The organism is Gemmobacter serpentinus, from assembly GCF_008973825.1.
Taxonomy (GTDB): domain Bacteria; phylum Pseudomonadota; class Alphaproteobacteria; order Rhodobacterales; family Rhodobacteraceae; genus Gemmobacter; species Gemmobacter serpentinus.
In genome coordinates, this window is sequence record NZ_WCHR01000018.1 from 113,366 (window position 1) to 171,036 (window position 57,671).

Annotated in this window: 44 protein-coding genes (1 of these 44 cut by a window edge); 31 read left to right on the top strand and 13 right to left on the bottom strand. The window is 64.1% G+C overall.

Annotated features, from left to right (window positions below; all coding sequences use genetic code 11):
* Nucleotides 1-24 precede the first annotated feature (24 nt).
* The 3 genes from GBJ34_RS11640 (at nt 25) to GBJ34_RS11650 (ending at nt 4,856) form a co-directional block, all read left to right on the top strand.
* Nucleotides 25-2,814, top strand: coding sequence for a bifunctional aconitate hydratase 2/2-methylisocitrate dehydratase (locus GBJ34_RS11640; RefSeq protein ID WP_151719448.1), 2,790 nt, complete (start codon nt 25-27; stop codon nt 2,812-2,814).
* A gap of 207 nt (nt 2,815-3,021) precedes the next feature.
* Entirely contained in the window at nt 3,022-4,146 is a 1,125-nt protein-coding gene (locus GBJ34_RS11645; RefSeq protein ID WP_151719449.1) for a DegT/DnrJ/EryC1/StrS family aminotransferase, read from the top strand.
* Nucleotides 4,143-4,856 carry an LbetaH domain-containing protein gene (locus tag GBJ34_RS11650; protein ID WP_151719450.1) on the top strand — a complete coding sequence of 238 codons (714 nt, stop codon included), beginning with the start codon at nt 4,143-4,145 and terminating at the stop codon, nt 4,854-4,856. Before GBJ34_RS11645 ends, GBJ34_RS11650 begins: the two co-directional genes overlap by 4 nt.
* Here GBJ34_RS11650 and GBJ34_RS11655 read toward each other — a convergent pair.
* The gene (locus GBJ34_RS11655) at nt 4,807-6,372 is read right to left on the bottom strand and encodes a glycosyltransferase (protein WP_226341144.1); all 1,566 of its coding nucleotides are present in this window, start codon (nt 6,370-6,372) and stop codon (nt 4,807-4,809) included. The two genes, GBJ34_RS11650 and GBJ34_RS11655, sit on opposite strands and share 50 nt — an antisense overlap.
* A 151-nt stretch (nt 6,373-6,523) precedes the next feature.
* Between GBJ34_RS11655 and GBJ34_RS11660 the strand changes: the two genes are divergently transcribed.
* Complete coding sequence (locus tag GBJ34_RS11660; RefSeq protein ID WP_151719451.1) at nt 6,524-8,752, top strand: rhamnan synthesis F family protein; 2,229 nt, start codon at nt 6,524-6,526, stop codon at nt 8,750-8,752.
* A 90-nt stretch (nt 8,753-8,842) separates the two neighbouring features.
* On the opposite strand, the gene GBJ34_RS11665 is transcribed toward GBJ34_RS11660, so the two are convergent.
* Nucleotides 8,843-9,166 carry a hypothetical protein gene (locus tag GBJ34_RS11665; protein WP_151719452.1) on the bottom strand — a complete coding sequence of 108 codons (324 nt, stop codon included), beginning with the start codon at nt 9,164-9,166 and terminating at the stop codon, nt 8,843-8,845.
* A gap of 394 nt (nt 9,167-9,560) precedes the next feature.
* Here GBJ34_RS11665 and GBJ34_RS11670 point away from each other — a divergent pair, with 394 nt between their 5' ends.
* From GBJ34_RS11670 to GBJ34_RS11710, 9 genes are all read left to right on the top strand, one after another.
* Nucleotides 9,561-15,032, top strand: coding sequence for a glutamate synthase-related protein (locus GBJ34_RS11670; protein ID WP_151719453.1), 5,472 nt, complete (start codon nt 9,561-9,563; stop codon nt 15,030-15,032).
* A gap of 4 nt (nt 15,033-15,036) precedes the next feature.
* Entirely contained in the window at nt 15,037-16,782 is a 1,746-nt protein-coding gene (locus tag GBJ34_RS11675; RefSeq protein ID WP_151719454.1) for a diflavin oxidoreductase, read from the top strand.
* 211 nt (nt 16,783-16,993) lie between these two features.
* Nucleotides 16,994-17,962: an ABC transporter substrate-binding protein gene (locus tag GBJ34_RS11680; RefSeq protein WP_151719455.1), complete on the top strand. Its 969-nt coding sequence runs from the start codon at nt 16,994-16,996 to the stop codon at nt 17,960-17,962.
* A 261-nt stretch (nt 17,963-18,223) separates the two neighbouring features.
* On the top strand, nt 18,224-18,727 hold the full coding sequence (locus GBJ34_RS11685) for an RNA polymerase sigma factor (protein ID WP_151719456.1): 504 nt from the start codon (nt 18,224-18,226) through the stop codon (nt 18,725-18,727).
* A gap of 95 nt (nt 18,728-18,822) precedes the next feature.
* On the top strand, nt 18,823-19,812 hold the full coding sequence (locus tag GBJ34_RS11690; RefSeq protein WP_151719457.1) for a FecR family protein: 990 nt from the start codon (nt 18,823-18,825) through the stop codon (nt 19,810-19,812).
* Between the two features lie 170 nt (nt 19,813-19,982).
* Nucleotides 19,983-22,382, top strand: a complete 2,400-nt coding sequence (locus tag GBJ34_RS11695; RefSeq protein WP_192931200.1) for a TonB-dependent siderophore receptor — start codon at nt 19,983-19,985, stop codon at nt 22,380-22,382.
* 102 nt (nt 22,383-22,484) lie between these two features.
* A complete protein-coding gene (locus GBJ34_RS11700) occupies nt 22,485-23,510 on the top strand; it encodes a FecCD family ABC transporter permease (protein WP_151719459.1) in 1,026 nt (341 codons plus the stop codon).
* A complete protein-coding gene (locus GBJ34_RS11705; RefSeq protein ID WP_151719460.1) occupies nt 23,507-24,460 on the top strand; it encodes an iron ABC transporter permease in 954 nt (317 codons plus the stop codon). Before GBJ34_RS11700 ends, GBJ34_RS11705 begins: the two co-directional genes overlap by 4 nt.
* 15 nt (nt 24,461-24,475) lie before the next feature.
* Complete coding sequence (locus tag GBJ34_RS11710; protein WP_151719461.1) at nt 24,476-25,246, top strand: ABC transporter ATP-binding protein; 771 nt, start codon at nt 24,476-24,478, stop codon at nt 25,244-25,246.
* Nucleotides 25,247-25,267: 21 nt separating this feature from the next.
* Here GBJ34_RS11710 and GBJ34_RS11715 read toward each other — a convergent pair whose 3' ends face one another.
* The 3 genes from GBJ34_RS11715 to GBJ34_RS11725 all read right to left on the bottom strand — a co-directional run bounded on the left by GBJ34_RS11715 (nt 25,268) and on the right by GBJ34_RS11725 (nt 29,721).
* The gene (locus GBJ34_RS11715) at nt 25,268-26,128 is read right to left on the bottom strand and encodes an alpha/beta hydrolase (RefSeq protein WP_151719462.1); all 861 of its coding nucleotides are present in this window, start codon (nt 26,126-26,128) and stop codon (nt 25,268-25,270) included.
* Nucleotides 26,129-26,241: 113 nt separating this feature from the next.
* Nucleotides 26,242-27,549, bottom strand: a complete 1,308-nt coding sequence (locus GBJ34_RS11720) for an NtaA/DmoA family FMN-dependent monooxygenase (protein WP_151719463.1) — start codon at nt 27,547-27,549, stop codon at nt 26,242-26,244.
* 72 nt (nt 27,550-27,621) lie between these two features.
* Complete coding sequence (locus tag GBJ34_RS11725) at nt 27,622-29,721, bottom strand: TonB-dependent receptor (protein ID WP_151719464.1); 2,100 nt, start codon at nt 29,719-29,721, stop codon at nt 27,622-27,624.
* Between the two features lie 221 nt (nt 29,722-29,942).
* Here GBJ34_RS11725 and GBJ34_RS11730 point away from each other — a divergent pair, with 221 nt between their 5' ends.
* Nucleotides 29,943-30,740, top strand: a complete 798-nt coding sequence (locus tag GBJ34_RS11730) for an IclR family transcriptional regulator (protein ID WP_151719465.1) — start codon at nt 29,943-29,945, stop codon at nt 30,738-30,740.
* Here GBJ34_RS11730 and GBJ34_RS11735 read toward each other — a convergent pair.
* The gene (locus tag GBJ34_RS11735; protein ID WP_151719466.1) at nt 30,737-31,525 is read right to left on the bottom strand and encodes an ABC transporter ATP-binding protein; all 789 of its coding nucleotides are present in this window, start codon (nt 31,523-31,525) and stop codon (nt 30,737-30,739) included. The two genes, GBJ34_RS11730 and GBJ34_RS11735, sit on opposite strands and share 4 nt — an antisense overlap.
* 182 nt (nt 31,526-31,707) lie before the next feature.
* Between GBJ34_RS11735 and GBJ34_RS11740 the strand changes: the two genes are divergently transcribed.
* The 13 genes from GBJ34_RS11740 (at nt 31,708) to GBJ34_RS11800 (ending at nt 46,433) form a co-directional block, all read left to right on the top strand.
* Nucleotides 31,708-32,583 carry a siderophore-interacting protein gene (locus GBJ34_RS11740; RefSeq protein WP_226341145.1) on the top strand — a complete coding sequence of 292 codons (876 nt, stop codon included), beginning with the start codon at nt 31,708-31,710 and terminating at the stop codon, nt 32,581-32,583.
* 99 nt (nt 32,584-32,682) lie between these two features.
* A complete protein-coding gene (gene fepB / locus GBJ34_RS11745; protein ID WP_151719467.1) occupies nt 32,683-33,627 on the top strand; it encodes a Fe2+-enterobactin ABC transporter substrate-binding protein in 945 nt (314 codons plus the stop codon).
* Nucleotides 33,624-34,667 carry a FecCD family ABC transporter permease gene (locus GBJ34_RS11750; protein ID WP_151719468.1) on the top strand — a complete coding sequence of 348 codons (1,044 nt, stop codon included), beginning with the start codon at nt 33,624-33,626 and terminating at the stop codon, nt 34,665-34,667. Before fepB ends, GBJ34_RS11750 begins: the two co-directional genes overlap by 4 nt.
* Nucleotides 34,664-35,710, top strand: coding sequence for a FecCD family ABC transporter permease (locus tag GBJ34_RS11755; protein ID WP_151719469.1), 1,047 nt, complete (start codon nt 34,664-34,666; stop codon nt 35,708-35,710). The genes GBJ34_RS11750 and GBJ34_RS11755 overlap by 4 nt, the downstream gene beginning before the upstream one ends.
* A gap of 481 nt (nt 35,711-36,191) precedes the next feature.
* Nucleotides 36,192-37,688, top strand: a complete 1,497-nt coding sequence (locus GBJ34_RS11760; RefSeq protein WP_151719470.1) for an aldehyde dehydrogenase family protein — start codon at nt 36,192-36,194, stop codon at nt 37,686-37,688.
* A 91-nt stretch (nt 37,689-37,779) separates the two neighbouring features.
* On the top strand, nt 37,780-38,856 hold the full coding sequence (locus GBJ34_RS11765; RefSeq protein WP_226341146.1) for an alcohol dehydrogenase catalytic domain-containing protein: 1,077 nt from the start codon (nt 37,780-37,782) through the stop codon (nt 38,854-38,856).
* A 186-nt stretch (nt 38,857-39,042) separates the two neighbouring features.
* Entirely contained in the window at nt 39,043-40,137 is a 1,095-nt protein-coding gene (locus tag GBJ34_RS11770) for a sugar ABC transporter substrate-binding protein (protein WP_151719471.1), read from the top strand.
* Nucleotides 40,138-40,197: 60 nt separating this feature from the next.
* Complete coding sequence (locus tag GBJ34_RS11775; RefSeq protein WP_151719472.1) at nt 40,198-41,715, top strand: sugar ABC transporter ATP-binding protein; 1,518 nt, start codon at nt 40,198-40,200, stop codon at nt 41,713-41,715.
* Nucleotides 41,712-42,710, top strand: a complete 999-nt coding sequence (locus tag GBJ34_RS11780; protein ID WP_151719473.1) for an ABC transporter permease — start codon at nt 41,712-41,714, stop codon at nt 42,708-42,710. The genes GBJ34_RS11775 and GBJ34_RS11780 overlap by 4 nt, the downstream gene beginning before the upstream one ends.
* Nucleotides 42,711-42,713: 3 nt before the next feature.
* Nucleotides 42,714-43,712: an ABC transporter permease gene (locus GBJ34_RS11785; RefSeq protein ID WP_151719474.1), complete on the top strand. Its 999-nt coding sequence runs from the start codon at nt 42,714-42,716 to the stop codon at nt 43,710-43,712.
* Nucleotides 43,696-44,679 (top strand): 3-hydroxyacyl-CoA dehydrogenase, encoded by a 984-nt coding sequence (locus tag GBJ34_RS11790; RefSeq protein WP_151719475.1) that lies wholly within the window; start codon nt 43,696-43,698, stop codon nt 44,677-44,679. Before GBJ34_RS11785 ends, GBJ34_RS11790 begins: the two co-directional genes overlap by 17 nt.
* Nucleotides 44,680-44,691: 12 nt before the next feature.
* Nucleotides 44,692-45,624 carry a BKACE family enzyme gene (locus tag GBJ34_RS11795; protein ID WP_151719476.1) on the top strand — a complete coding sequence of 311 codons (933 nt, stop codon included), beginning with the start codon at nt 44,692-44,694 and terminating at the stop codon, nt 45,622-45,624.
* Between the two features lie 110 nt (nt 45,625-45,734).
* Nucleotides 45,735-46,433, top strand: a complete 699-nt coding sequence (locus GBJ34_RS11800) for a GntR family transcriptional regulator (RefSeq protein ID WP_192931201.1) — start codon at nt 45,735-45,737, stop codon at nt 46,431-46,433.
* 144 nt (nt 46,434-46,577) lie between these two features.
* Here GBJ34_RS11800 and GBJ34_RS11805 read toward each other — a convergent pair whose 3' ends face one another.
* The 6 genes from GBJ34_RS11805 to GBJ34_RS11830 all read right to left on the bottom strand — a co-directional run bounded on the left by GBJ34_RS11805 (nt 46,578) and on the right by GBJ34_RS11830 (nt 52,691).
* Complete coding sequence (locus GBJ34_RS11805; protein WP_151719478.1) at nt 46,578-47,855, bottom strand: D-tagatose-bisphosphate aldolase, class II, non-catalytic subunit; 1,278 nt, start codon at nt 47,853-47,855, stop codon at nt 46,578-46,580.
* The gene (locus tag GBJ34_RS11810) at nt 47,855-48,838 is read right to left on the bottom strand and encodes a tagatose kinase (protein ID WP_151719479.1); all 984 of its coding nucleotides are present in this window, start codon (nt 48,836-48,838) and stop codon (nt 47,855-47,857) included. The genes GBJ34_RS11805 and GBJ34_RS11810 overlap by 1 nt, the downstream gene beginning before the upstream one ends.
* Nucleotides 48,839-48,854: 16 nt before the next feature.
* The gene (locus GBJ34_RS11815) at nt 48,855-50,069 is read right to left on the bottom strand and encodes an ROK family transcriptional regulator (RefSeq protein ID WP_151719480.1); all 1,215 of its coding nucleotides are present in this window, start codon (nt 50,067-50,069) and stop codon (nt 48,855-48,857) included.
* A gap of 56 nt (nt 50,070-50,125) precedes the next feature.
* Nucleotides 50,126-51,010 (bottom strand): sugar phosphate isomerase/epimerase family protein, encoded by an 885-nt coding sequence (locus tag GBJ34_RS11820; protein ID WP_151719481.1) that lies wholly within the window; start codon nt 51,008-51,010, stop codon nt 50,126-50,128.
* 168 nt (nt 51,011-51,178) lie between these two features.
* Nucleotides 51,179-52,102, bottom strand: coding sequence for a DMT family transporter (locus GBJ34_RS11825; protein WP_151719482.1), 924 nt, complete (start codon nt 52,100-52,102; stop codon nt 51,179-51,181).
* A 1-nt stretch (nt 52,103) separates the two neighbouring features.
* Nucleotides 52,104-52,691 (bottom strand): TetR/AcrR family transcriptional regulator, encoded by a 588-nt coding sequence (locus GBJ34_RS11830; protein ID WP_151719483.1) that lies wholly within the window; start codon nt 52,689-52,691, stop codon nt 52,104-52,106.
* Between the two features lie 378 nt (nt 52,692-53,069).
* On the opposite strand from GBJ34_RS11830, the gene GBJ34_RS11835 reads away from it, so the two are divergent.
* From GBJ34_RS11835 to GBJ34_RS11850, 4 genes are all read left to right on the top strand, one after another.
* Nucleotides 53,070-53,924, top strand: a complete 855-nt coding sequence (locus GBJ34_RS11835) for a metal ABC transporter substrate-binding protein (protein WP_226341151.1) — start codon at nt 53,070-53,072, stop codon at nt 53,922-53,924.
* Nucleotides 53,925-54,010: 86 nt separating this feature from the next.
* Complete coding sequence (locus GBJ34_RS11840) at nt 54,011-54,919, top strand: manganese/iron ABC transporter ATP-binding protein (protein ID WP_151719485.1); 909 nt, start codon at nt 54,011-54,013, stop codon at nt 54,917-54,919.
* Nucleotides 54,916-55,779, top strand: coding sequence for a metal ABC transporter permease (locus GBJ34_RS11845; protein ID WP_151719486.1), 864 nt, complete (start codon nt 54,916-54,918; stop codon nt 55,777-55,779). The genes GBJ34_RS11840 and GBJ34_RS11845 overlap by 4 nt, the downstream gene beginning before the upstream one ends.
* Nucleotides 55,776-56,612, top strand: a complete 837-nt coding sequence (locus tag GBJ34_RS11850; RefSeq protein WP_151719487.1) for a metal ABC transporter permease — start codon at nt 55,776-55,778, stop codon at nt 56,610-56,612. Before GBJ34_RS11845 ends, GBJ34_RS11850 begins: the two co-directional genes overlap by 4 nt.
* Before the next feature lie 18 nt (nt 56,613-56,630).
* On the opposite strand, the gene GBJ34_RS11855 is transcribed toward GBJ34_RS11850, so the two are convergent.
* Nucleotides 56,631-57,671, bottom strand: the 3' portion of a protein-coding gene (locus GBJ34_RS11855; RefSeq protein WP_151719488.1) for a siderophore-interacting protein. Its footprint extends 6 nt past the window's final position; 1,041 of the gene's 1,047 nt are visible here — the last part of the coding sequence; the start codon falls outside the window, past its right edge; the stop codon is at nt 56,631-56,633.

Sequence of the window (57,671 nt, forward strand, 5' to 3'; positions counted from 1 at the left end):
TCGCGCTGAATCGTAGGGATCGTCATGAGCTTGTATACAGACTACCTAACCGAAATCGAAACCCGCAAAGGTCAGAACCTGCACCCCAAGCCCATTGATGATGGAGCATTGGTGGCAGAGTTGATCGCGCAGATCGAAGATGCCGAAAATCCGCATCGCGCGGACTCTCTGAACTTTTTTATCTACAACACGCTGCCCGGCACCACGAGCGCGGCAGGGGTGAAGGCGGCGTTCCTGAAGAAGATTGTCACCGGCGAAGCGGTGGTGCCGGAAATCACCCCGGATTTCGCGCTGGAATTGCTGTCGCATATGAAGGGCGGCCCCTCGGTCGCGGCGCTGCTGGACGTGGCGCTGGGCGAGAATGCCGCCATTGCCGACAAGGCGGGCGATGTGCTGAAGACCCAGGTCTTCCTTTATGACGCCGACATGTTCCGCCTGCGCGACGCCTACAAGGCCGGCAACGCGGTCGCGAAATCCGTGCTGGAAAGCTACGCCAAGGCGGAGTTCTTCACCAAACTTCCCGATGTCGAGGATGAGATCAAGGTTGTGACCTTCATCGCCGCCGAAGGCGATATCTCGACCGACCTGCTGTCGCCCGGCAATCAGGCCCATTCGCGTTCTGACCGGGAACTGCACGGCCAGTGCATGATTACCCCGCAAGCGCAGGCAGAGATCGTTGCGCTGCAAAAGGCGCATCCCGACAAGCGCGTGATGATGATTGCCGAAAAGGGCACGATGGGCGTCGGCTCGTCGCGGATGTCGGGCGTGAACAACGTGGCGCTCTGGACCGGCAAACAGTCCAGCCCCTATGTGCCCTTCGTGAACTTCGCGCCGATCGTCGCGGGCACCAACGGCATTTCCCCGATTTTCGCCACCACGGTGGACGTGACCGGCGGCATCGGCCTGAATCTGAAAAACTGGGTCAAGAAAACCGATGAGGATGGCGCGCCGATCCTCAACAATGACGGCAATCCGATCCTGGAACAGAAATACTCGGTCGAGACCGGCACCGTTCTGGTGATCGACGCCAAGAACAAGAAGCTGCGTGATGAGTCCGGGAAGGAACTGGTCGATATCGCCTCGGCCTTCACCCCGCAAAAGGTGGAATTCATGAAGGCGGGCTCGTCCTACGCCATCGTCTTCGGCAAAAAGCTGCAAACCTTTGCGGCGCAGACGCTGGGTGTCGAGGCGACCCCGGTCTTTGCGCCCAACAAGGAAATCAGCATCGAAGGTCAGGGCCTGACGGCTGTGGAAAAGATCTTCAACCGCAATGCCGTGGGTGTCACCCCCGGCAAGGTGCTGCACGCGGGTTCCGATGTGCGGGTGATCGTGAATATCGTCGGCAGCCAGGACACCACCGGGCTGATGACCGCGCAAGAGCTGGAGGCGATGGCCGCCACCACCATCTCGCCGCTGGTCGACGGGGCCTATCAGTCGGGCTGCCATACCGCATCGGTCTGGGACAAGAAGGCCCAGGCCAACACCCCCAAGCTCATGGCCTTCATGAACAATTTCGGCGTCATTACCGGCCGAGACCCGAAGGGCGTCTATCATTCGATGACCGACGTGATCCACAAGGTGCTGAACGACATCACCGTGGATGACCGCGCCATCATCATCGGCGGCGACAGCCACACCCGCATGTCGAAAGGCGTGGCCTTTGGTGCCGATAGCGGCACCGTGGCGCTGGCTTTGGCCACGGGTGAGGCCACCATGCCGATCCCGCAATCGGTGAAAGTGACCTTCAAGGGCAAGATGAAGCCCTGGATGGATTTCCGCGATGTGGTCCATGCAACGCAGGCGCAAATGCTGAAACAGCATGGCGACAACGTGTTCCAAAGCCGCATCATCGAGGTGCATATCGGCACGCTGCTGGCGGATCAGGCCTTTACCTTCACCGACTGGACTGCCGAGATGAAGGCCAAGGCCTCGATCTGCATCAGCGAGGATGAGACCCTGATCGAAAGCCTGGAGATTGCCAAGTCGCGCATCCAGATCATGATCGACAAGGGCATGGACAATGCCGCGCAGACCTTGCAGGGCCTGATCGACAAGGCCAATGCCCGCATTGCCGAGATCCGTTCGGGCGAAACGCCCGCGCTGGCCCCGGATGCCAACGCGAAATATTTCGCCGAGGTCGTGGTCGATCTGGACCTGATCGACGAGCCGATGATTGCGGACCCGGATGTCAACAATCCCGACGTTTCGCGCCGCTACACCCATGACACCATCCGCCCGGTTTCCTATTATGGGGCAAGCAAGAAGGTCGATCTGGGCTTTGTCGGTTCCTGCATGGTGCATAAGGGCGATATCAAGATCGTGGCCCAGATGCTGAAGAAGATCGAAGAAGCCAGCGGCAAGGTTGAGTTCAAGGCCCCGCTGGTAGTGGCTGCGCCGACCTACAACATCATTGATGAGTTGAAGGCCGAGGGCGACTGGGAGATCCTGCAGAAATATTCGGGCTTCGAGTTTGATGACATCAAGCCGAAGACCCAGAGCCGGACCGAATACGAGAACATCCTCTATCTCGAGCGTCCCGGCTGCAACCTCTGTATGGGCAACCAGGAAAAGGCCGCGAAGGGGGATACCGTTCTGGCGACCTCGACCCGTCTGTTCCAGGGCCGCGTCGTGGAGGATTCCGCCGAGAAGAAGGGCGAGTCGCTGCTTGCCTCGACGCCGGTCGTCGTGCTGGCGGCGATCCTTGGTCGCACCCCGAGCGCGGAGGAATACAAGGAAGCGGTCGAGGGGATCGACCTGACCACTTTCGCCCCGCCGATGGCAAAGCCCGGTCTCGCGCGGTCTATCCAGTTCTGATCCTGGCCCCCTGAACCGGGGTGCAGCATCCCCCGTTTAAGCCCGCCCCGCGCAAGATGCCGGGGCGGGCTTTGCATTTCTGGCCGCCGCATCCGATCTGCGCGCCCGATCTGCACGCCCGATCTGCACGAATGAACGCTTCTTGCGGCGCGCCGAACATATTGAAGGACCAGCAGGATCCGTGCAGGATCGGCCAAAGAGGAAATCATGCCCCCCATTGTCTTCGGCGCGCCGATGATCCCTGATCCGGCCCTGCTGGCCGCCCTGACCGCCGAGGCGCTTGGGTCCGGCTGGCTGTCGAATGGCGGCGCGCTGCATATGCGGCTGGAACAGGCGCTGAGCGGGCAGGAGCGCGCGGGCGACGCGGTCTCGTTGACGTCTTCTGGCACGATGGCGCTGCTATTGGCACTGGGGCTGGGCGATTTGCCACCGGGGGCCGAGGTCATCACCTCGCCCCTGTCATTTGCCGCCACCGCGCAGGCGATTGCATGGTGCGGGTTGCGCCCGGTCTTTGCCGATGTCGAACCCGATACGCTGACGCTATGCCCGCGGGCGGTGCGGGCCGCGATCACGCCGCGCACCGCCGCCATCCTGCCGGTGCATTTTCTGGGTGTCCCCTGCGACGTGAAAGCCCTGGCGGCGCTGGCGCGCGAATACGGGCTGTGGCTGGTCTATGATGCGGCGCAGGCTTACGGCGTCAGCTTCAATGGGCGGCCCATTGGTAATTATGGCGATGCCTCGGCCTTTTCGCTGCATCCGACCAAGGTGCTGCACACGGGCGAGGGTGGCTATGTCGTGACCCGACGCAAGCAGGCTGCCGCCTTACGGCGGATGCGCAATTTCGGGCTGGAGGGCGGGCGGGCCGTCGGGCGCGGGTTGAATGGCAAGATGTCAGAGGTGAATGCGGCGATGGGGCTTGCCCTGCTGCCTGACCTTGCGGCGGAACTTGCGGCGCGCGCTGCGCTGCGCGCGACCTATGATGCGGGCCTTGGCGGCATCGCCGGGCTTCGGCTGCACGCCACCCGATCCGGGGCCAGTGCCAGCCCCGGCTATTACGCCCTGCGTCTTGCCCCGGATCTGCGGGCGCGGGTGTTTCATGCGCTGGCAGCGGCGGGCATTCTGGCGCGGGACCATTTCCCGCTGCTTTGCGGGGCGGGCACCTTCTGGGCCGATGCCCCGATCATGACAGCGGAAGGTGGTGCCCCGCTTGCGCCCGAACTGGGGCCGGAGGTGCTGTGTTTGCCGCTGCATGGCAGGGTGACGCAGGACGCGGCTGCAGCCATTGTCAGGATCGTGCGGCAAAGTGTCGGGCAGGCAGGAGGGATGGCATGAAAGCCACCACGGATTTTACCGAGATCACGGTTTTCGGCGCGCGCGGGCATACTTTGATGATCCTGCGGGGTCTTGAGGAAGGCTGGCAGGGCAGGGTCCGCATCCGCGCGCTGATCGACGATATCGAAAACGGCTTTGTCCATCCAACCTTGAATGTGCCGGTGATTTCCTCGGATCAGCGGTTGCGCGATTATTCAAATCTGCCGGTTCTGCTGACCGTCACGCATCCGGGTCTGCGTCGCCGCGTGGTGGATCGCCTTACGGCTGAGGGGGCGACCCTTGCCACCGCGGTCTTCCCCGAGGCGGTTCAGGTCGATCCGGATGTGCGGTTCGGGCCCGGGGTCGTCTGTATGCCCTGGACGCGGATCGGTGCCAATGTGGATATCGGTGCCTGCGCGATCATTCTGGCCCGTGCGATTGCCCATGATGTGGAGATCGGTGCCTTTTCGACGCTTGCGGGCGAGGTGCTGGTTTCAGGTCATGTGCGCATCGGCGCGGATGTGAACATCGCGCCGCGCGCCTCGATCGCCAATGGCAATCGTCAGCGCTGGCTGACCATCGGCGACGGGGCGGAGATCGGGGTGGGCGCGGCGGTGCTGGGCCGCGTTCCGGCCCAGGCGCGGATGATCGGCAATCCGGCCATGCCCATCCGGGACTGGGTCAGGTTGCGGCGCCTGATCCGGGGGCAAGACGCGCCATCAGCGCATTGACATAGGGCTCAAAGCCGCTATGGGCGCGCAGGTGGCGGCGCAACGCACGCCGCTTGCTTGGGGTAACTGCGGCGGCAGCGGCTAGGGCCGCATCGGAAAACGCGCGTTCTGCCCCGGCAGGCAGGAAGGTGCCGACCCCTTCGGTTTGGCCAATCAGGCCGATATCTGCGGCATAGCCGACAAAGGCCGTGCCCATGGCGGCGGCGTGCATTGCGGTTGTCGGGCCGGGATCCTGTCTTGAGGTCAGCAGATAGATATCGGCGGCGCGATACCAGGCAAGGCTGTGTTCGGTGAAGCCTGGAAGGATCAGATCAAGCCCGTCTGCCTGCGCCTGCCGGGCCAGACCCTGTGCCCAATCCCCAAGCGCGCCCAGCCAGACAAAACGCGCCTGCGGGCGTTGCGCGACGATGCGTCGTGCCGCTGCCAGAAACAGGTCGAACCCCTTGCGATGATCGGCATAGCCAGCGGATATGAAAACCGGCCCCGCGCCCCGCATCTGACGGCGGATCTGTCGAAATGCCGCCATAGGGGTTTGGGGCAGGATGATGCCGGGCCGGATCTGTGTCAGATCCTTCAGATCCGGGGCAAGCGCCGCGACCATGGACGGCATCGAGACCACGATACGCGCCCCCGCCGCCTGTGCGGCACGCAGACCGGGCAACAGGCCCTGATCGCGGATATAATCGGCCATCTCATGCACCAGCAGCAGGCAGTTGGACCGTGTTCTGGCCAAGGCGACCGCATCCATTGCGGCGGTATTGATGAGGGCGGGCACGCGGGCGGGCAGGGCTTCTGCCAGCTCATCCATGGCCCAGCCTTCTGCAAGAACAAAGGTCGGGCCCTGGGCGCGGAAGCGCGGCAAAAGCGGCCCCGCCCGTTGCAGCAGGAATACTGGATCATAGCCGCGCGCGCGCAGGCTTGTTGCAAGATCCAGCGTCAGGATCGGCACGCCGGCCGCCTGCGCGTCGTGACAGGCCAGCAGAAGGGGTCGGTTAAGCCCCCGGATGGCATCCCGCACCGCCCGATGGGTGCGGCGCGGCTTTTTCGGTGCCGGTCGCGGCAAGTGACCAAGCGTCGCCCCATGGCGGGAGAAATGCCGAAACGGATGCGAGGTGCCAAGCGGCAGATAGCACATCCGGTAGAAGGCCGCATCAAAGGCCCCAGATGGATTGCGGCCCTCGGCATCGCCATGCAGCATGAAATGCAGCGGGGCCTTGGCACCGATTGCAGCCAGATCCGCATGATTGGCGCGGTAAAATTCCCCATCGATCAACGGATGGGGGTTGCGTTCCATGCCGCGCCCGATGCGGAACAGGAAGTCGTCAAAGGCCGTCGCCGCGCCGCGCCTTGCCCAATTTCGGTAGCGCGCCTTATACCACAGGGTGGCAAAATACGGGCTCGGGTCCAGCCCGAGGGCGTCGCCCGTCTGGCGGAAATGCTGCATCAGACCCTGCCGGTCCAGGTCAAGGCCGGTCTGGTGCCGATAGTGATCGCAGTCGAAAAACTCGTCTACCATTCCCGGCTTCGATCAAGAGGAACAACACGAAGGGCGCAGGGCCCGGCCATCATGCTTGCACCGCTTGGCCGCGTCAGACAAGCGGCTTTGATGGGGGCTAACGCATTGACCTTGTGCAAACAATCGCAGAGGCTGGCCCAAGGCAAAGGCTATGGGGCTGCGTGGGACTTTGGGCGACGAAGTTTTTATCCATCTCAGCATCAACGCCTTGCAACAGAACAAGGCCGCCTGGGGCGACACGCAATTTGCACAGGGGCTGGCAGCGGCGATCCGGTCGATACCAGGCTGTGACGCGGGGCTTCTGTATCGCGGTGAGGTGCCGCCGGAGACCGGCGTGCCGTCGGTTGTGCTGCGGATCGTCGGGCCGCATCTGGAAGATCCGGTGCCGGGCCTGCCCAATATGATCTGGATGATCAGCCCACCCAATCTTGCGCCGCGCGCGATGATGGCGCGTTATCAGATGGTGTTCCTTGCCTCTGCGCTGATGGTGCCGATCCTGCGAAGGCGTGGCATTCCCGTGGCCTATCTGTCGCAGGCGACCGATAGCGCGCATTTCCACCCCGATCGGGCCGACCCTGGGGCAGAGACATATCCTTTGGTCTTTGTTGGCGGCCATGCGGCGCGGGCAGAGCGGCATCTGGTGCAAGAGGCGGTTGCCGCGGGGTTCGAGCCGCAGATCTGGGGTCCTGGCTGGGGCGGCGTGATCCCCGACCGGCTTTGGCGCGGCGAAAGGTTGAACTATGCAGAACTTGCGCAGGTCTATGCCGCGTCGCGGGTGATCCTGAACAGCCATATGACGCAAATGGCCAATCTCGGCTTCATGAGCAACCGCAGCTATGATGCATTGGCATCTGGGGCCTGCGTCCTGTCCGATCATGTGGCGGGTTTCATGGCCCCCGATCTGCCGGAACTGCGGATGCTTGGGCCCGATAACGGCCTCGGCTCCGCATTGGAGGCGCTGCTTGCCGCGCCTCCCCTGGATCGGCTGGCCCGCCTTGCGCTGCATGAAAGGATCGCGCGACGTCACGGATTTGACGCCCGCGCCGCAGAGATCGTCACGGCGGCGCGGCGGCTGCTGGCCGAAGGCAAGGTGGCACAGCCGGCATTTTCGCCGACACGAGCACCTTTGTCTGGACCAGTCCCGGTTTTGAGCGATCCGGCCCGCAGCGCCGCCGACACCCTCACGGCGGTGCGGGCAGCCACAACCGAGATCCTGGCGATTTCCCGCTATCTTGAAGATCCCCACGCCCCGGCCCTGCCGCCCCCTGCGCCTGCCGCGGCGGATCGTCAGGGCGTGATCCATGTCATGATGGCCGATCTGCGTGAGATGCAGCAGATTGCCGCGTTGCCCGCAGCCCTGCGTCCGTTGGATCGCGTTGGCGCATTGGCGGCACGGGCATTGCGTGTGCATGAGGTCATGCAGCCGGAACCGCCGCCGCTTTCGGTCGACCTGCTGCCAAATATCGCCGATCAGCTTTTGCCGCGTATCCTTCGGGGTGAGCCACTATGGACTCACAACCCGGAGGGGTTCAATCGCGAACAGGGCAAAGTCAGCCTGCCGCTCTGGCCACGCAAGCAGGTGCCCGCCCCTGCGCAGGCGCCCGGCGTCTTTCTGCATCTTTTTCATGACGATCTGGCACCCGTCTTTGCGGAACGGCTGCGGGCCATCGAATGCCGGTATCAGGTCTATGTTTCGACCGATGACCCGGCAAAGGCCGCGCGCATCCTTGCGCATCTGCCGCAAGCGGAGGTGCGGGTGTTGGAGAACCGGGGCCGCGACATCTATCCCAAACTGTATGGTTTTGGCGATGTCTATGACCGGCACGAGGTGGTGTTGCATCTGCATGGCAAGAAAAGCCCGCATTCAGGCAAGCTGGATGCCTGGCTCGACCATATTTTGACCTGTCTGCTGGGGTCGCCGGGCGAGGTCAGCCGTATCCTGTCGCTGTTTGACGCGATCCCCCGGCTGGGCATGGTCGTGCCGCTGACCTACCGCCCGGTTCTGGGGGCCGCGCATTGGGCCGCCAATCGCGAGATCGCGCAGGAATTGGCCTTTCGCATGGGGATGAAGCAACCTTTGCCGGAGGATGCGGACCTGCGCTTTCCGGTGGGATCGATGTTCTGGGCGCGGACGGCCGCCATCCGGCCGCTGCTGGATCTGCGGTTGACACCTGCGCAGTTCCCGCCCGAGGCGGGGCAGGTCGATGGCACAGTGGCCCATGCGCTGGAGCGGATGCTGGGGGTGACCTGTCAGGCAGGAGGCTATCACATCCTGCCGGTCAGCGGTGCGGGCCAGAAGCTGCATGTGAAACACCAGAAGGCCTATCGCAGCAATGGCGCGTTGCGCGAGGCGCTGGACAGCGGTGCCTTCGACGCCTGATCATGGCCGTGGCTTGCCTGTCCCGCGCGCAACCGCATCATGTGAACATCGCCACCAGAGCGCCCCTGACCGGAACGCGGCGGAGGGCGATCAGACCTTGATCTGATGCGCCGGCGATCGCGACGCCGATAGAGAAAGGGGGCTCATCCCGACCAGTTCAAGCAACTGTTCGATCCTGCCACCCTTTTGCGCAAGCCGGCGCTGATCGTGGCGACCTGGTGCTGCGCGTGACCTAGGTGATTGCGCATCGGCGGCACCCCCTTGGTTGCCATTTCCGAGATGCCGATCTTGTACGCTGCCGCTCATGCCGGGGCCCACCATGCCGGGCTGCGCGCTGTGGGGCGGATCAAGTAATTCCGGCAGCAAGTCAACGCCATCGCAGATCTTGGGTTGTTGCGAAGCGACGTTCCACACGCGCTCTGCGATTGCCTGGCATTGTATCGGACCTAAATTGCGAGCGCATACAGGTTAAAATTTAGGCGCATCATGGGATTTGCGGAAAATCTTAGTTCGCGCAAGAATATGCGACCATATCGGACCTTTAATTTGTAAATATTCTACCGGAGGAACAGGGAATCGTCTTGCAAGGCGTATTTATGTCAGCATATGAGACATAAGTGCCATCTGCCGGGTCAGCCGGGGGTGGCAAGCCGTCTGCATGAGGCACAAAGCCCGCGCGACAGCAATCATCCAGCCGGATCGGCCCACCGATCTTTGCCAGAGAACCGGATATGCCGCCCATCCGGTGCCATTTGGCAAAGCGATCAGGGGTGGCCTCGACCGATGTGGCAGGGAAGGGCAACAGCAGATGAACCGCGATGATCAGACGAATTACGGTCTTTACGACCCGACTTCGGACAAAAGCAGCTGTGGCGTTGGTTTCCTCACGCGCAAGGACGGTCTGCAAACCCACGAGATCCTGACGCTGGGCCATGAGGCGCTGTGCGCCGTGCCCCATCGCGGCGGCATGTCCGCCGAAGGCGTGGGCGATGGCGCCGGTGTCTCGCTTGATCTGTCGCTGGGCTATTTCTCGGCGCTGACGGGGCAGGTGCTGGAGGCAGGTGCCTTCGGTGTCGGCAACTTCTTTCTGCCCGATGATGCCAGCCAGCATGGTGTGGCCGCGACGCTGATCGAGGCGGCGCTGGCCGCGCAGGGGCTGGCGGTGCTGTTGCAACGCGCGGTGCCGGTCGACAATTCGGTACTGCGCCCGGCGGCGGTGCGCTGTCAGCAACCGATCCGGCAATGGGTCTTTGCGGCCCCCGAGGGCCTGCGCGGCGCGGCGCTGGATCTGCGTATCCACCGCGCGCTGCTGGCGATCGAGGCGCGCGCTTATACCGATCCGGCGCTGGCAGGGCTTTATCCGCTGTCGCTGTCGGCCCGGATGCAGGTGCTGAAGGGGCGGCTCAAATCCGATGAGATCGTGCCCTATTTCCGTGATCTGGTGGACCCGTCGCATGGTGTTCATACGATGTATTTCCACACGCGGTTTTCCACCAATACCGACCCGCATCCGTCGATGGCGCAGCCCTTCCGCTTCATGGCGCATAATGGCGAGCTGAACACCGACAAGAAGAACCGCCTTTCGGAAGCGGCGGTGGCGCGGGCACGCAACGGTGCCATCCTGCGCCCCAAGGGGCAATCCGATAGCTGCCGTCTGGACCAGACCTTGCAGGCGCGGGTGGTCGAGGATGGGCTGGACCTGATCACCGCCGTCGTGTCGATGATGCCGCCCGCATGGGAGAATGACGCGACGCTGTCGGGCCAGGTGCGGGCCATGCTGGAATATTTCAGCCTTTATGAAGAAAAGAACGATGGCCCCGCCGCGCTGATCTTTGGCGATGGCGAGATCATCGGCGCGCGTCTGGACCGGCTGGGCCTGCGCCCGCTGCGCACGGTGGAGACGGCGGAATATCTGGCGGTCATGTCCGAGGCAGGCCAGATCGCCTTTCCGCCGGAAACCGTGCTGGCGCGGGGCCGGATCGAGGCGGGTGGGATGCTGTGCTATGATCACAGGGCCCGGCGCAGCTTTGGCACCACCGAGGCACTGGAGATGCTGGCCGCGCGGCGCGACTATCCGGCGCTCTTGTCGCAGGCGCGGCTGCGTCTGGCCGATCTGCCGCAGGTGCCGGAGGATCGTCAGGGCAGCCCCTTGCGCTATTCCGGCGATCTGGGGCGCGCGGCGCGCTATGTCGCCTATAGCCACAATCAGGAAAGTTTCCGCTTTCTGATGGACCCTATGCTGGCGACCGGGGCCGAAAAGGTTTCGGCGATGGGCTATGGCAATGCGATCAACGCCCTGTCGGACAATGAGGGTGGTGTCGCCAAGTATTTCAGTCAGCGTTTCGCGCAGGTGACCAACCCGCCGCTCGACAGTATCCGTGAGGCGGATGGCATGACGCTGCGGGTGGCGCTTGGGGCCAAGCCCAATCTCGGCGCGCAGCCCGCGCCGCAGATCGTTGTCGACAGCCCGATCCTGAGCCATCTGGACATGCTGAAGATCCGCGAGCAGACGGCAACGCCGGTGCGCCGTTTCGAGATGCTTTATTCCCCGGTCTTCGGCGTCCCTGCCGCGAATGAGGCGGCGCTGACCGCCGCGATTGACGCCATCGCGGCCGATGTCGCGGGCTTTGCGGCCGAAGCCGGAGGTATTGCCACGATCTCGGATCGCCACGTCAGCACGGATCGGGCCGCGATCCCGATGACGCTGATGGTGTCGGCCATCAACCAGAAACTGATCGAGGAAGGCCTGCGGCTACGCGTGTCGCTGATCGTGGAATCCGGCCAGATTTCCTCCAGCCATCACATCGCTTGCGCCTTGGGCTTTGGGGCGGCGGCGGTCTATCCGCTGGGCGTGCAATTGCGCGCCGAAGAGAAATACGGGGCAGATGCCGACAAGGCCTTCCAGAAATTCGCCAAGGCCGCCGAGAAGGCCCTGATGAAGACCATGGGCAAGGTCGGACTTTGCACCGTCGAAAGCTATTCGGGCGGCGAGTTCTTTGAACCGAACTTCCTGGATACCAATGATGCAGTGTTCCGCCGTTACTTCCCGAATGTGAAAACGCCGGTGGGCGGCGTGACCTTTGAGGTTGTGGCGCAGGCAGTGGCCGACTGGCACCAGCACGCGCTGCGGGTCACGCGTGAGGACGAGATCCCCCTGCTGGGTCTGTTCAAGGAACGGGCCGAAGGCGCGGGCCACAGTTTTGGCACCACCGCCGTGCGCGGCTTTGTCGATATGACGGAAGAGGCGATCAGCTTCCCGCAGGGCGACGAAGATTCCGATCCGCTGCGCCTGATGACGCTGAACCGGCTGGAAGATGCCTTTGGCATTTCCGATGACGGCTATGCCAATACGAGCTTTGATCGCCTGACGCCGGAGCGGATCGATGCCTTCCGCATCACGCCGGGTTATCGCGCCTTCTCGCGCATGATGGTCGAGGAACGCACCCGCCGTCCGGCCGCGCTGCGCGACGTGCTGGCCTTCCCCGCCGATGTGACGCGGGCGCAGGCCCCGGACGAGCTCCGCCGCGAGATGAAGAAGTTCGACCGCAAGGGTAACAACAGTTTTCTGGTGCGCGGCCTTGCCTGCGACGATCTGGGGGCAGGCCAGTTCCGGCTGGTTCTGACTGGGCCGTTGAAGGCCGATCTGGGCCGTCTGGATGCGCTGTCGCAAAGCCTGATCGCGCGCTTTGGCACAGATATCACCGGCCATTGGATCGAGGGGCTGGCGCTGCGCGTCGAGGCTGCGGGACAGGCCCGTGCCTGGCTGGCGCGTCTGCGTCCGGCACCCGAGGGCTTGGATCTGGATGCGGTGCAACCCGCGCATCAGATCACGCCGCTTCTGGCCTCCGGCGCAATGTCGCATGGCGCGCTGGTTGCCACCGCGCATGAGGCGGTGGCGCATGGCACTAATATGGTCGGCGGCATGTCGAATTGCGGCGAGGGCGGCGAACACCTTAGCCGCTATGGCACCATTCGCGGCAGCAAGATCAAGCAATTCGCGAGCGGTCGTTTCGGGGTCTGGGCGGGCTATCTGGCCGATCCGCAACTGGAAGAGATCGAGATCAAGATCGGTCAGGGTGCCAAGCCCGGCGAGGGTGGCCAGCTGCCCGCGCCCAAGGTGACGGTGGAAATCGCGGCGGCCCGTGGGGGCACGCCGGGGGTCGAACTCGTCTCGCCACCGCCGCATCATGACACCTATTCGATCGAGGATCTGGCGCAACTGATCCATGATGCGAAATCCGCCCGGGTGCGGGTTGTGGTGAAACTGGTATCATCAGAGGGCATCGGCACGATTGCGGTGGGCGTGGCCAAGGCGGGTGCTGATGTGATCAACGTGGCCGGCAATACCGGCGGCACGGGGGCGGCCTCGGTCACCTCGCTGAAATATACCGGGCGCGCGGCCGAGATCGGCATCGCCGAGGTGCATCAGGCGCTGTCGGCCAACGGCTTGCGCGATCTGGTCACGCTGCGCTGTTCAGGGGCGCATCAGACCGGGTCGGATGTGGTGAAATCGGCGCTGCTGGGCGGCGACAGTTTTGAGTTCGGCACCACCGCGCTGATGATGCTGAAATGCGTGATGGCGAAGAACTGCAATATCAAATGCCCGGCGGGTCTGACCACCAACCCCGAGGCGTTTGACGGTGATCCGCGTGCGCTTGCGCAATATCTGCTGAACATCGCGCATGAGGTGCGCGAAATTCTGGCGACGCTTGGCCTGCCGTCCTTGCAGGCGGCGCGGGGCCGGGCGGAACTGCTGCATCTGCTGGATCATCCCTCCAGCGTCGGGCAGCTGGATCTGCGCGCCATGCTGACCGAGGTGCCGGTCCTGCAAGTCGCAGATCCGGTTCGGATGCCGCGCGATTTTGCGGTGGATGATGCCTTTATCGACCTGCTGCGCCCTGCGCTGGAAGGCGGCGCGATGCAGGTCGATCTGGGGGGCAACCTGCATCTGAACAACCGCCACAAATCGGTCGGCGGGCAGCTGGCCGTCGATCTGGAACGGATGTTGAACCATGAGGGCTTTGCACCCGCCGCAAGCCTTGTCGATGACCGTGGCCGTCGCTTCCTGCGGCCCGGAACGGTGCAGATCGCGACGCAAGGCGCGGCCGGGCAAAGCTATGGCGCGTTTTGCAATGACGGCATGGTGCTGACCCATACCGGCACCTGCAATGACGGCGTGGGCAAGGGCCAATGCGGTGGCGAGATCATCCTGCGCAGCCCCGGCGGCGGCTCGGATGCGGCGGGCGGCAATGTGCTGGTTGGCAACTTCGCGCTGTTCGGTGCGACAGGCGGGCGGCTGTTTGTTGAAGGTCAGGCGGGCGACCGCTTTGCCGTGCGCAACTCCGGTGCCAGTGCCGTGGTTGAGGGAGTGGGGGATTTCTGCGTCGAATACATGACCAATGGCGCGGTGCTGAACCTGGGTGCCTTTGGCAAGGGCTTTGCCAATGGCATGTCCGGCGGGTTTGCCTACCAGTATGACCCCTATGACCAGCTTTCGGCCAAGGTCAGCCAGGATTCTGTTCGCCTCGGGCGGTTTGATGGTGGCGAAGAAAGTCTGGTCCATGTGCAGGCCGTGCGGCACTTGCTGGAATGGCACCATGCCGCCACCGGATCGGCCAAGGCCGCGTTCCTGCTGGCGAACTGGACGCAGGAGCAGGGGCATTTCGCCTTCGCCCTGCCGCGTGCCCTGCTGCGATATCAGGACGCGGACGAGATCCTGCGCACCAAACCCCGCAAGGATCTGCTGGAGGAACTGTCGCAGGCGCTGGTCAGCTTTCAGATCCGCAAGCTGAAAAAGGCATGGCGGGGTGGTATTCCGGTGCTGCGCGGGCAGGTGCCGGGTTATGGTGAGACCGATACCGAGGCGATGTTCGCGCTGCTGAACCAGTGGACGGTGCTGGAGGTCGCGCAAGCGATGGCCCGCACCCGCGTTAAGGCGGCGGATGACAGCCCTGCGGCCCGCAAGGCCGCGCGCAACCTGATCCTGACCGAAGATTACGGGCTGATGACGCGGCTCGCCAAACACGCGCGTCAGGCGGTAGCCGATCATTCTGACGCCGAACTGGCGGCGCTGGTCGCCGACAAGCGGCTGTCGGATTACAAGGAGGCGCTGTCGTTGCGCAACATCCTGTCGATGGACAGCCCCGGCACCTATGGCTGGATCCTGGATCAAAGCCGCAAGAACCGCCGCATTCTGGGAAAGATTCCCTCTTTCGAGGCGCTGTTCGCGCGCCAATCCCTGTCTGACCTGCCCCCCCTTACCGACCTGACCGGAGCCTGATCCGATGCGCATCCCCTATATCCCCGAGGACGCCCCCTTTAGCGGCGATCAGCGCGCCTGGCTTTCGGGCTTTCTGGCCGGGCTGCATTCGCGGCAGGCCATGGGGCTGGTGGAACCCGTCGCCGCTGTCGCCTCGGACGCGAAATCCGCCACGGTGCTGCATGTGCTTTATGGCACCCAGACCGGCAATTCGGAAATGCTGTCGGAAGATATTGCGACCCGCGCCCGTGGCATGGGGTTCGAGGCCCGCGTGCAGGCCATGGACGATGTGACGCCCGAGGCGCTGGCGGCGATGCGGCGCGCGGTGCTGGTCTGTTCGACCTATGGCGAGGGCGAGATGCCCGATAATGCCCAGCTGTTCTGGGAGGCCCTGCAAGCCTCCACCGCGCCCCGGTTGGAGGGGCTGAAATATGCGGTGCTGGCGCTTGGCGATACAGGCTATGACGGTTTCTGTCAGGCAGGCAAACTGCTGGATACGCAGATGGAACAGCTGGGTGCCACGCGGCTTGCCGCGCGCATCGATTGCGATGTGGATTATGAGGCAGCGGCTTTGGCCTGGGTCGATGCCACCTTGCCATTGGCCGGGGAAAGCCTTCAGGCGGTCGACACGACAACCGACGCTGCCGCCCCCGCGAAATCGGCGTGGAGCCGCAAGAGCCCCTATCCGTCGCGCCTTGCGGTGAACCGGCTGCTGTCGGGTGCGGCCTCCGCCAAGGAAATCCGGCATTATGAATTTGATCTGGGCACATCCGGCCTCAGCTATGAGGCGGGCGATGCGCTGGGCGTCACGCCGGTCAACGATCCGGCGCTGGTGGCAAGCCTGCTGGAACAACTGGGCGCTTCGGCCGATCAGGCAGTGGCAGGCCATGATCGCCCGCTGGGGGATCTGTTGACCCATGCCTTCGAGATCATGACCCCTTCGCGTGAGATGCTGGCCGAGATCGGCACCCGCGCCAGGGATGACACGCTGTCGCATGTGCTGGCGGGCGATGATCGCGCGGCAATCGACGCCTGGCTTTGGGGGCGCGATCTGCTGGATCTGCTGCGCATGTTGCCAAAGGGCGCGATGCCGGCGAGCACCCTGCTGGGCCTGTTGAAGCCTTTGCAACACCGGGCCTATTCAATCTCCTCCAGCCCCCATGCCGCGCCGGGATCGGTGCATCTGACGGTCGCCTCGGTGCGCTGGATGCGTGAAGGGCGCAGCCATGGCGGGGTATGTTCCACCTTTCTTGCCGACCGCGCCGGGGCAGAATCCGGGATTTTCGTGCAGCCGAACAAGGCGTTCCGGGTGCCAACGGACGACAATCTGCCGCTCATCATGGTGGGGCCGGGCACAGGCATCGCGCCGTTCCGTGCCTTTTTGCAGGAACGGCAGGCGCGGGGGGCCAAGGGGCCGAACTGGCTGTTCTTCGGCGATCAGCGCCGAGAAAGCGACTTCATCTATGAGGGCGAATTGTCCGAGATGGCAGCGCAGGGCGTGTTGACGCGGCTGGATCTGGCCTTTTCGCGCGATCAGTTCGAAAAGGTCTATGTCCAGACGCGGATGCGCGAGAATGGCAGGGCGCTGTTCGCCTGGCTCGAGGAGGGCGGCACCTTCTGTGTCTGCGGCGATGCAACCCGCATGGCGCGTGACGTGGATACCGCGCTGCACGACATCATCGCCACGCATGGGGGGCTGAGCCCTGAGGCCGCAGCCGAATATGTCAATGGCCTGAAGCGGGCGAAACGCTATCTGCGGGACGTTTATTGAGGCCGATGCGCCGGAAGTGCCTTATGGTGGCGGCTGGCTGGCCAGACTGATGGCCGGGATCTGAACCGGAGTTGAACCGGCACGGGGCTTGACGCCTGTCCCCCGGCGGGCTAGCCCCGCAGGCACCCCAGCCTTTAGTCCGCGATCCGGACCTTTGTCCGCGCTCTGGCCAGGTATCCCGCCAATTTACCTTGCCGCAAAGGACAGCCTCATGTCGCGCCTGCTTTGCCTTCTTATCCTCACGCTGATCGCGGCGCTGCCGGCAAGGGCCGAAGAGATCACCCTGCGCCACGGTCTGGGCGAGACCACCTTTGATCCGGCCAAGGTGCAGCGCATTGTCTCGGTCGGCTATCATGAGCAGGATTTTCTCTATGGTCTCGGGCTTGCGCCGGTGGGCGTGCATGAATGGTTCGGCGACCGCCCCTATGCGACCTGGTCCTGGGCGGAAGGTGCGCGCGCGGCCCTGAATGCCACGCCCGAGGTGCAGAACGGCATGGAGATTGACGTGGAATGGGTCTGGTCGATGGAGCCCGATCTGATCATCGCGACCTTCGCGCCGCTGGATCCGCAGACCTATGCGCAGCTGTCGCAGATTGCGCCTGTGATCGGTCAGCCCGAAGGATATCCGCGTTGGGGTGCCCCCTGGGATGTGGAACTGCGCCTGATCGCGCAGGCCACCGCGCGCGAGGCCGAGGCCGATGCGATGATTGCCCGCATTCAGGCCCAGATCAATGCGGCCGCCAAGGCCTATCCGCAGTTCAAAGGCCATAGCGGCACGGCGGCCAGCTTTACCGATGGCCAGATCATCGGCTATCCGGTGCGCGATGGCGGAAACCGCCTGCTGGGGGCGCTTGGCCTGCAAAGCCCGGCTGAGTTTGACACGCTGTCGGGGGATCGCGGCAATTTCATGGTCAGCCCGGAACGGCTGGACATGTTCGATCTGGATGTCGTGCTGTGGCAGGTCGATGCGCCGTCGCGCGCGGTGATCGAGACGCTGCCATCGTGGCAGGCTACGCGCATGGCGCGTGAGGGGCGTGCGATCTGGACCGATGAGGAAATGATCGGCGCGATGAGCTTTCAGTCGCCCCTGTCGATCAGTTGGGCGCTGGATCGGTTGATTCTGCAACTGGATGCGGCCTTGGATGGCGATCCGGCGACCGGAACCGACCTGCCGCAATAGGCGCTGTGTCTGCGGCGCAATTGCAACAGTGATCTGAAATTGCGGGTGCGTTGCCCGAATGGGTCATCCCCGCGGTTTGGTCGGGACGCGGGCTAGCTCGCTGCAAATCCTGACTTTTTCACTATGATTTCACGGAGGCGGTCTCGGACAGATCCCGTGAAAGCTAAATTGCTGCGCTTGCACGGGAATTTTCACGCGCCTATCGAATGGCAAAGCGCCCTTCCCATCCGCTGGCGGGGCGAGGGTGAGCCTAATCGAGCGATGACCGCGAAGGGTGAGAAAATAGCCGCGCTTTACATGGCGGAGCAGGGGCGGCTGCAACGCCAGATCACCCGCCGCGTCGGCTGTTCCAGCACGGCGGGCGATCTGGTGCAGGATATCTTTCTGCGGCTGTGGGAACGCGCGACCGACTGGACGGGCGAGCCTGCGGCCTATCTGAACCGCTGTGCCCGTAATGCCGCCATCGATCATCTGCGGGCAGAGACCCGTCGCAGCACCTTCTTTGCGGGCATTATGCCCGAGCAATATGCGGCAGCCCCCGCGACACCCGAGGCGATCTTGGCCGCGCGGCAGGATGTGCAGCGTGTCGATGATCTGCTGGCGCTGCTGCCGCAGCGGACCCGTCATATCTTCATCCTGAACCGTATCCATGGCCGCAGTTTCTCGGAGATTGCGATGGTGATGAATATTTCCAAACGCGCGGTGGAAAAGCATATGGCCAAGGCGGTCGCCGCCTGTGCGGGTGTGGCGGCGGGCGGCGACTGAGCGCGCCCGCGCCCAAGAAATATCTGTGCAAGCCGCCGATCCGTCCCTATGTCACCCGCAATGCCGTTTCAGCCAGCCCGGACCATGACCCCCGCATGACTCCCGACGCCATCCCCCCATCACAGCCCGAGGCTCGGACCGATCCGTTGCAAGCCGCGGCGCAGGCGCATTTTCTGTCGCTGCTGGATGGGCCGGATGCGCAGACCCGCGCGGCGGTGGCGGCATGGCGGAAGGCCGATCCGGCGCATGAACAGGCGTTCCGCAAGATCGAGGCAGGCTGGCAGGTGGCGGGTGGACCTGCGGCGCGCATGGCTGCGCAGGACGAGGCGCAGATTGCGGCCTATCTGGCCCGGATAGATCGCGCCAAGACCCGAAAGCGGGTGGCGGTCGCCCTTTGTGCGCTGTTGGCGCTTGGGGCGGGTGGCGGTGTCTGGCTGGAGCGTCCGCATCTGATTGCGGATCTGGCGGCGGATTACGTCTCACCGCGTGGTGCGCGAGAACAGGTTACGCTGGCCGATGGCACGAAGGTTTTGCTGGATGCTGACAGCGCGCTGATCGAGGATTTCTCCGCGTCTGAACGTCGTGTCCGACTGCTGAGGGGCGCGGCCTTCTTTGATGTGACGCCGGGCGCGATCCCCTTTATCGTGAGCGCAGCCGAGGGCGAGGTGCGGGTGATGGGCACGGGGTTTGACGTGCGCCTGCAAGACACCGGCGCAGACGTCACGCTGGAACATGGCAGCGTCGCACTGACGGCGGGCGGGCAGCCGCTGTTGCTGGAACCCGGGCAGAAGGCCAGCTTTGACCGGGCAGGCATCGGGCCGGTGCAAACGGTCGATCTGGGCGATGCGCTGGCCTGGCGCGGCGGGCGCTACACCTTTTATCGTGCCCGTTTGAGCGATGTGCTGAACGAGATCGGTCGCTATCGCGCGGGTAGGATTGTCGTGACCTCGGCCAGTTTGGCCGAGGCACGGGTCACCGGCAGTTTCGTGCTGGATGACAGCGACACGGCGCTTGCGGCCCTGCAGGCAAGCCTTGGATTCCGGCAGCGCGTGCTGGCCGGGCGACTGACCATCATTTCGCCCTGATCGCGGGCACCGGGCAGGCCGCTGCTCGCGCGTGAGAATTTTTCAAGACTCCAGTTCGGCGATCGGCCCTTTCAGGCGTGAACCCTGTAACGAGCACCAAGGCATAGGCGTCTGACCTGCAACCCGGGCTCAAGGATCAGGATATGAGAGGGGTCTTACCGATGCGTGGAATGAGCGCAAGCAGGGCTGGATATGTGCTGATGGCGGCTTTGCTGGCCAGCACGACGATCACGCCGGTCACCATGGCGCAGGCGCAGCAGGCATCAAGCCAGTTCAGCTTTGACATCCCGGCGAAATCGGTGACCCGCGCGGTCAATGATATCGGCCGCGTTGCCGGGCTTTCGGTCGTATTCCGCGAAAGCGCGCCGATGACTGCCATGGGCCACCCGGTGCAGGGCATGATGAGCGCGGAAGACGCGCTGTCGACGCTGCTGTCGGGCACCGGCCTCAGCTACCGCTTCAGCAACCCGACCACGGTGCAGATCTATGATCCCAATCTGGTGGCGCAGGGCGATCTGTCGCCGGATACCGGGGACGCGGTCCTGCTCGGCACGGTCATCATTCAAAGCAAATTGGCCTATTCCGGCGCGATCAGCGGCTATTTGGCCCCCTCGACCGAAACCGGCGTGAAGGCGGGTGCACCGCTGTCGGAGGTGCCGCAGTCGATTTCCGTGGTGACGACGACCGAACTTGAGGCGCGCCAGCCCCGTCAGGTGGAAGACGCGATCAAATATACCGCCGGGATCAATGCCTCGACCTGGGGAACCGATGACCGCTTTGATCAATTCGCGATCCGCGGTTTCGATCTGGGCACGCAGGCCATGTATCGCGACGGGCTGCCGCAGAAATCCATCAGCTTCACCGCTTTTACCACCGACCCCTATATGATCGAGCGGATCGACGTGCTGCGCGGCCCGGCCGGGGTGTTGTATGGTTCCAACGATGCGGGTGGCATGATCAACCTTGTCACGAAACGCCCGACCTTTGACCGTCTGGCTGAGGGCAAGTTGGGCTATGACAGCAATGGCACCGCGAAGGCCGGGATCGATTGGTCGAATACCGTCAATGCCGGTGGCACGGTGGCCGCACGCCTGACCGGGCTGTTCCGCCAGGGTGAAACCGATATCGAGGACAGCGCCAATGACCGGGCTTTCCTGGCCGGTGGCCTGACCTGGTCGCCCAGTGATTACACCGCCCTGACCTTCCTGGGCCATATCCAGCGCGACTCGCTGACGCCGCTGATCATGTATTCGCAGCCGGGCGTCGATTACGACACCGCATGGGGCACCATGCCGAAGGACTGGGCCTACAAGCAGTCGGATTACAACCACTTCAAGACGCGGCAGGAATCCTTTGGCTGGGAGCTGACGCATGAGTTCTCGACCGAGCTGACCTTCAATCAGCGCGCCCGCTTTGCGCATCAGACCACTGATTACACGCAATTCGACATCTCTTATGCCGACAAGGACGGGCTGTATTACTACCCGTTCCGCATGGATGAAGAGGCCCGCAGCCTGGGCTTCGACAACTTCCTCGAATGGAAGCGTGGCTTTGATGGTGGCGAAAACAGCCTGATCATTGGGGCCGAATATCAGCGCCGGTCGCTGCGCGAATATGTCTATATGGACGGCGTGACGACCTTGGTGCCCTATGGCAGCACTGATCTTGATATGCCCGTGACCGAGCCGCCGCTTTCGGCAAAGGATCGCAAGACCTATACCGAGCGTGGCATCTATCTGCAGGATCACCTGAAACTTGATACCGGAACCTCGCTGACCTTCGGTCTGCGTCGCGCCTGGCTGGAAGACGAGGCGGTCGATCTGCTTGCAGGCGGTGTCAGCCGCCAGAAGAACAGCGCGACCACTGGCATGATCGGGCTGACACATGAATTTGCCAATGGCTTGACGCCCTATCTCAGCTACACGCAGGGCTTCATCCAGAATGTCGGCACCACCATTGCCGGCAAGGTGCTGGATCCGTCGGAAAGCAAGCAATGGGAGGCCGGTCTGCGCTATGCCCCGACCGAGGCGCTGTTGCTGAGCGGGGCGATCTTCGATCTGCGCAAGACCAATGTGAAGGATTATGACCTGAACGATCCGACCTGGGGCAGCTTCACCCAGGCCGGTGAGATCCGCTCGCGCGGGATCGAACTGGAGGCGCGCGGTCAGCTGACCGAGACGTTGCAAGGCATGATCAGCTATACCTATCTGGATACCGAGATCACCAAGAGCACCGACGCATCCCTGATCGGCAACCAGAACGCGATGGCACCCAGGCGCCAGGCCTCGCTCTGGCTGGATTACGATGCGGCGGCGCTGCTGCCGGGCCTGACCATCGGTGGCGGCATCCGCTATGTCTCGGATTCCTACGCAACCCAGGCCAATCTGCGCAAGACGCCGGGCTATACGCTCGCAGACCTGTCCCTGCGCTATGATGCCGAGGCCTATGCGCTGGATTTCGGGGTGACCAACCTGTTTGACCGTGATTACAACGGCGTCTGCTATGATGGCTATGCCTGCGCCAAGGGAGAGGGTCGCATCGTCACGCTGACCCTGAACAAGTCGTTCTGATCGCAGAGCGAAGGAAGCGGGCGGCGGCGCACCAAGCGGGCTGCGCCGCCGCCCTTTGACACTCGGGCGCGGTCTATGCTGCGCAGCGAAAGCTGACACCACTTGGACAATTCCTTCTCCTTTCTGCATTTCGGGGGCCTGCGTCTCGGGGGCCTGCGTCTCGGGGGGCTGTGGCTGGTCACATTGCTGGCCTTTGGTGGCGCGCTTTGCCTGGGGGCGCAGGATTATCCGCCCGCGCTGATCTGGCAGGCTTTACGCGATTTCGATCCCGGCAATGCGGCGCAGGCCATCGTCATGGGGATGCGGCTGCCGCGCGCGCTGGCCGCCATGCTGGTGGGGGCATCGCTTGCGGTATCTGGGCTGGTGATGCAGGCGATCGTGCGCAATCCGCTGGCCGATCCGGGGTTGACCGGGGTGAATGCCGGGGCGGCGCTGGCGGTTGTGGCCGGGCTCTGGGTGCTGGGGCCGCTGCCGCAAATGGCGACAGCAGGCCTTGCGCTGCTGGGGGCCGGGGCGGCGGCCATGCTGGTGCGGCTGCTGGCGGGCGGCGGAGACAACAGCCTGCGCCTGCCGCTTGCGGGGGCGGCATTCGCCAGCCTTTGCATGGCCATCGTCTCGCTTGTGGTGCTGCTGAACCCCGAGGCACGCAATATCTATCGCTTCTGGATGGTCGGATCGCTTGCCCTCGCGGATCGGAACGGTCTGCTGATGCTTGCCCCGGTCGCCTTGGTCGGGATCGGGATTGCCCTTCTGGTCGCCCGCCAGATCGAGACGCTGATGCTGGGCGGCGAGATGGGGGCGGCGCTTGGCATCCATCCTGGGCGGGTTCTGAGCCTTGGCTTTCTGGCAATCACCCTGACGGCAGGCGCGACGGTGGCGCTGGCCGGGCCGGTCGGCTTCATCGGGCTGATCGCGCCGCATCTGGCGCGCCGCATCGCACCGCAATCGGGCCTTGCGATGACCGTCTTGCTGGCCTGTCCGATGGGGGCAAGCCTTGCGCTGCTGGCCGATACGGCGGGCCGCAGGCTGGTGCGTCCGGCCGAGCTGCCGCTGGGCATCGTGCTGGCGATGATCGGTGCGCCCGCCTTCATGTTGCTGGTGCGGCGGATGCTGCGGGGCACGGAATGAGGATTGCGGCCCTCGCCCTGTTGACGCTGTTCCTGGCCGCCTTGGGCCTTGCCGCCGGGCGCAACTGGCTGACCCTGTCTGAACTGGCACAGGCGCTGTTTGGGAGCGGGGCCGATGCAAGGATGGTCTGGAACCTGCGTGTGCCGCGCTTGCTGACCGGGGTGATCGCGGGCGGCTGTTTCGGCCTGTCGGGCCTTGTCTTCCAAAGCCTGCTGCGCAACCCGCTGGCCTCGCCCGATGTGGTGGGCCTGTCGCAATCTGCGGCGCTTGGCGCGGTGCTGGCGCTGCTGGCGGGGCTGCCGGTTACCCTTGGCGCATGGGCGGGTGGTGGCGCGGCGGTTCTGATCCTTGCCTGGCTTGCCGCCCATCCCCGCCACGGGATCGAGCCGCGCGCGGTGGTCCTGCAAGGCCTTGGTCTGGCCATTCTGGCGGGTGCCGCGACCGAGGCGCTGATCCTGCGCGCGAGCGACGGCGATGCCGGGATGGTCATGACCTGGCTGGGCGGCACGTTGAACGGCGTCGGCTGGCCGGAACTTGCCCGCGCGCTTTGGCTGTTGCCACTGATGCTGCCGCTTTTGCTGGCAGGGCGGGCGCTGGATCGGCTGGAACTGGGTGATGATCTGGCCCACGCCCTTGGCTTGCGGGTCGGGGCCTTGCGCGCGGGGCTTGGCGCATTGGCCGCGCTTCTGGCCGCTGGTGCCGTGTCGCTTTGCGGGCCGATGGCCTTTGTGGCACTGGCCGCCGGACCCGTCGCGCGGCTGGCCGCATATGGCCGCCCCAGCCCGGTCACCGCCGCCCTTGCCGGGGCCGCATTCATCACGCTGGCCGATCTGCTGGCGCGGTCTTTCGCGCCCGCGGCCCTGTTGCCCACCGGGCTTTACACCGCGCTGATCGGCGCGCCGGTGCTGATCCTTGCGGTCTGGCGGCAAACCCGCCGCGATGCGCCCTGATCTGAGGGAGGTTTCATGTCTTTCACCGTTCGGGATCTGAGCGTGCGCCTTGGCGGCGTGCCGGTGCTGCAGGGCCTTGATTTCACCCTGCCGCCGCAGGGCATCACCGGGACTATCGGTGCCAATGGGTGCGGCAAGACCACGCTGCTGCGCGCGCTGGCCGGTGTGCTGCCGCTGGATGCTGGATCGGTTCAGCATGAGGGGCAGGATATCGCGGCCCTGTCCGCGAAGGCGCGGGCGCGGCGGATCGCGCTTTTGCCGCAAAGCGGGCACGCGCCCCCCGGTTTGACGGTGCGGCAGCTGGTGGCGAGTGGTCGCACCCCGTGGCTGCGCCCCTTCCTGCCGATGGCGGCGGCCGATCATGCGGCGGTTGCCCGCGCCATGGCGGCGGTGGGGCTGGAGGATCTGGCAGATCGCGCGGTGGAAAGCCTGTCGGGCGGCCAGCGTCAGCGGGCCTGGATCGCGCTGGTTCTGGCGCAGGAAAGCGGCACGATCCTGCTGGATGAACCGCTGAACCATCTGGATCTGCCGCATCAGGCGGGTCTGGTGCAGCTGCTGCGCGATCTGAAACAGGCCCGCAGTATCGTGATGATCCTGCATGATCTGACAGTGGCGGCGCGCAGCTGTGACCATATCCTTGCGCTGCGTGACGGGCGGCTGGTGGCATCCGGCCCGCCGGATATGGTGCTGGCGGAAAGGCCGCTGGCCCAGACTTTCGGCATCGAATTCGAAGTCAGCACGATGCCTTCCAGCGGCAAGCGTGTGGTGCTACCGGAAGGGTTCTGAACTCCGGGTCAGAATGCAGTTTCAGCGCAGCGCAAAGACACAATGCAAGGCGCGGTTCACCGCAACCGGCAGAACCGACATATGGGTTTCGCCAGCATAGGTCTCATAACGGGCGGTGATCCCGGGGATTTGCGAAAGGTAGTCTGCCATTTCCATCGCAGCGGCGATGGTGCGGGTCTTCACCTTGTCGGCCAGCCGTTTCTGCGCATCTTCGGCACCCACTTGGAACGGGGCGAGGTCATCGCCCTCCCATTCGCCCGCCGACAGCAACACCGTCAGCGCGCGCCCCTCAGGCCGGAATGTATCACGCGATGCCAGCAGAAAGCTGTCCTCCCAGGTGATCGCCGGGCTGGCCGGGATCCAGTGGGTAAAGGCATCGGGCCGGTTGAACATCAGCCAGAGCGCGAAAAGACCGCCAAAGGAATGGCCGAACAGCCCCTGTCGCGCCGGATCAAGTTTTATGTAACCGCCAAGAAATTCGCGCATATCCTCCAGCATGAAACGGGCCATCTCTGCCCCGCCGCCAGTGCGGACCTCAGGCGTATCGGGCCAAAATGGTGGATATGTGCTGCCGGGCGGCGGCCCCAGATCCCAGCTGCGCCGGAACGGATCATAGGCATCATCGGTCGGATAGCCGACCGCGATCAGCACGCCGGGGCCAAGGTTGGTTGCGGTGGGATAGGGCGATTGCGCCCGCATCACATCGACCGCCGTGGCGATCACCGCATTGCCGTCGGTCATGGTCAGGGAAGGCCAACCCGCCTCCGGCGCATCGCCCGGCGGCACCCAGAGAAAGACCCGGCGGATCGCGCCGCTTGCGCGGTCTTCCAGATCGAACCAGCGGGCACCGCCCGCCGTCGCCATCCCCTCGGCCTTCAGCATCTGCTGTCCTGTTCTGCTTTGCGCGGGCCGAATTTGCGCCATACATGGGGTATTGCAAGCCCTGTTTCGGCTTGGGCCAAAGGTTACTGGGAACGGCAGGTCATAAGCCGGCGTCAGTCGTCGTCCAGATGCGACAGAAGCGTATTCCCGCGATAGGATTTGCGGAACAATCCGGCCTCGCTGAGACGCGGGATCAGCTGTTCCAGCGTCAGGTCCAGCGAGTGGGGCGCGCCGCCCGGCACCGCGATGAATCCATCAATCGCGCCCGCCTCGAACCAGCGGGTGATCTCGGCAAAGGCATCATCGACTGTGCCGATGATCTGCCAATGGACCGAGGTCAGGATCTCGGGCCGGGCCAGCAATTCGGCGGCGGTCGGCTTGGTGTCCCGGATGATCTGGCGCAACAGGTCGCGGTGATGCGCGCTTTGGCCGGGGCCAAGATCGGCGGGCAGGTCGGTGACGGCGACGCGCCGGTCATCGGGCCAGTTGGACAGGTCCAGCCCGGTCGCATCGCGCAGCCGCGCGACCCGTTGGCCGCGATTGACCCGGCGATGCGTTGCCTCAAACAGCGCCCGCGCCTCTTCGCGGGTATCGCCCAGATAGAGACTGAGCCCCGGCAACATGCGGATATCGCGCGGCTGGCGGCGATGGGCGATGGCGCGCGTGGACAGTTCGGCACGCATCTGGCTGGCAGATGCCAGATCGGGCGCCATGGCAAAGACCATATCGGCGACCTGACCAGCAAAATCGATGCCGAATTTCGACCCCCCCGCCTGCATCAAGGGCAGGCGCGGCCCGGGCCATGCGGGCAGATTCAACGGGCCCTGGACCGAAAAATGCGCGCCGCGATGATGGATCGGCAGGATCAAATCGGTATCGGCGTAACGTCCGGAATCGCGATCGACCAGCAGCGCCTCGGACGGGAAGCTGGCCCAGAGGCGTTGCACCACTTCGGTGAATTCCACGGCACGGGCATAGCGCGCCTCGGAGGATGGCATATCTGCCTGGCCGAAATTCTCGTTGCCTTGCAAGGCGGTCACGACGTTCCACCCTGCGCGGCCATGGCTGAGCCAATGCAGCGACATCAACTGGCGTGCCGTCAGATAGGGATGCCCGAAGGTGGTGGAGATGGTGGTGATCAGCCCGATCTTTTCGGTTTCCCGTGCGATCGAGGTCATCAAAAGCGTGGGGTCCAGACTGGAAAACCCGAAAGAGTGTTCCATGATCGGCAGCGGCAGAAAGCTCGCATCGGGGCGGAAGACAAAATCGAGATGCGCGGCCTCGGCCCGTTTGGCGACATCCAGCGCGAAGTCGCTGGAGTAAAGCCCCTCAATGTTGCTGTCGGGCAGTCGCCAACCTTCGAGGCTGAGCCAGGTGGGGGCCAGCGACATGCCGATGCAGAGTTTCGGTCGGAGCTTCATGGTCCTGCCTGTCTGATGCAAGAGGCCGGTCCGGGCGAACGCCGGGCCGGCGGATGGTCATTTGCGGACGCCTTAGAAGGTGCCGCGGATGCCGATGCCCACCATGCGCGGGGCGGTCATGCTGCCTTGCAGGAAGGGCACGGTGCCGCGGGCCTGTTCCAGCAGAACCGGCGCGCGCTCGTCCAGCAGGTTGTTGACATAGCCATAGAGCTCCATGCTGTCACTGAACTTGTAGCTGGCATGGATATCGACCAGGGCGTAGTTGTCGACGGCAAAGGTCGGCGTATTGGCGGTGTTGGAATAATAGCCATCCACAAAGCGCAGCTGGCCGCCCAGATTGATCCGGTCGGTTGCATCCCAGCTTGCGCCGAGCGAGATGGTGCGGCCGGGGGCACGGGCGAATTCATTGCCCTCCCAAACCGGATAGGCCGAGATCTTGTCGATCTTGGTCTTCAACAGGCCGGCGCTGGCGCGCAGGGTCAGCGTATCGGTCGGCTGATATTCGGCACCCAGTTCCAGGCCATAGGAATGCGATTCCTCTGCGTTGAAGGTCTGGGTGTAGAAGCTGGTTCCGATCAGCTGCGAGACGCTGTGCTGGGCGTTCTTGTAATCCATGTAGAACAGGTTGCCGGTCAGGAACAGCTTGTCTTCCATCAGGCTGGCACGGGTGAACAGCTCGTAGTTCCAGACGGTTTCCTTCTTGAAATTCGTCCAGGTCTTGGTGCCGCCGAAGTCAAGTGAGACGCCGCCGGGATTATAGCCCTTGGAGATCATCGCGCCGATGGTCAGGTCATCCGATGCCTCATAAGAGAGGGCAAGTTTCGGCAGGACCTCATCGAACACCTCGTCATAGGCGACATCGGTCTTGGCGAAGAAGGGCGACACGTCACCATGGCGGCGGATGTGGTCACGCTGGTAGCGCAGGCCACCCGACAGGGTCCAGCGGTCATCGATCTTCCAGCTCATCTCGCCATAGATGCCGAGGTTGTTCTTGCGGTCGCGGAAGGTCGAAGGGCCGCCCTGATCCAGCCATTCGTCCTGATCGGTATAGGCGATGTAGACGCCCGCCACCGCGCTGATCCTGTCATCGGGGGTGCCAAAGGTCAGCTTGGTCTCGTTGGAGTAATTGTCCTGATCGACATCGGCATCGCCCATGCCGACAGTGCCGATCCGGCGCGCCACATCCGAGGTGGAATATTGCAGCTTGTTGGACAGCTGCAGACCATTGCCGAAATCATAATCGATATCGAGGATCGCGGTGTCGGTGGTTTGGTCCCAGCCCGGCATCCAGATCGCGACAGAGCGCAGATCGTCAAATTCCGGGTCCTCTGCCGCGCCCTCTGCGCTTGGGCGGATCATGTTCGACTTGCTATAGGTCAACTTCACCTCAAGCCCGTCGATATCGGTCGGCCGCCACAGCAGCTTGGCGCGGCCAGTCACGGTGCGAAAGTCCTGGCCGATCTCGTTCTGGACAAAGGCCGGGTTCACATAGTCGATAAATGTGTCGCGGGCCGAGTAATCCAGCGCGATCCGGGCAGCCAACTGATCATTGATCGGGCCGGACCAGGCCAGAGAGGCGCGGCGCTGGTTGTAATTGCCGAATTCCAGCCGGTAGGAGCCTTCGGGTTCCCAGCTCGGGTCATTGGTGTTGACAATGATCGCGCCGCCAATGGCATTCGCCCCCTGCGCCGTGGTTTGCGGGCCACGGAACACCTCGATGCTGGCAACATCCCAGGTGGCGGTGCCGCCGAAATACAGCTCATTATAGCTCAGGTAATGGCCATCGATATTGATGGTCGCGCGCGGCACGGCACCGGCGAAAAAGGCATTGGCGCCGGTATGCGGGCCTTCGGCATTCTGGCCACGGATCACCGGGGTCGAGACGCTGTCAGTATAGATCACGTTCGGCACGCCCACGAGGGCCGTGCGCACATCATCCTTGCCGGTGGCGTCCTTCTGCAATTCTGCGCCGGTGACAAGCGTCACCGATGAGGGGGTTCCGCGCAGATCGCGCAGGATCTTCTCGCCGGTCAGATAGACCGGGGCGAGGGTGACGATATCGCCATCTGCTGCGCCCGGATCCTGTGCAAGCGCAGGATGGGCGATGAGAACGGCGAGGATGCTGAGCAGGCTGGCGCGATGCGTCAACCGGGCACGCTGGGTGTTTGGCATGGTGTTCCCCGAAAAAGCTGGTGAGCACATGCGGAAGCGGGCGGTCAGGCTGGCGGCATATGACGATGTTCCGAATTGCATAACGCATTCCGCATGTCAATTTACGGAAAGCCTTTCCCCTTTACCGCTGGCAGGGTGGGGCGGTAATGTCACGCGATGCGGGGCCGCGCCCATATGTCTGGGGTCGGTTCCTGCGGGCCAAGGCAAAGGGATACCAAGGCATGATGGAGTTCGAGCTTTTTCCCGACGAGGATGCGAATGCGTCCGGGCAGAAGCGATCCACCACGATCCAGTCGATCTCTGTCGCGATGCGGTTCCTCAGCATTCTGGCAGAATCGGGCCGGGCGCTGCCGCTGGCCGAGCTTGCCCGCCTGTCGCGCACCGGGCGTTCCACCGCGCATCGCTATATGCAAAGCCTGGTGAAAGAGGGGCTGGCGATGCAGGACCCGGTTTCCAGCCATTATGATCTGGGGGCGGCCGCGCTTTCCATTGGGATTGCCGCGTTGCGCCGGGTCGATGCGGTGGAAATGGCCGGGGTTCAAATGAAGCAACTGGCCGAAAATCACGCGATGAGCGGCGGTGTCGCGATCTGGACGGATCGCGGGCCGACACTTGTGCGCTGGTATCGCAGCGCGCATTTCGCGATCACGCCGCTTGGGCTGGGCGATGTGCTGCCGATCGACAACACGGCCTGCGGCTATGTCTTCCAGTCCTTCCTGCAACGCGCGCAGATCGAGGCCGCGCGCCGGGTGCAGCCCGCGCATTTCCGCGGCACCGCCCCCGGCAAGGCGGTGACGGACCGCATTCGCCGTGAAGGCTGGGCGGAATTGACCAGCCATCTGCTGTCGAATGTTACCGGGCAAGCGGCCCCGATCCTGGATGCGCAGGGGGAGCTGAGTTGTGTGGTCACTACGGTGACAGATCTGGGAAAGCTGAACGCGCCCGAAGACCGGCTGGCCTTGCAAGATGTTGCACGACTGATAAACCGCGCAACAGGCGGGCAAGGCAGCTTCGGTTAAGTCGCTGTTCTTGCGCGCGGAATGATCATTGGTCGCCCGGTCAGCGGGTCATCCATCACCAGCGCAGACAGGCCGAAAACCTGATGGATCAGCTCTGCGGTCACGATCTCGGGCGGTGCGCCTTCGGCGATCACCGCGCCATCACGCATCGCAATCAGATGCGTGGCGTAGCGAAAGGCAAGGTTCAGCTCGTGCAGCACCGCGACGATGGTGCGCCCTTCGCGGTTCAGTCGTGCCAGCAGGTCCAGCAGCTCCACCTGATGCACGATGTCAAGGAAGGTCGTGGGTTCATCCAGTAACAGGATCGGCGTTTCCTGCGCCAAGGCAGTGGCGATCCAGACGCGCTGGCGCTGCCCGCCGGACAGTTCGGCCACCATGCGCCCGGCCAGATCGGCGGTGCCGGTGGCCTCCAGCGCGGCAAGGGTTGCGCGCGCATCCTCGGGCGACCATTGCCGCAAAAAACTTTGATGCGGGAAGCGCCCGCGCGCCACCAGATCAGCCACGGTGATGCCATCGGGGGCATTGGGCGATTGTGGCAGCAGGCCAAGGCGGCGCGCCACTTCGCGCGAGGGCAGCGCAGTAATCGCCTTGCCGTCCAGCACAACTTGCCCCTTTTCTGGCGGCAGCAGCCGTGACAGGGCGCGTAGCAGGGTGGATTTGCCGCAGGCATTCGGCCCGACAATCGCGGTGAAAGAGCCATCCGGGATGGCGAGCGAAAGATCGCGCGAGATGACACGCGCCTGATAACGCAGCGTCACGGCATCCGCATGGAGGCGATGCGACATGGCGGGTTCCTCATCATGAGGGAATATCGATGACTGATCGTATTGCATTGCGGAAAGCTGTCTGCAATATGGAATCAGCCAAAACGCGACCGGCCCGGGCAACCGCCCCATGCCGTGCCAGTAGCCATCCCGGACAGACCCCATAGACAAGGGCCTGCGGCGCGCCCGCAGGATGAGATGCCATGGCCAGCATGATGGACAAATCCGCCGCCGAATCCGTCGAGGACCGCACCGGCCTGTTGGAGCAGGACGATCACATGCGCGGGATGGAGCGTCTGGAGATGGAGGTTCTGGGCATCACCCATCCCTTCGCTTCGGTCGCGCGGGTGGCAGGGCGGATCGCGCCGCTGGACCCGGCCCCTTGGATGCCGCCCAATCAGGCGGTGCGTATCGCGGTGGAAAACCCCGAAGGGCTGCGCCCGGTGGTGCGGGTCTACACGATCCGCTCCTATGATCCGGCGGAGAGCATCATCGAGATCGATTTTGTCATTCACGCGGATGACAGCCCCGCCATGCGCTGGCTGAAGGCCGCCGTGCCGGGCACGAAACTGGGCATGATCGGCCCGCGCCAGCATTTCGTTCCGGCGGTCCAGGGCGGCAAACCCGCAGCGATCTTTGCCGATGAGACCGCGATCCCGGCGGTCTGGTCGATCCTGACGGCATGGCCCGCAGGTGCCCGCGCCTCGGTCTGGGTTGAGACCGCCGATCCGGCAGCCTTTGCCGAGCTGCCCGCGCCGGAAGGGGTGGAGTTGCACCTGTTGCGCCGTGCCGCATCCGAGCCACCGGGCAGCACGGGCCGTTTGCTGGCCACCGCGCAGTCGCTGGAAAACCCCGGCAGCTGGACGGTCTGGGCTGCGGGGGAGCGGCAAGAGATGCGCGATCTGCGCAATCATTTCCGTGTCGCGGGCGTGGCGCGCGACGCGATGCAGGTGTTGGGTTATTGGCGCAAAGGCATGAGCAGCTCTGACCTCGATCGGGTGCGGCTGGCCGAATACGAGGCGCTGGTGGCCGCAGGAAAGCGTCTGGAAGACGTGCCCGATATCGATCTGCCCGTCTGAGCAATTCGTCAGTCCGATCGATGTGCCGGTCTGGCAGGCCCAGCAATCTGATCGATCCGCCGGTATAGGCGCAGCCCCAAGGCCCAAGGAGTATTTCCCATGTTCCGGCACTTCGTCATCGGCTGTCTGGCCGCCCTGCTGCCGCTGTCTGCACTGGCCGAGACTGACGGTTGGCCACGCACGATCCCGCATGTCGCAGGGGATCTTGTGCTGGAGGCCGCGCCGCAGCGCATCGTCTCCACCGCGCCCAGTCTGACCGGCATCCTGCTGGCCATCGAGGCGCCGGTGGTGGCCAGCTCCAGCGCTTTGGTCGGGCCGTTGACCGATGAGAACGGGTTTTTCCTGCAATGGGCCGAACCCGCGCGATCGCGCGGGGTCGAGGTGCTTTATCGCAACCTGACCTTCGATATCGAGGCGCTGATCGTCGCGGACCCCGATCTGGTGATCGCCTCGGCCACGGGGGGCGATTCCATCCTGCCCTATGTCGGTGAATTGCAGGCGCAGGGCATTCCGGTGATGGTCCTGGATTACTCCGTCACCAGCTGGGAGGAACTGGCGCGCCAATTGGGCCGTGCGACCGGGCATGAGGCCGGCGCGGACAAGGTGATCGCCGATTTCGCTGCACGGGCAGCGGCAGAGAAGGCCGCGCTGATCCTCCCCCAAGGCACGGTCAGCATCGTCTCTTACAATTTTTCGGGCACCTATGCGGTGGCGAAGCCGACCAGCCCGCAGGCCAAGGTTCTGGCGGGCCTTGGCTTTACAGTGACCGGCCTGCCGGAGGCGATGAAAGCCGAAGTGGCGCGGTCGTCGGATTTCGACTTCATCTCGCATGAAAACCTTGCCGCCGCGATTTCCGGTGACGGGGTGTTCCTGCTGAGCGCGGGGCCGGAGGATGTGCGCGCCTTTGTCGAGGATCCGGTTCTGGCCAATCTTCCGGCGGTGAAAGAGGGCCGGGTCTGGCCATTGGGGCCGACCTCGTTCCGGGTCGATTACTATTCGGGCCTGCAGATCATCGACACCGTGGCACCCTATTTCCGTAAATGAGCCTGCCCCCGCCCGCAGATCCCGCCGGGCGGTCGCGTCCGCGCACCTTATGCCGGCCGGTCTGTCTGACCGGACTGCCGGTTCTGGTGCTGCTGGTGCTGGCAAGCCTTGCCATCGGCTCGCGCCCGGTGCCGCTGATCGAGGTGTTGCGGGCGCTGACCGCTTTTGACCCCGGCAATGACCTGCATCTTGTCGTGCGGGAATTGCGGGTGCCGCGCAGCCTGCTGGCCACGACCGCAGGCGCGGCGCTTGGACTTGCGGGCGCGGTGATGCAGGCTGTTACCCGCAATGCGCTGGCAGAGCCGGGGCTTCTGGGCGTCAATGCGGGTGCCGCGATGGCGGTGGTTCTGGGTGCCTCTGCCTTCGGACTGACATCCATGCTGCATTACGTCTGGTTCGGGTTTCTGGGTGCAGGTGTTGCGGGCGTTGCTGTCTTCCTGCTGGGCCGGGCGCAGACCAGCGGCACCGATCCCGTCCGGCTGGTTCTGGCCGGTGCGGGCCTGTCGGTGCTGATGGGGGCGGCCACCGCCTTTGTCATCCTGAATGCGGCGTTGGAGGTGCTGGACATGTTCCGCAACTGGGGCTCCGGCGCGCTGGAAGGGCGGGGGCTTCCTGTCGCGCTGATCATGAGCATGGCGCTGGTTCTTGGCGGTGGTCTCGCGCTGGCGCTGGCGCGGGATCTGAACGCGCTGGCCTTGGGCGATGAGGCTGGGCGCGCGCTTGGGGTAAAGCCTGCACGGATCTGGGCGCTGTCCTGCCTTGCCGTGATGCTTCTGGCAGGGGCGGCGACCGCCGCCGCCGGACCGATCGGCTTTGTCGGCCTTGTCGCGCCGCATCTGGCACGGGCGGTGACTGGGCCGGACAATCGTGGCGTGCTGCCGCTTTCGGCGCTGCTGGGGGCATCGGTCCTGCTGGCCGCCGATATCATCGGCCGCGTGGTAGCCCCGCCGGATGAGGTTGCGGCGGGTGTGGTCGCGGTCATTCTGGGCGGGCCGTTCTTCATCTGGGTTGTGCGTCGCTTCAGGCTGGCGCGGCTATGACGGGGCTGGCGGGGCAAAGGGTGATCCGACTTGCGGGGCGTAGCCTGATCTGGCAGCCGCGTGTGGTGCTGGTCTGCCTCGGGCTGCTGCTCGCCTGCGCCGGGGCCGGGGTATTGCTGCTGGGCAGCGGCACCATCCGCATCGCGCCGGGCCAAGTCTTGGCGGCGCTGACCGGCAACGCGCCGGATGAGACGGTGAACCGCCTGATCGGGCGCATCCGTCTGCCCCGGATGCTGACGGCGGCGCTGGTCGGTGCGGCGCTTGGCATGGCGGGGGCGGTGTTCCAGTCGCTGTCGCGCAATCCCTTGGGGTCACCCGATGTGATCGGCTTCACCACGGGCGCGGCCAGCGGTGCGATCTTGCAGATTGTCCTGATAGGCGGCGGGCCTGCGCAGATCACGCTGTCGGCGATGGCCAGTGGCATCGCCACCGCCGTGGCGGTGCTGGCCCTGGCCTATCGGCGTGGCGCAGGGCCCGGCGGCGGCTATCGCCTGATCCTTGTCGGCATCGGCATGGGCGCGCTGCTGTCGGGGATCAACACGCTGTTGCTGGTGAAAGGCGATCTGGAACGGGTGATGTCGGCGCAGCTTTGGCTGGCCGGGTCGCTGACCGCCCGCAGCTGGAGCCATGTCTGGATTGCGGCCAGCGGGCTTTTGCTTTTGGTGCCGATTGTCCTGTGGAACGCACGCAGCCTGGCCTTGATGGAGATGGGCGAGGATATGGCTCGCCAGCTTGGGTTGCGGGTGGTGCGCACGCGGATGGTATTGGTTCTGGCGGCGGTCGGGCTGACCTCGGTCGCCACGGCCTGCACCGGGCCGATTGCCTTCATTGCCCTTGGCGGGCCTCAGATCGCGCGGCGGTTGACCGGATCATCCGGCGTGCCGCTGGTGTCGGGGGCGATCACCGGCGCGCTATTGCTGCTCTGCGCCGACCTTCTGGGTCAGAACGCGCCGCTTGGCCTTACCATGCCGGTCGGCCTGACCACGGGCTTTCTGGGTGGGCTATACCTGCTGGTGCTGCTGGGCTTTTCCGACAGGCGCTAAGGCGATGTGGTTGGGGATCGCAAGCCCGGCGCTGTGTCATGGCGCGCGGGAATCGTCGTGGCACATCGCGGGCAATATCATGCGTGCAAGGGCTGAGGGCGCGGCGGCGCAAGCCTCCTTTGGTGTTGGTCTGAAATGGGCTGGCACAGACGGATTTGGTTCGATTTGCAGAGATCGCGCGGCGAAGCAGGCTTGGGGGAAGCGCGGCGCAGCGAGGATGAATATCGATATAAGTATTTGAATATATAAAATAAATAGCATTCTCTTTCAGCGTTTTTCAGACCCCTGTGACACAGGTTTTTTGAGTGTGGCCCTCCAAAAACGCGATCTGCGATCACAGATCATTGACAGCTCGAAATGCGCCATGCTACGCCTTGATGCAAGAAAAGGGCGTGCCGTCACGACGAGGCGGCCCCGATCTTCGGCGGCGCGGCCATGCGCCTGCCGACATAGTTCTGATGTTCCTTGGGAGGAGAAACTGATGAATATCGCTGTGCCGCCCGGTCTTCTGGGCGCGGAGGCTGCTGCCTTCCTGCAAAGCAAGCACCAGATGCTGATTGGTGGAAAATGGGTCGATGGCCAATCCGGCAAGACCTTCGACGTGTTCGATCCGGCGAATGGCCGCAAGATCACCAGTGTTCCAGAAGCCGATAAATCCGATGTCGACCGTGCCGTGGCCGCAGCACGGCAGGCCTTTGACCATGGGCCATGGACGAAAATGACGCCGACCGAACGGTCGGTGCTGATCTGGCGTCTGGCGGACCTTCTCGACAAATATGGCGACGAACTTGCGCAGATCGAAAGTGTCGATAACGGCAAGCCGGTGCGCGATGCGCGGGCGGTTGATGTGGGCTTTGGCATCGACCTGCTGCGCTACATGGCGGGTTGGTGCACCAAGATCACCGGCGATGTCATCCCTATGTCGGTGCCGGGCGAATGGCACGCCTATACCCTGCGCGAGCCGGTCGGCGTTTGCGCCCAGATCGTGCCGTGGAACTTTCCGCTGCTGATGTCGATCTGGAAGATCGCGCCTGCCTTTGCGGCTGGTTGCACGGTGGTGCTGAAGCCTGCGGAACAGACCCCGCTGACCGCGCTGCGCCTGGGGCAGATCATTCAGGAGGCGGGCTTCCCGGATGGCGTCTTCAACGTGGTCACCGGCGATGGACGCACCGGGGCTGCCCTGGTCGAACATCCCGATGTCGACAAGGTGGCCTTCACCGGATCGACCGAAGTGGGCAAGCTGATCGTCAAGGGATCGGCCGGAAATCTGAAAAAGGTTTCGGTGGAACTGGGCGGCAAGTCGCCGCAGATCGTCTTTCCCGATGCCGATATGGATCACACCATCGCGGGCACCGCCTCGGGCATCTTCTTCAATGCCGGTCAGTGCTGCACCGCAGGCTCGCGCATCTATGCCCACAAGTCGATCTTCGACAAACTCATGGCGGGTCTGGCCGATGAGGCGTCAAAGCTGAAGATCGGGCGCGGTCTGCTGCCCGATACCAATATCGGTCCGGTCATCTCGCAAGAGCAGTTCGACAAGATCAACGGCTATCTCGAGGCTGGCAAGCGCGACGGGGCCGAGGTTGTGACGGGCGGCGAGCGTTGGGGCAGCGAGGGGTATTTCATCAAGCCGACGGTCTTTGCCCATACCAACCCGCAAATGTCGGTGGTGCGCGAAGAGATCTTCGGGCCGGTGGTCTGCGCCATGCCCTATGACGATGACGATCTGGACAAGATCGCGCTGGAGGCCAACAACACCCAATTCGGTCTGGGGGCCAGCATCTGGACCCGTGACATGAGCGTGGCACACAAGTTGGCACGCAAGATCAAGGCCGGGACGGTCTGGGTCAATTCCCACCTGACCAATGATGTGGCGCTGCCCTTCGGCGGCTTCAAGCAGTCGGGCTGGGGCCGCGAGATGGGCCGTGAGGCCATCGAACTTTACACCCAGGTGAAATCGGTCGCCATCCGGCTCTGACCCGCGCCTTTTCCTGAAAAGAACTGCACATTCCGGGCCGGCCTATATGTCGGCCCGACAGGAACACATGTCCCATTTACAGGAGGACGAGATGGGAATGATGAATGCATCGGTGCTGAGCGGCGTGCGGTCGCTGGCCCGTGTGGAACAGGTCGAAATCCCGGAAATCGGCGCCGAGGATGCGTTGATCAAGGTTGTGGCCTCGGGCATCTGCCGCAGCGACTGGCATCTGTGGAATGGCGACTGGGCCTGGTTTGACCAGAAACTCTTCCCGACCCTTGGCCATGAAATCGGTGGCATCGTCGAGGCGGTCGGGGCCAATGTGAAGAACATCAAGCCGGGGATGCGGGTCACGATCCCCTTCAACCTTGCCTGCGGCAGCTGCCCCTATTGCCGCAAGGGCCGTCAGAACCTTTGCGACAACCAGATGGTGCCGCATTCGCTGCCGGGTTCGGGGGGCTGGGCCGAGTATATGCGCGCGCCCAATGCCGATATGAACTGCATCCCGCTGCCGGAAGGCGTGGACGAGATGGCAGCCGCAGCCCTCGGTTGCCGCTTCATGACCGCCTGGCGCGCGGTGCAGTCGCAAGGCGCGGTGCGCGGTGGTGAGACGGTCGCGATCTTCGGTTGCGGCGGCGTGGGTCAGGCTGCGGTGGAAATCGCCTCGGTTCTGGGCGCACGCGTGATCGCGGTCGATGTTGATGACCGCAAGCTGGCCAAGATGAAGGAACTGGGTGCTGATGCGGTGGTGAATTCCGGCGGAATGTCCGGCGAGGAAGCGGCGCAGAAAGTCAAGGCAATCACCGATGGCAATTGCGGTGTCGATCTGGCGGTCGATGCGCTCGGCATTCGCAACACCATGATCGGCGCGCTGATGAGCCTTCGCAAAGGCGGGCGGCTGTCGCAGGTCGGCCTGACCTCGCAGGCAGAACAGGGCAAGGTGTCGTTGCCGACCGACCTGATCGTGGTCAACGAATGGGAGATCCGCGGCAGCCTTGGCAACCCGCAAAGCGGCTATCACGATCTGCTGGCCATGGTGGCGCGCGGCAAGCTGAACCCGACCAGGCTGGTCTCGGAAGAGGTGAAGCTGTCGGATGTGTCCCGCGTGCTGGATGACATGGATAACTTCCGCACCAATGGCTATGTGATCATCACCGACTTCACCTGATCGGGCATGGCCTGATCCGTCCGACGTTCCCGGCGCACCCGCGTCCGGCATGTGACTGACCGGCCCGCCGCATCTTGCGGGCCGGATCCAAGAAGGCTTGCCGCGGGGAGGCGGCAGGCGATCCCGCCCCATCATCAGCAGAAAACAGGTCCGGCCCTTGCGCGCCGGGCAAGGGAGGAGAACATCATGACGAACGAGAACACCCCGCAACACGACAGTCATCAGCCCGCCTCGGTCACCGAAGCCCGGCTGGCGCTGTCGCGTCGCGGCTTCATGACCGCCGCCGCCACGGCGGCCGCGGCCAGCACGCTGGCGCTTGGCGCGGTGACCATGGGTGGCATGTCGACCCCGGCCCGTGCGCAGGCCAAGGACCCGAAGGCGCTCAAGTTCGGCGCGGCGCTTGGCTGGACCGCATTCGATTCCGGCACCCATATGCTGAACGGCTACAAGGATGCCGTGGCAGAGATGGGGGGCGAGCTGACCATTTCGGATGCGGGCTTTGACCCCAACAAGCAAAGCCAGCAGATCGATGCCCATATCGCCAACCGCCCCGATGCGCTGTTCATCACCCCGGCGGATGTGGTGGCGATCACCCCGGCGATCAAGCGCGCCACCGACGCCGGCATCCCGGTCTTCATCGGTGACAGCCTGTCGATCGGTCCGGCCTTCACCAATACCGTGATGTCGAACCAGTTCGGCATGGGCGAATACACCATGAACTTCATCGCCGAAAAACTTGGCGGCAAGGGCAAGGTGGCCACCGTCCGTCTGCCCGCGAATGAAACCTGGGACCTGCGCTCGCACGGGATGCGCGCGGCGCTGGCCCGCCATCCGGGGCTGGAGCATGTGGCCGACTGGGCCTATGCCTTCAACGGCAGCACCACGCCGCGTCAGGCGGTCGACAATATCCTGACCGCGAACCCCGATATCGATGCGATCTGGTGCGCCTGGGATGGCGCGGCGGTCGAGGGCGCGCTGGCGATCCGGGCTGCGGGCAAGCAGGATCAGGTCATCATCACCGGCATCGATGGCGGCAAGCAGGCCTTTGAATATATCAAGGCGGGCACCTCGCTGAAGATCACCATGGGGCAATCGCTCTATGAGGTGTCCTGGCTCAATGTCTTCTACGCCCACCAGTTCCTCGCCGGGAACCCGGTGCCACGCATCGTCATCAGCCCGGTCTATCCGGTGACCTATGACCAGCTGAAGGACATCGATATCCCCGACGATTTCGACAAGCCGGGCCGCGCGCAGGAACTCGGCTGGGTTCGCGCGCTCTGATCCGCAAGCGATGGGGCCGGGGGCGCATCGCGTCCCCGGCTGACAGGAGGGGAGGAAGACATGACAAATCCCGTGCTGCGGATGCGTGGCATCCAGAAGCGCTTCGGGCCGGTGAAGGCGCTGGACGGAGTGGATTTCACCTTGGCTCAGGGCGAGATCCACGCCCTGCTCGGCACCAATGGGGCCGGAAAATCGACGCTGGTGAAGATTATCTCGGGGCTTTACCAGAAGGATGACGGCACGATCGAAATTGCGGGGCAGGAGGTGGAGATCGCCTCGCCCGCCGATGCGATGGCCAAGGGCATCGCCGCCGTCCAGCAACACCCCGAGCTGATCGACGATCTGACCGGGGTCGAGAACATCTTTTTCGGGCATGAAGGGGCCAATCCCGGCCTGTTCCGCCGCATCCGCACCAATGACATGCGAAAGCGCGCGCAGGATCTGCTGAAGCGTTTTCCGATCGATATCGATCTGGATCGTCCCGTGGCCGAAATGGGCGCGGTGGACCGCGAGATCGTGGCGGTGCTGCAGGCGCTGACCGGCGATCATATCCGCGTGCTGATCCTGGACGAGCCGACCTCGACCCTGACCGAACGCGAAAAGGCCAGCCTTTACCAACTGATGCGCGCGTTGAAGGAAGGTGGTATCTCGATCATCTATATCACGCACCGTCTGGAAGAGGTGTTCGAAATTGCCGACCGCCTGACGGTGTTCCGGGGCGGGCGCAATGTGGTGTCGATGAGTTCCACCGAGGCGCGCGATGGCGCAACCTCGCTGGTCGAACACCTGCTGGGCGAGGCACCGGGGGATCTTTACCCCGCGCTGGCAGATACCCCGCCGGGTGAGGTCTTGCTGGATGTGCAGCATCTGACCGCGCAGGGCGCGTTTCGCGACATCACCCTGCAGGCGCGGCGCGGCGAGATCCTTGGCGTTTATGGCCTTGTCGGCTCTGGCCTTGATGAGCTGTCAAAGGCGTTGTTCGGCACCTTTGATGTCGATAGCGGCCGCGTGACCTTCAAGGGCCGCGAGGGGCTGTTTGCCTCACCGACCGAGGCCTTGAAGGCGGGCATCTTCCTTGTGCCGGGCGACCGGCGCACCGAGGGCCTCGCGATGAGCGATGATGTGGTGTTCAACACCGTTCTCGCCAATCTGGGCCGGGCCTCGCGCCCCGGCGGGCTGATGCGTTGGGCGCGCCCGCGCCGGGCCACGGCGGAGCTGGCCGAGCGGCTGGCGCTGCAACCGCCGATCCTGTCAAAGCGCGCGCGGGAATTCAGCGGCGGCAATCAGCAGAAGATCGTGATCGCCAAGGGGCTTTACGCCCAGGCCGACCTTTACATCTTCGTTGAACCCACCGTGGGCGTCGATATCGGGGCCAAGGCCAAGCTTTACGCAGTGATGCGCGAGCTTGCGGCAGAGGCGGCGGTGATCGTCATGTCCTCGGACGGGGACGAGGTCCATGGCCTCGCCGACCGGCTGATCGGGCTGTATCGCGGCGCGGTCGTCTATGACGCGCCAAACGGGCCGGGCGCGCGCGACCGGCTGCTGGCATCGGGCATGATGGGGAAACTGGCAGCATGACACAGCTATCGCTTCGCAATCCGCTGACGATCCGCATTGCGGCCTTCGTGGCGCTGGTGGTGCTGGTGGCGGTGATCTTTCACGCCACCGCGCCGAATTTCCTCAGCATGACCAACATCACCGCAATCTTCCGGCACATGTCGGCCTCGGGCGTGGCGGCATTGGGTCTGACCTTCGTAATCGTGGTCAGCCGGTTCGACCTGTCCTTTCCGGGCATCGCGAGTTTTGGGGCCATGACCATGGGCATGTTGATCGTGCTGGGCTATCCGCTCTGGCTCGCGATCTTTCTGGCCGTTGCCGCAGGCACGGTGCTGGGGCTGATCAACGGGGTCGCCATCGGCTATTTCAACCTGCCCGATATCGTCACCACCATCGCGGTGGGTTCGGTCGCCCTTGGCCTGTCCTTCCTTTACAGCGGCGGCATGACGCTGTCGGACAATTTCATGATGTCCGGCATTCTGGATGTGAATGACGCCAAGATCCTTGGGATTTCCGGCCCGGTCTTCATCATGGTCATGCTCTATCTTGCCGCAGGGATCGTGCTGCACGCCTCGCGCTTTGGCCGCGGGCTTTATGCCACCGGCGAGAATGCGGTCTCGGCGCATTATTCCGGCATCCGGGTCAAGGCGCTGATGGCCTTTGCTTTCGTGATGTGCGGCGCGCTTGCCTGCTGGGCGGCGGTGATGCTGTCGGCACAATCGGGGCGCTCGGACGTCACGGCGGGCAATGGGTTCCTGATGCCGGCCTATGCCTCGGTCTTCCTTGGTGCTGCGCTGTTCGGGCGGCCTTCGGCCCCTGCGACCTTCGCCGGGGCGCTGCTGATCTCGATCATCCTGAACGGCTGCACGCTGCTGGCCATTCCCTACTACTACAGCGACGCCATCATCAGCGCGATCCTGATCACAGCCATCGCCATCTTCGATCCCCGCATCGTGGCGGCCCTGCGCCGGGTCTTTGCCGGGCGCGGCACCCCTCGCCACAGCAAGGAGGCCTGATCCATGTCCGATACCATGCTTGTTTCCCGACAGCCCGCGCGCGGCCTCGATCTGGGTGGATTTCTCGCCCGCTATGGGTTCCTGCTGCTGCTGGTTCTGGCCATCATCGGGCTGTCCATCGCGATGCCCAACTTCCTTGACGGAAACAATGTGCAGCTGATGCTGCGCGGCATCGGCATCTCGGCGCTGATGTTTCTGGGCCTGACCTGGGTCATCGCCTCCGGCAAGATCGACGTGAGTTTCATGGACTGCGCGGCGCTGACCACCATGGTTTGCGCAAGCGTGGTCGCGGCAGGCCATGGCTGGCTGGCCGGAAGCCTGGCCGGTCTGGCGACCGGGGCGGTGCTGGGGGCGCTGAACGGGTTTCTGGTGGGCTATGCCGGCCTGCCGCCGCTGATCACCACCATCGCGACCGGCAGCCTGGCCAAATCGCTGGCCTGGGTGCTGGGGGCGGGGGCCTCGCTGCCGCTGGGCGGGCAGGGCGGCTTCGTTCACAGCTTCCTTGCGACCAGCGTGGGCGTCGTGCCGTTGCTGACCATCGTTACCGTCGCAATCTATGCCCTAGCCTGGTATGCGCAGGATCGCCTGACCTTCGGCCGCTACCTTTATGCGTTGGAACGCAATGAGCGCGCGGTGGTCGAGGCTGGCCTTTCGGCCCGCAAGATGACCCTGCAACTGTTCATCTTCTCCGGGCTTTGCGCCAGCGTTGCCGGTATCCTGCTGACCGCCAACCTCAATTCCGGGCAGCCTGCGCTTGGCGGCTCCTACTTCCTGGACGGGCTGACCGCCGTGCTGCTGGGGGCCATCGTGGTGAAGGTCGGCAAGACCAATGTCATCGGCACCTTTACCGGCGTCGCCTTCCTTGCGGTGCTGGTCAGTGCAGGTGCGATGCTGGGTTGGCAGAACTATGTCCGCGAGATCATCAAGGGCACGGCGCTGCTGCTCGGGGTGATCGTCATCTTCTCGCTGAAAAGGAGGGGCGGTCATGGCAAAACCCACTGATCCCGCCACGCAAGCCACACGGCCAAGCGGCACCGTTGCCATCATCGGAACCGGCTTCATCGGCCAATCCTGGGCCATCGTCTTTGCCCGTGCGGGGCTTGATGTGCGCCTTTACGACGCCGATGCCGCCCAGACCGCCAAGGCGCAGGACTATATCGCCCGCATGTTGCCCGAACTGGCACAGGCAGGGCTTCTGGGGACGGCCACGGCTGCTGAGGTGGGACAGCGGATCAGCGGTGCCACGACTTTGGCCGCAGTCCTGGACGGTGTGTTCTACGTCCAGGAAAACGCGCCGGAGCGGTTGGACATCAAGCGCAAGGTCTTTGCCGAACTTGATGCCGTGGCGGCACCGGACACGATCCTTGCCAGCTCAACCTCGGCGCTGCTGCCCTCCAGCTTTACCGCCGATCTGCCGGGTGCCGCGCGTTGCGTGGTGGCCCATCCGATCAACCCGCCGCATCTGGTGCCTGCGGTCGAGGTGGTTCCCGGCAGCGGCACGTCCGAGGACACCGTGGCGCGCACCGCCGATCTGATGCGCGCGGTCGGTCAGGCCACGGTCGTCATGCACAAGGAAATCGACGGTTTCATCGTGAACCGCCTGCAAGGGGCGCTGCTGCACGAGGCCTTCCGTCTGTTTGCCGATGGCTATGCCGATACGGAATCCATTGATGTCTGTGTGCGCGATGGTCTGGGGCTGCGCTGGTCCTTCATGGGACCATTCGAGACCATCGACCTGAACGCGCCCGGCGGCGTCACCGATTACATCGACCGCTATGGCCCGTTCTACCACCGGCTCTGGCCGGGGGCGGGCAATCTGCCGGACTGGCAGGCGGTCGGCGCTCAGGTGGAGCTGGAGCGCACCGCGCTGCTGCCCCGCAATGAGATGCCCGCTCGCCAGATCTGGCGCGACAGCAAACTGATCGAATTGGCTGCCGCAAGGTTGAAGCCGCAACAGGACGCAAAGTGAAGGCCTGAGAAAATGGCAAAAACGCCGAAAACCATCATCACCTGCGCCGTCACCGGCGCGATCCATACCCCTTCGATGTCGCCCTATCTGCCGGTCACGGCGGAAGAGATCGCCGCAGCCGCGATCGAGGCGGCGGAGGCCGGGGCGGCGATCGTCCACCTTCATGCCCGCGATCCCGAAACCGGCAAGCCCGATCAGACGCCCGAGGCCTTTGCCCCCTTCCTGCCGCGCATCAAGCAGGCAACGGACGCGGTCATCAATCTGACCAGCGGCGGCAGCCCCTTCATGAAGATCGAAGAGCGTATCCGCCCGGTGACCGAATTCAAGCCCGAGGTCGCCTCGATCAACATGGGGTCGATGAACTTTGCCTTCTTCCCGATGCTGGACCGTTTCAAGGAGTTCAAACATTCCTGGGAGGCCGAGCATCTGGAAGGCAGCCGCGATCTGGTCTTTCGCAACAGCTTCAAGGATATCGAATACGGGCTGCGCGAGATGGGCGATTGCGGCACGCGGTTCGAGTTCGAATGCTACGATATCAGCCATCTCTATAATCTTGCGCATTTCGCGGATCGCGGATTGGCAAAACCGCCCTTCTTCATCCAGAGCGTGTTTGGCCTGATGGGCGGGATCGGGGCGCATCCGGAAGACGTGGCGCATATGCGGCGCACGGCGGATCGGCTGTTTGGTGACGCCTATCAATGGTCGGTGCTGGGCGCCGGGCGCAACCAGATCCGTGTCGCCACCATGGCCGCGACCATGGGCGCGCATGTGCGGGTCGGGCTGGAGGACAGCCTGTGGATTTCGGCGGGCAAGCTGGCCGAAAGCAATGCCGAACAGGTGCGCAAGATCCGCGCCATCGTCGAAGAATTGGGCGGTTCCATCGCCACCCCGGCAGAGGCACGCGAGATCCTTGGCCTCAAGGGTGGCCACGACGTGAACTTCTGAAATCGCGCGCAAGGTGAAATTCTGGCAATCGAAGCGGAACCGACATAATCATGGAAGACAAGCCTCGTCCTCAGGTCAATATTTCTTCTTCAAACGAGTTGCATAGCTCCATGACGTCACGCTTTGCCGCACAGATCCGTCCTGCTTCCGGCCTTTCGGTGGTCGATTCCCGCAGTGTGCATGAACGCATTTACGACGAAGTTCGCATCGGCCTGTCACAAGGCCTGTTCACGCCGGGCCAGACCCTGACCACAAGGGGGCTGGCCGCCACCTTCGGCACCAGCGAAATGCCGGTGCGCGAGGCAATCCGCCGTCTTGTGGCCGAGAAATACATCGTCCAGATGTCAAACCGCAGCTATCAGGTGCCGACCATGGATGCGGATGCCTTCCGCGACGTGATCTCGGTCCGGATGGTGATGGAACGCTTCGCCGCGGCCGTTGCAGCCAGCAAGGCCAAGGCAGAGGATGTCGCAAGGCTGCGTGCCTTGAATGACAAGATGCGATTGGCCATCGAGGCGCATGACGGGCAGGAGACGCTGCGCCTGAACGAAGAGTTCCACTTCGCGGTCTATGCCGTGACGGGATCGGAGACGCTGCTTGACACCATCGAGACGCTTTGGAGCAGGTCCGGCCCCTATCTGGCGTCTGTTGTGATCCTTGATGGCGAGTTGAGCGTCTTTCACAAAGCCTTCGACATGCATAGCCGGCTGATCTCCGCGATTGAAAGCGGCGATCAGGGCGCGGCGGAAGAGGCTTTGGCCGCCGATGTGCGGTTCGCCGTCGAATGGTATCTTGAACGACGGAGTTGACGGGCTAAAGCGCGGCCCGCACCAATCGGGCCGGGCGCTGCATTGCGTGCATGGCGCATCGCCTGGCGCAAATGCGGAGAAAGGTCTGGGCCGGTCAAGCGAAGGCAGGGGCGGGGAGACCCCTGCCTTTGTTTTATGCGTGGCTTACGGCTGGAAGGGTTTGCAGGCCGCCGCATAGCTTTCAAGGCGACAGGTGACGCGCCAGATCAGCAGCGCCTCCGGCTCCAGCGGTTGATCGGCAAAGTCTTCGGCCCCCGGCAGGTGCTGCCAGATCAGCGGCAAGGGCAAGGTCTTGCCGCGCAGCGCGGTCAGAAGATTGGCCACCGCCGTCTCGGCTTGCGGATGGGTCCAGTAATAGCGGATCCGATCCGATAGCGAATAATGCCGCAGCAGGCGCTGCGCCGCGGTATCGCCCGGATAGTGGCGCAGCCAATGGCCCGGCTCTGCCAGCATCAGATCCTCCATCGCCTGCCAGAGCGGGCGCTGGCCATAGCCCGGCACCAGATCGGAGGCGATGAGATCCAGCGCATAAAGCGCCTCGCGCAGCACGAAGGTCAGCTCTGGCCCGACCTTGAGAATGGCAAAACCGTCCAGCACCAATGCGGCCAAGGGCGGCGTGCCCTGATAATCGGTCGAATGGGCCTCGAAGATCAGGCCGGGCTCATCGGCCAGCACCGCGACCAGATCGCGGGCGCGTTCGGGGGCATAGGTGATGACATTGTGATTGCCGAACTCGACGCCGGGCTGCACCACGACACCGATGGCGCGGTCCAGCATCGCGGCCAGCCCCGCATCGCTGAAGATGCGGCGATGCACGGCGATGGTCTGACGGGCCGCCGATGCAGCGGTCGGCTCGATCACGGTCAGGGCATGATCGGCACCACCGGGCGGCGGCACCTCCGTGCCGATGATATAGACCGGCATATCGCCGCTACCTGCGCGGGCGGCGTCTTCGGCGACCTGCGCCAGACGGGCCGCGCGATGCGCGGTGGTGGTGTCATCCAGCGCCTCGGGTTCGCCCGCGCAGCCCATCGAGGCATCGAGATGGATCTTGCGGAAACCGGCCGCGACGAAGGCCTGCATCATCTTGCAGGCCTCTTCCATCGCCTGTTCGGCGGGCAGATGGCGCCAGGGATTGGGACCAAGATGATCGCCACCAAGGATCACCTGATCCATCGGGCAGCCCTCTTGCAAGGCGATATCCGCGACCATACGGACGAAATCGGCGGGCTGCATTCCGGTATAGCCGCCCTGATGGTTCACCTGATTGCAGGTTGCCTCGATCAGCACCGGATCGCCGCTGGCTGCGCCACGGCGAAGGGCTGCGCGCAGCACAAGCGGATGCGCCGAACAGACCGAGGTGATGCCCCATGTGCGGCCCGCGTGATAGTCGCGGACCAGATCCAGCAGCACGCGCCCCATCACGCGACCTTCGGGGTTTCGATCATGAAACGGTCAAGCTCCGCCCGCGTGCCCGCCCCCTCCATCGGGCCAAGCCGCGTTACATTGCGCGCGCCTGCGGCGCAGCCATAGGCCAAGGCGGCCTCGATCCCAAGGCCAAGACGGCGCGCAGTCAGATAGGCCGCGCCAAAGCAATCGCCCGCCCCGGTCGGATCCACCTCGGTCACCTGAAAGGCCGGGTGATGGACCGATGCGCCATCGCGGGTGAAAACGGTCGCGCCGCGCGCGCCCTCCTTGAAGGCGATCTCTTTCACGCCGCGCGCGAACAGGCGGGCAATCGCGGCCTCATGGCCGGTGATGCCTGCCGCGCGTTCCACCTCATCGCCCGAGGGCAGCAGCAGGTCGGACAGTTCGACCAGCCGGGCAAAGCGCGCCTCGGTCTCGTCACTGTAGCGGATTTCCTTGCGCAGATTGGGGTCAAGCGACAGGGTACCGCCCTTTTCCTTGATCCGCAGCGCCGCGCGTTCGATCATTTCCGACACCTTCGGCATCGACAGCGCCAGACCCATGATATGGATATGGCCCGCGCGCTCCACCACTGCCTCGACCGCATCATTCCATTCGATGCGCGCGGCGGCCGAAGTGCCGGCATTATAGATAAAATCGCGATTGCCATCGGCGCGGTAGCGCACGAAGGCGCTGCCGGTCGGATAGACCGGATCGATATGGATGCCGGTGATATCGACGCCATCGGCGCGCAGCCGGTCGGTGTTCACCCGCCCGAAGTCATCATCACCCACGCCGCCGACCATCGCGGCCTGCCCGCCGAAGCGCCCGCATTGGTCGATGAATATCGCGGGGGCACCGCTGGGGAAAGGGCCGGTCAGCGGCTGGGCCTCAAGAAAGCCATTGCCGATAGTGGTGGCCATGATCTCCACAAGGATCTCGCCGATGCAGATCGTCGGGCCATTGGCATCGGGGGCAAGGATAGGTGTTTCGGACATGGGATGGGGCCTGAATTCAGGGTTGAGGGTCAGCCGGGCCTTTGTTAAGGCGCTGGTTTTCAAGCGAAAGAAAGCGGCGATGCAACATGCAGGCCGCGCCATAAGCCGCCCCACCGGACTGGTTCGGGTCCAGCTCGATACTGGGGCGCGGGAATTGCGGGGCCTGGGCCTCGGCCAAGAAGCGGTCGATCCGCGCCGCGATCAGCGGGTAAAGTGCGGCGACCGATCCCCCCAGCACGATGCGGTTCGGGTCCAGAACGCGCGCGACCTGCGTCAATAGGCTGGCAAGGCTACGGCCCCATTCATCGGCGACAGTCATTGCATGGGGGGCGTGGTCGGCCAGGTCGCGCAACAGATCGGAGAGGCTGCCTGCCGCATTGCCGGGCCGGGCACGATAGCGGGCCAGCAGGGTGTCGCGGCCGATCTCGCGTTCCACCGCGCGGCCATTCGTGCCGGGCAGCAGCATATGGCCGATCTCGCCCGCAAGGCCATGGCCGCCCCGGAACAGCTTGCCGTCGATGACGATGCCGCCGCCGACCCCGCTTTCCATCAGCAGAAACACCGTGACGCCGGAGCGTGAGGCCCCCGCCTTGTAGCCCTCACCAAAGGCAAAGGCATTGGCGTCGTTTTCCACCGCAATCGGAAGATCGGCGGGAAGGTGCGGCTGCGCCAGATCGGCGAGCGACACCTGACCCCAGCCCAGCAGCGGCGCGATCAGCAGGCGGCCCGCATTGTCGATCTGCGCTGGCGCAGAAAGGCCAAAGCCCCCGCAACGTGCCAGATCTTCGGGCGCGACATCCGACAGGGCTTGCCGAACGGCCCGTTCGACTGCCGCCTCCACCGGCGTTGCCGGGCCGTCAAACTCGGTCCGGCGGCTGCAAACCACATCGGCGGCCAGATCGATCATGGTCGTGGTGATATGCTCCACCCCGATCTCGGCCCCCAGAAAGCAGGTGGCATCGGGCACGAGTTCAAGCTGGATGCCGGGGCGGCCCGCGCGCAGGCGCTTGCCGTCATCGCCAAGACTGTCGACCGCCTCGACCTCGCGCAACAGACCCGCGGCCTGCAGTTCGGCGGCGATATCGCCGAGGGATGAGCGGTTCAACTGCATCCGCCGCGCCAGTTGCGCCTTGCTCAGCCGTCGCTCACGAAACAACAGATCCAGCACCGTCACAGCATTGCTGAACCGGATCCGGTGCGGCGAGGCGGGAAGGGGCGCGATATCGTCCATATATCCAATCCGTCGGCAGCAGGTGGGGGCGTGACACCCCCGTCTGTGCGGTGTCGTCAGGCGGTGCGGTTGGTCTGGCGTCGACGCTTGGCCTCGGCATATTTCAATTCGATAAACTGCTTCGCATGGGCTGCAAGCGGGTCGTTTTCGGTCCAGGTGTCCCGCCAGATGCCGCAGACCAGCGAAAGCCCCTCATCCACCACAGCGGTGGAGAAGCTTTCGAATACCACATCGCGGCTGTAATCGATCTCGACCAGCGCATCGAAGGTGCGGTCGAAATTGATCACGCCATCCCCCAGATAGCCGCGATTGCTTTCCCCGATATGGAAATAGCCGATCTTGTCGCCCGCCAGGCGGATCGCTGCGGCCGGATCGGCCTCTTCGATGTTCATGTGGAAGGTATCAAGGTGCAGGCGGACATGATCCGAGCCGGTATCGGCGATGAATTTCAGCCCCTGCGCGGTGGTGTTCAGCAGGTTGCTTTCAAAGCGGTTCACCACCTCCAGCACCAGATCGACGCCTGCGGCCCTGGCGATCTCGCCCGCCTCGGCAATCGCCTCGACCGAGTTTTTCCAACCATCGACCGAGGGCAGTGTGCCGTACTTGGTATGGGCGGAATACAGGATGCCGCCAAGCTTGTTGCCGCCGATATCACGCACGGCCTTGATTGCATCGGCCAGCGTCTGCTTGCCGCGCGCCACGATGTCCTTGTCGGTCGAGGACACGTCGTTTTGCAGGCCGAGGCCCATGGTCACGCCGATTTCCACGTCAAGGCTGCGCACCTTGGCCGATAGGCGGTCCAGGTCGAACAGTTCGGGGCGCAGATAGGCGAATTCGATGGTGCGGTAGCCGTGTTCGGCGGTCTTTTCCAGCGCCATCTCCAGGCCTTCCTGGGTCTGCCCGCCGGTCCAGACGAATGAATGGATGCCAAGTCTGCGCATGTTCCCCCCCCCCCCCCTTGAATGGATTCGATCTTATGTATTGTGTCTAATAAAGTTGTGACAAGCAACAAATCAATTCAACGCAAGATCAATCGCGCCGCAAGGGGGGCTGCGGTGGCCGGGGGGGCCGCCGGATCAATCTGCGGCATCTCTCGTTGGGACTGGTTCTTATGCGACTGCCCGGCGGCGACGGGGCAACAAATGGAGGGGCAGGGTGATCACGACGAGGCAGAGTGTGACAAGCACCACCCCCACCCAGCCGAGAATGGGCAGGCGTTCGCCCACGATCAGCACAGCAAAGACGGCGGCAACCACCGGCTCCAGCAGGGTCAGTGTGGTCGCCATGCTGACCGGCACCCGCGCCAGACCATAGCCAAAGCAGATGTAGCCCAGAAACATCGGCACCACGGCCATATAGATGCCGACCGCCGCATTGCCCCAGGAGGCCAGAAGCGGCCCGCCGCTCATCACCAGCACCGGCATCAGCAGCAGGCCACCAAGTCCGAAGGTTGCCCCCATCGCCACGCCTGATGGTGTGCCGCGCAGCATCATGCCCCGCGCGGTCCAGGAATACACCGCATAGGTCAGCCCGCCCAGCAGGCCAAGCCCCACGCCGATCATCACGGTCAGCGTGTCGCCGCCGCCCTGATGCCCCGCGCCTTCTGCGATGCAGATCAGCGCCATGCCGGTCAGCCCCATTGCGGCCCCTGCCATCCAGCGCCCGCTAAGGCCAGTGCGGTCGGCCAGATACTCGATCAACGCCGATAAAAGCGGTGCCGAGCCGATGGTGATGACGGTGCCAATGGTGACACCGGCCATCCGCATCGATCCGTAAAAGGCCAGCGGATAGATCATGACCGATACCCCGCCCAGCAAGAGCAAGCCTTTCTGCTGCCAAAGCTGTGCGGTGGCCCCGGCAATGCGGCGCGCCGCCAGCAATGCCTGCAACAGCCCGCCAACTCCCATGGCCGCCGCACCAATGGCGGCGGCGCTGACATCGGGTGCGAATGTTGCTGCGGTGCCCGTGGTGCCCCAGACCACCGAGGCAAAGAGAATGGCCAGAATACCGGCCGTCTGGTTCTGAGCGGTCATGTCAAAGCGGATCCAGCATATCGGTGACGATTTTGCGCGCAGCTTCCAGGCGGGTGCTGTCACCTTCCAATCCCGCGCGCACCATGGCCCCTTCCAAGAGAAAGGTCAGATGCGCGGCCATCTGGGCAAGGCGCGCGGGGTCATCGGCGATCAGCGCCGCCAGATGGGCAGTGACGATGGCCTCGACCTCTTCCTTGTGGCGGCGCACGGCGGCGCGGCCTTCGGTGCCTACCTCCAGCTCGGCTGCTGCATTCAGCAGGCCGCAGCCGCGAAAGCCATGTTCATAGGCTGCTTCGGCGTGATCCTGATAGGCGTCAAACACCGCAAGGATGCCCTGTTTCGGCCCCTTGGCCTGATCTCGTCTTGTGGCATAGAGGGCAAGCCATTCGGCGTGGCGCGCCTCGATATATTGCGCGATCAGATCGGCCTTGGAGCTGAAATTGTTGTAAAGGCTTTTGCGCGCCACCCCGGCGCGCTCGATCACGGCATCGATGCCGGTGCCGTTGATGCCATGGTCATAGAACAATGCCGCTGCCGCGCGCAAAAGCCGGTCGCGTGCGCTGTCTTTCGGTTGCGCGGGTATGGGCATGATGGCTCCAGATATAGGTAGATCGGTATACCTATGGCGCGCCCATCCCGCAAGATGCATCTGGCTATGACGGGTCGCCCTTCCGGGCGACCCAGATCGGGGTGTCTGGCCATGGCGCATTGATCTGGTTCAAGGACCGGGGGACACCACGGCCCCGCGTGATCGCGGCCGGCCTGCCGCCACTGTGCTGGCCTGAAGTGCTGGCTAGAGGTGGAAAGGAAGCTTTTCTGTAGTTGCGAATTATTCGCACTTGCGTTCCTGTAGCGGGCTGTTATCCCTTATTGCAAGTGAATCGCATCTGAGAGCGGAAACCGGAGGAAGCAGCCCATGTCGGCACGGAACACGCGCATTCTGGGGGCCGTCGCGGGGCTGGCACTGATGGCCGGGGCGGCGGATGCGCAGGAAGACCGCATGAAGGTGGTGACCACCTTCACCGTTCTGGCCGATATGGCGGCGCATGTGGCGGGGGATGCGGCCGATGTCGTCTCCATCACCAAGCCGGGGGCAGAGATCCATGGCTATGAGCCGACCCCGCAAGACATTGTTCGCGCGCAGGATGCCGACCTGATCCTGTGGAACGGCATGAATCTGGAACTGTGGTTCCAGCAATTCCTTGGCAATCTGCGCGATGTGCCCGCGGCCACGCTGACGGACGGGATCGAGCCGATCTCCATCGCCTCCGGCAGCTATCAGGGCAAGCCCAATCCACATGCCTGGATGGCTCTCGACAATGCCTTGATCTATATCGACAATATCGAACGGGCCTTTGCGGCGCAGGACCCGGCCAATGCCGCGACCTATGCCGCCAATGCGGCCGCTTACAAGGATCAGTTGCGCGCCACGCTGGAGCCTTTGCGCGCCGAAATCGCGCAGATCCCCGAAGCGGAGCGTTGGCTGGTGACCTGTGAAGGCGCGTTTTCCTACCTTGCCCGTGATTTCGGCCTGAAAGAGCTGTATCTCTGGCCGATGAACGCCGATCAGATGGGCACGCCGAAACAGGTGCGCGCGGTGATCGATGGCGTGCGCGAGAACAGTATTCCGGTGGTGTTCTGTGAAAGCACGGTGAACACGGCCCCCGCTGAACAGGTGGCGCGCGAAACCGGGGCGGCCTATGGTGGCGTGCTGTATGTCGACAGCCTGTCCGAGCCGGGTGGCCCGGTGCCCTCTTATCTGGATCTGCTGCGCGTCACCTCGGAAACTGTGGTGCGCGGGCTGACCGGTAAGACCGAATAAGCCGCTTGCAAGACCTGAGGCCCCCACCCGCCCGGGGTGGGGGCACCAGCATGGGGGCCGTCCCGTTCCGGCAGAAAGCGAAGATCATGACGACCAGTGAACCGAGTTTGCCGGAGATCGGCAAGGGCGATCCCGCAGGCGGCATCATGGCCCGCGATGTGACGGTCACCTATCGCAATGGCATGACCGCGCTGCGCAATGCCAGTTTCCAGATCCCCAAGGGCACGGTGACCGCACTGGTCGGCGTGAACGGCGCGGGGAAATCCACCTTGTTCAAGGCGATCATGGGTTTTGTGCCGGTCGCCCGGGGCGAGATCCGCCTGCTGGGCCTGACCGTGCGCGAGGCGTTGAAGCAGAACCTTGTCGCCTATGTCCCGCAGGCCGAGGAGGTCGACTGGTCCTTCCCGGTGCTGGTGGAAGACGTGGTGATGATGGGGCGCTATGGTCATATGGGTTTCCTGCGCCGCCCCGCGCCCACCGATCATGCGGCCGTGGATAGGGCACTGGCCCGCGTGAATATGCAGGATTACCGCCATCGCCAGATCGGTGAACTGTCAGGTGGTCAGAAAAAGCGGGTCTTTCTGGCGCGCGCGCTTGCACAGGACGGGCGGGTGATCCTGCTGGACGAGCCTTTCACCGGCGTCGATGTAAAGACCGAGGAACAGATCATCGCCCTGCTGCGCGAGTTGCGCGACGAGGGGCGGGTGATGCTGGTCTCCACCCACAACCTTGGCTCGGTGCCGGAGTTCTGCGACCGGGTGGTGCTGGTCAAGGGCACGGTTCTGGGCTTCGGCCCAACCGAAACCACCTTCACCCGCGACAATCTTGAGGCGGCCTTTGGCGGTGTGCTGCGCCATTTCACCCTTGGCGGCGATGCCCTGCATGATGATGACGATCCGCGCCATGTGACGATCCTGACCGATGATGAACGCCCGCTGGTCCATTACGATGGCCGCACCCGCACCCGCGACAGCGGGGGGGAGGGGGCGGCATGAGCGTTCTGCTGGAGCCGTTCTCTTACGGCTATATGACCAATGCGATGTGGGTTTCGGCCCTTGTCGGCGGCGTCTGTGCCTTTCTGTCCAGCTATCTGATGCTCAAGGGCTGGTCGCTGATCGGCGACGCGCTTTCGCATTCCGTGGTGCCCGGTGTCGCCGGGGCCTATATGCTGGGCCTGCCCTTCGCGCTTGGTGCCTTTCTGTCCGGGGGGCTCGCGGCGGCGGCAATGCTGTTCCTGTCGGATCGCTCGGGGCTGAAGGTTGATGTGGTGATCGGGCTGATCTTCACCAGCTTCTTCGGGCTGGGTCTGTTCATGGTCTCGATCAACCCCATGGCGATCTCGGTCCAGACCATCACCATGGGCAATATCCTTGCCATCACCCCCGGCGATACGCTGCAACTGGCCATCATCGGCTTTGTGTCTCTGGCGGTGCTGCTGCTGAAGTGGAAGGATCTGATGGTGGTGTTCTTCGATGAAAACCACGCGCGCTCCATCGGGTTGCGGCCCGGGGTGCTGAAGGGCGTGTTCTTCGTGCTGCTGTCGGCCTGCGTGGTGGCGGCGATGCAGACGGTCGGCGCTTTCCTCGTCATTGCCATGGTGGTGACACCGGGGGCGACCGCCTATCTGCTGTGCGACCGCTTCCCGCGCCTCATTGCGCTTTCGGTCGCCATCGGCACCGTGACCAGCTTTGTCGGTGCCTATCTCAGCTACTTTCTGGATGGCGCGACCGGCGGCATCATCGTCTGCCTGCAAACGCTGATTTTCCTCGCCGTCTTCACCTTCGCCCCGAAACATGGGCTTCTTGCCGCCCGTGCCAAGGCGCGCGCCGCCTTGCGCGAAGGGGATCTGGCATGATCGACCAGCTTTTGCTGCCCTTCCAGTTCGGCTTCATGCAGAACGCCTTTCTGATTGCCATCATGGTCGCGGTGCCGACCGCGCTGCTGTCATGCTTTCTGGTGTTGAAGGGCTGGGCCTTGATGGGCGATGCGGTCAGCCATGCGGTGCTGCCGGGCGTGGTGCTGGCCTATATCCTTGGCTTTCCGCTGATCCTTGGCGCGTTTATTGCGGGGATGATCACTGCGCTGATGGCCGGCTGGCTGGCCGAGAACAGCCGGGTGAAACAGGATACCGTGATGGGCGTCGTGTTCTCCGGCATGTTCGGGCTGGGGATCGTGCTTTACACCTCGATCACTTCGGACGCGCATCTCGATCACATCCTGTTCGGCAATATGCTGGGCGTGGGGGCGGATGATCTGTGGACGGCGGGCCTGATCGGGCTGGGGGTCACGCTGGCGCTGCTGCTGAAATGGAAGGACCTGATGCTGCACGCCTTTGACCCTGCGCAGGCGCGGACATCGGGTTTGGCCGTCGGGCTGCTGCATTATGGGCTTTTGACCGTGCTGTCGCTGACCATCGTTGCCACCATGTCGGCGACCGGGCTGATTTTGGCGGTGGGGCTGCTGATTGCGCCGGGGGCGATTGCCTTCCTGCTGACGCGGCGCTTCGGCCGGATGCTGGTTGTGGCGGTTGCGGTCTGCCTGATTGCCATGCTGGGCGGGGTCTATGCGAGCTTTTATCTGGATAGTGCGCCCGCGCCGACCGTGGTGCTCATCCTGACCGCGATGTTCCTGCTGGCCTTCCTGCGCCGCATTCGCTTGCAGGCGCGGGCCGAGGCGGCGGCGGAGTAATCCGCCGCCCGGCCGGGCTTATTCCGCGAGCACCTTGCGCCCGCGCGACTGGCGCTGCGTCAGGGGCGGCACCATACCTTCGGTCCAATAGGCGGCGGCATGGACCTCTGTAGATGCAAGGCCAAGCGCCGTGGCTTTCTGCCGGGCCATCTCGGCCTCGGCGCGGCCCCCGGCAAAGAACAGGAAGCGGTCTTCGCCGGGCAGGGTCAGCCCGTCCATCAGATCGACCAGGGCCTTGCCGCTGCTGCGCGGGACCCATGACACCACAAGCCCGGCAGGTGCCCTCACGTCTTGCGCATCGGCAGGGTCGGTGATCAACAGACGCGCCTCGCCGCGCGTCTCGGGCGCTGCCGCCTCGATGGCGCGCAGGATCACCGGCAGCGCCGTCTCGTCCCCGATCAGGCCAAGCCAGCCCGCCTGCTTCACGCCGCGCCCGCCGGGGCCAGTCAGCATCACCCTTGCTCCGGGCTGCACCTCTTCGCACCATTCTGTCACGCGCCCGCCATCATGCAGGAAAATGTCGAAGTCGATCCAGTCCGCATCCGGGCTGATCCTGCGCACCGTATAGGGCGGGCGGTGCCAGGCATCGATCCCGCCGGGCCAGTCTACCCCATGTTCGGTGGCGGTCGGCCAGGGCGCGCCCTCGGGGCCAAGCAACAGGCGGAAATGCAGCCCGCCCTTGGCGAAAGCGTCGAAATCCCCCGCCAGCCGCACGCGCTGGAACGAAGGCGAGATGCGGGTGGACGACACCAGTTTCGTGTCGATCAGCCGGGTCTTTCCGGCACCCGGTGCGGCCCCTTCCCAGATCAGCGGGGCAGAACCAGCGGCGGTGGCCAATGCGTCAATTGCCTCGCGCAGACCCTGTAGGGCCTCGGGGGTATCGGCGCTGACATGCAGATGCAGGCTGGCGTCGTCGAGATGTGCCTCGATCCGGCCATATTCGAGGATGACCGTGGCCGCGCCGCTGCTGCGCTGGACAGTTGCGCCGACGCTTTCGGCGGTCTTGCAGAAGCTGTCCAGCGTCGGTTCGGGTGGAAGGTGGATATGGGTGGTGATCTG

What these genes read in the sequence shown, in the direction of transcription:
- GBJ34_RS11640 (WP_151719448.1), top strand. Translation starts at nt 25, where the DNA reads ATGAGCTTGTATACAGACTACCTAACCGAAATCGAAACCCGCAAAGGT.
- GBJ34_RS11645 (WP_151719449.1), top strand. Translation starts at nt 3,022, where the DNA reads ATGCCCCCCATTGTCTTCGGCGCGCCGATGATCCCTGATCCGGCCCTG.
- GBJ34_RS11650 (WP_151719450.1), top strand. Translation starts at nt 4,143, where the DNA reads ATGAAAGCCACCACGGATTTTACCGAGATCACGGTTTTCGGCGCGCGC.
- GBJ34_RS11655 (WP_226341144.1), bottom strand. Translation starts at nt 6,372, where the DNA reads ATGGTAGACGAGTTTTTCGACTGCGATCACTATCGGCACCAGACCGGC.
- GBJ34_RS11660 (WP_151719451.1), top strand. Translation starts at nt 6,524, where the DNA reads ATGGGGCTGCGTGGGACTTTGGGCGACGAAGTTTTTATCCATCTCAGC.
- GBJ34_RS11670 (WP_151719453.1), top strand. Translation starts at nt 9,561, where the DNA reads ATGAACCGCGATGATCAGACGAATTACGGTCTTTACGACCCGACTTCG.
- GBJ34_RS11675 (WP_151719454.1), top strand. Translation starts at nt 15,037, where the DNA reads ATGCGCATCCCCTATATCCCCGAGGACGCCCCCTTTAGCGGCGATCAG.
- GBJ34_RS11680 (WP_151719455.1), top strand. Translation starts at nt 16,994, where the DNA reads ATGTCGCGCCTGCTTTGCCTTCTTATCCTCACGCTGATCGCGGCGCTG.
- GBJ34_RS11685 (WP_151719456.1), top strand. Translation starts at nt 18,224, where the DNA reads ATGACCGCGAAGGGTGAGAAAATAGCCGCGCTTTACATGGCGGAGCAG.
- GBJ34_RS11690 (WP_151719457.1), top strand. Translation starts at nt 18,823, where the DNA reads ATGACTCCCGACGCCATCCCCCCATCACAGCCCGAGGCTCGGACCGAT.
- GBJ34_RS11695 (WP_192931200.1), top strand. Translation starts at nt 19,983, where the DNA reads ATGAGCGCAAGCAGGGCTGGATATGTGCTGATGGCGGCTTTGCTGGCC.
- GBJ34_RS11705 (WP_151719460.1), top strand. Translation starts at nt 23,507, where the DNA reads ATGAGGATTGCGGCCCTCGCCCTGTTGACGCTGTTCCTGGCCGCCTTG.
- GBJ34_RS11710 (WP_151719461.1), top strand. Translation starts at nt 24,476, where the DNA reads ATGTCTTTCACCGTTCGGGATCTGAGCGTGCGCCTTGGCGGCGTGCCG.
- GBJ34_RS11715 (WP_151719462.1), bottom strand. Translation starts at nt 26,128, where the DNA reads ATGCTGAAGGCCGAGGGGATGGCGACGGCGGGCGGTGCCCGCTGGTTC.
- GBJ34_RS11720 (WP_151719463.1), bottom strand. Translation starts at nt 27,549, where the DNA reads ATGAAGCTCCGACCGAAACTCTGCATCGGCATGTCGCTGGCCCCCACC.
- GBJ34_RS11725 (WP_151719464.1), bottom strand. Translation starts at nt 29,721, where the DNA reads ATGCCAAACACCCAGCGTGCCCGGTTGACGCATCGCGCCAGCCTGCTC.
- GBJ34_RS11730 (WP_151719465.1), top strand. Translation starts at nt 29,943, where the DNA reads ATGATGGAGTTCGAGCTTTTTCCCGACGAGGATGCGAATGCGTCCGGG.
- GBJ34_RS11735 (WP_151719466.1), bottom strand. Translation starts at nt 31,525, where the DNA reads ATGTCGCATCGCCTCCATGCGGATGCCGTGACGCTGCGTTATCAGGCG.
- GBJ34_RS11740 (WP_226341145.1), top strand. Translation starts at nt 31,708, where the DNA reads ATGGCCAGCATGATGGACAAATCCGCCGCCGAATCCGTCGAGGACCGC.
- fepB (WP_151719467.1), top strand. Translation starts at nt 32,683, where the DNA reads ATGTTCCGGCACTTCGTCATCGGCTGTCTGGCCGCCCTGCTGCCGCTG.
- GBJ34_RS11750 (WP_151719468.1), top strand. Translation starts at nt 33,624, where the DNA reads ATGAGCCTGCCCCCGCCCGCAGATCCCGCCGGGCGGTCGCGTCCGCGC.
- GBJ34_RS11755 (WP_151719469.1), top strand. Translation starts at nt 34,664, where the DNA reads ATGACGGGGCTGGCGGGGCAAAGGGTGATCCGACTTGCGGGGCGTAGC.
- GBJ34_RS11760 (WP_151719470.1), top strand. Translation starts at nt 36,192, where the DNA reads ATGAATATCGCTGTGCCGCCCGGTCTTCTGGGCGCGGAGGCTGCTGCC.
- GBJ34_RS11765 (WP_226341146.1), top strand. Translation starts at nt 37,780, where the DNA reads ATGGGAATGATGAATGCATCGGTGCTGAGCGGCGTGCGGTCGCTGGCC.
- GBJ34_RS11770 (WP_151719471.1), top strand. Translation starts at nt 39,043, where the DNA reads ATGACGAACGAGAACACCCCGCAACACGACAGTCATCAGCCCGCCTCG.
- GBJ34_RS11775 (WP_151719472.1), top strand. Translation starts at nt 40,198, where the DNA reads ATGACAAATCCCGTGCTGCGGATGCGTGGCATCCAGAAGCGCTTCGGG.
- GBJ34_RS11780 (WP_151719473.1), top strand. Translation starts at nt 41,712, where the DNA reads ATGACACAGCTATCGCTTCGCAATCCGCTGACGATCCGCATTGCGGCC.
- GBJ34_RS11785 (WP_151719474.1), top strand. Translation starts at nt 42,714, where the DNA reads ATGTCCGATACCATGCTTGTTTCCCGACAGCCCGCGCGCGGCCTCGAT.
- GBJ34_RS11790 (WP_151719475.1), top strand. Translation starts at nt 43,696, where the DNA reads ATGGCAAAACCCACTGATCCCGCCACGCAAGCCACACGGCCAAGCGGC.
- GBJ34_RS11795 (WP_151719476.1), top strand. Translation starts at nt 44,692, where the DNA reads ATGGCAAAAACGCCGAAAACCATCATCACCTGCGCCGTCACCGGCGCG.
- GBJ34_RS11800 (WP_192931201.1), top strand. Translation starts at nt 45,735, where the DNA reads ATGACGTCACGCTTTGCCGCACAGATCCGTCCTGCTTCCGGCCTTTCG.
- GBJ34_RS11805 (WP_151719478.1), bottom strand. Translation starts at nt 47,855, where the DNA reads ATGGGGCGCGTGCTGCTGGATCTGGTCCGCGACTATCACGCGGGCCGC.
- GBJ34_RS11810 (WP_151719479.1), bottom strand. Translation starts at nt 48,838, where the DNA reads ATGTCCGAAACACCTATCCTTGCCCCCGATGCCAATGGCCCGACGATC.
- GBJ34_RS11815 (WP_151719480.1), bottom strand. Translation starts at nt 50,069, where the DNA reads ATGGACGATATCGCGCCCCTTCCCGCCTCGCCGCACCGGATCCGGTTC.
- GBJ34_RS11820 (WP_151719481.1), bottom strand. Translation starts at nt 51,010, where the DNA reads ATGCGCAGACTTGGCATCCATTCATTCGTCTGGACCGGCGGGCAGACC.
- GBJ34_RS11825 (WP_151719482.1), bottom strand. Translation starts at nt 52,102, where the DNA reads ATGACCGCTCAGAACCAGACGGCCGGTATTCTGGCCATTCTCTTTGCC.
- GBJ34_RS11830 (WP_151719483.1), bottom strand. Translation starts at nt 52,691, where the DNA reads ATGCCCATACCCGCGCAACCGAAAGACAGCGCACGCGACCGGCTTTTG.
- GBJ34_RS11835 (WP_226341151.1), top strand. Translation starts at nt 53,070, where the DNA reads ATGGCCGGGGCGGCGGATGCGCAGGAAGACCGCATGAAGGTGGTGACC.
- GBJ34_RS11840 (WP_151719485.1), top strand. Translation starts at nt 54,011, where the DNA reads ATGACGACCAGTGAACCGAGTTTGCCGGAGATCGGCAAGGGCGATCCC.
- GBJ34_RS11845 (WP_151719486.1), top strand. Translation starts at nt 54,916, where the DNA reads ATGAGCGTTCTGCTGGAGCCGTTCTCTTACGGCTATATGACCAATGCG.
- GBJ34_RS11850 (WP_151719487.1), top strand. Translation starts at nt 55,776, where the DNA reads ATGATCGACCAGCTTTTGCTGCCCTTCCAGTTCGGCTTCATGCAGAAC.